Origin of the sequence: Paenibacillus sp. GYB003 (assembly GCF_036577625.1) — a bacterium.
GTDB lineage: Bacteria > Bacillota > Bacilli > Paenibacillales > NBRC-103111 > Paenibacillus_AB.
In genome coordinates this window covers 1-41,272 of sequence record NZ_JARBDC010000009.1, presented here as the reverse complement: position 1 = coordinate 41,272, position 41,272 = coordinate 1, and the positions used below count along the sequence as shown (strand labels likewise).

Sequence of the window (41,272 nt, the reverse complement as noted above, 5' to 3'; positions counted from 1 at the left end):
CGCGGGCGGGGGAGTGGTCCGGCGCTGCGGCGGGCGCGGTATCGGGCGCGGATGCGGCGGCCTCGGGCGTTGGCGCCGCGGCGGGCGGCGCGGACTCAGACGCAGACACGGGCGCCGCGACGTTGTCCCGCTCCGCCGCCAGTTCCGCCAGCGCCTCGCCGAGCCGCTCGATCAGCACCGCGTTTTCTTCCCGCAGCCGCACGGCGACGCGAACATAAGCCGGGCCGAGTCCGGCGAACAGCGACGCGTCCCGGATGAGCACGCCTTTCTCGCCCATGCGCCGCTGCAGCTCTTTGACGCCGAAGCCGAACCGGTCCGGCAGCGACGCGAGCAGGAAATTGACGTCGCTCGGATAAACGCGCAGTCCGAGCGCCTGCAGCCGGTCCGCCAGCCACGGACGCTCCTCCGCGAGCCAGCGGTGCGTCCGTTCGGCAAAATCGCCGTCCTCGAATACCGCCTCCCCGATCCATTGGGCGATCGCGTTGACGCTCCACGGCACCTGCAGCCCGGCGAGCATCCGTATCGCGTCCGGATGCGCCACCATAAACCCGAGTCGAATGCCGGGTATGGCGAAAAATTTCGTCATCGAGCGGATGACGAACAGCCGCTCCGACTCGGCCGCCAGCCGGATCAGGCTGGCCGACCGCTCGTCCGGCGCAAAATCGACGAACGCCTCGTCGACGACGAGCGGCACCCGGTCGCGCGCGAGCCGTTTCAGCATATCGGGGTCGGCAAGCCGCCCGGTCGGGTTGTTCGGATGGCCGAGCACGAGCAGGTCGCACGCGGCCGCCGCCTCCCGGACCGGCTGCTCGCGAAGGGCGAAGCCGTCCGCCTCCGTGAGCGGAATATCGACGACGGACGCCCCGATTTTGAGCGCCGCCTCTTCGTATTCCGAAAACGACGGACGCGCCAAGCCGACGCGGCGCGGCTTCAGCGCCCGTACCGTCAAATCGATCAGCTCGGCCGCTCCGTTGCCGACGAGCACGCTTTCCTCCGGTATCCGGTAACGCGCGGCGATCGTCCGCCGCAGCCCGCGCACGGCCGGGTCCGGGTACCGGGCCAGCTCCCGCCACTTTTCGGCCAGCAGCTTGCCGACGATGTCCGGCGGCCCCAGCGGATTCATATTCGAACTAAAATCGAGAAACCGGTCGGACGGTTTGCCGAATACCGCTTCCGCCGTCGTCAAATCTCCGCCGTGCCCGTAACGCTCCAACATTTCGCCGTTCCTCCTCCGTCTTTACCAATTGGCCGCCGCCGCAGCGGCTAGCAGCACCGCGCATTCGAGCAGCTCGATCAGCGCGCCGTACGTGTCGCCGGTAAGCCCGCCGAGCTTGCGCGCCATCGCGCGCGCCAGCGCATAGCCGAGTGCTCCGGCAAGGGCGATCGCGCCCGCCGTCCAGACGACGGCTTCCCACCATGCAAAACCGAACGCGAGCAGGACGAGCAGACCGGCCGCCGCCGCGCATGCGGTTGCCGCTCCCGCCTCGGACCGGGTCACCGCCGCGAACAAGCCGCCGAGCCCCCCTTGTCCTTCCCTCGCATACGGCCAGCCCGCGATCGCCCATACGACGAACCACCGGCCCCACATCGGGGCGAGAACCAGGAACGCGATACTATCGCCGGATCGCGGAAGCAGCTCCGCAAGCAAAGCGAACTTCAGCAGCAGAAGCAGCGCCCCGGCGACGACTCCCATCGCGCCGACCCGGCTGTCTTTCATAATTTCCAGCATCCGCTCCCGCGACCGGTGGCTGAGCAGGCCGTCGGCCGTGTCCATCAAGCCGTCCAGATGCAGCGCGCCGGTTACCGCCGCCCACAGGCCGAGCGTCAGCACCGAAGCGGGCGCCGCCGGAAGGACCAGGGCCAGCAGCCAGCCTGCCGCCGCCAGCATGCCGCCGATGGCGAGACCGACGATCGGATAATAGACCGTGCTTCGCCGGAACAAGTCGTCCGTGTAATCGAGCTGCGCTTTGACCGGAATCCGCGTCATAAACTGGAACGCCGCGGCGCACGCTTGCAGCTCGGTCACCACATATTTGCGATAATCGCGCATAACAGTCCTCCCGCCGCCAAATAGCTCACCCCGTAGCAAATCCGGATCGTCAGCAAAATGTCGCCGCGTTTTTTTTCGCGAAGCGGCCAGCCCATGCGCGCGCGGTCGCTGACGACGTCGCCGTACCGGTTCAGGCCGCCGAGCTCGATGCCGATCGCCCCTGCCGTCGCCGACTCGGGAATGCCGCTGTTCGGGCTCGGATGCAGCGAGGCGAAGCGCCATATCGATTTGGCCGCCCTGCCGGCGGACAGCCCGCGGCCGAGCAGGCTGACGATGACGATCAGCAAGCCGGTCAGCCGCGCCGGGACGTAATTGAGCGCATCGTCCAGCCGGGCGGAAGCCCAGCCGAAATGCATGTATTTCTCGTTTTTGTAGCCGACCATCGAATCGAGCGTATTGGCGGCGCGGTACAGCATCGCCAGCGGAGCGCCGCCGAGCAGCGCGAAGACGAGCGGCGAGACGAAGGCGTCGACCGTGTTCTCGGCGACCGTCTCGACGGTGGCTCGGACGATTTCCGGCTCGTCCAGCCGGGTCGTGTCGCGGCCGACGATGTAGCCGACGTATTTGCGCGCTTCCGGCAGATCGCCAGCGGCCAGAGGCCGGTAGACGAGCATCGCCGCGTCCTTGAGCCCCCTGACCGCAAGCGTCGTCGATATGAACCATACGTTGGCCGCATAACCGAGCCACGGGTGAATCCGGTCGCATACAAGCACGATGCCGAGCATAACGGAAAAAGCCGCCCCGACCGTCAGCACGGTCAAGGCGACGCCCGTCAGCCGCACGCGTCCGGGCGATCTCGCTCCGGCCGCTTCCCCGCGCCGCAGCAGACGCTCCAGCCGCGAGACGAGCCGTCCGATCCAGATGACCGGATGGGTCGGCCAACGGGGATCGCCGACGAGCCAATCGACCGCGATCGCGGCCAGCGCCATCCATGCGGTTTGTTCCCAACTGTACAGCAGCATCGCGATCCCCTCCTTGGCGGCAGTTCGATTTGGTTATCCTATGGTTTGGAGCGATGTTGTGATGGCCGAAGCATGCGCGCATAAGCGGCGGGGCTCGCGCTGCTCTGCGCCGGCCGTTACGCTAACGAACCGAGCCGTCGCTATTCGGCCCGTTTTCTCCCTCTCGACGCTGTAACGAACCGAGGAATCGCTATTTGGAGTGTCGAACCGTTTCAAGGAGTCGTTTGTCCCGAATAAGGCTTCCACGATTCGTTGCCATCGTTAAACGATACGTTTTAGCCTTCTTAGCGCTCGTACGGTTCGTTACAGCCGGTTCAACAAACTGGCGCCCCGAGCAACTCGTAGATTAGTCGTCGAACCGAAACGCCAACCGTTTCAGCTCGACCGGAATGCCGCTCGTGACGAGAAACGCTTCGTCGCACGCCCCCGCGATCCGCTGATTCATCCTGCCGGCCAAATCGCGGTACACCCGCCCGAGCTTGTATTCCGGCACGATGCCGCTGCCGACTTCGTTCGTCACGAGCAGCACATTCCCCTCGTATGCGCCGACCGCCTCGGCAAGCTGCTCAAGCTGCTCGCCGACCCGCCGCTCCATATCGGGCTCCTGCTCGGAGCGCAGCACCCAGTTGGACAGCCACAGCGTCAAGCAGTCGATCAATACGACTTCCCCGGGCTCCGGGGCGTGGTCGCGCAGCCATGCCGCGATATGGAGCGGCTCCTCCACGGTCGTCCACGGGTAACCCGACTCGTCGCGCCGCTGCTTGTGCAGCGCGAGCCGCGCCGCCATTTCGTCGTCGAACGGCTGCGCGGTCGCGATATAGACGCCTCTTTGGCCGAGACGGGTCGCATACCGTTCCGCGAATGAGCTTTTTCCGCTTCGGGCGCCGCCTGTTACAAATATGCGCATAGCGCCGCGCTCCTCTCTGACGGCCCCGTCGCCGAAGCCGGGCCGACCCGGCGAATCCGCCGGCGTATTAAAGGTCTTTAACGTCTTCTAGGATGAAAGGTTAGCGGCGCTAACCGACGTGAAGAGTCTTCGGAGACCCTTATTTCGGCAAATTCCGCGAAAAGCCGGTTTTTCGCCGGAATAGAAGTCCCTAAAGATTGCTAATGGCCTTCCTTGCCGAGATATACCGAATAAGAGTCCCAAACGTACGCTAAAAGTACCGGGCGACACCGGAGACAACGCTTAATATCCAAACTAACGCTATCGGCGCCCCGGTGCGGCAAACTCAATACCGCTGCCGTAACTTCGAGTTCGGCCAACTTTCAACACCGTATAAACACCGGTATGCGCATCTGTCCGTCCTGCTCCGATCGATCCCCGGTCACTTTTCCGAAACGCCCGCGCTCTCGAACGTGGCCATCTCGTTCATGAGCTTCATCGCCGCTTCCACGATCGGGAACGTCATGACCGCTCCCGTTCCTTCGCCGAGCCGCATGTCCATTTGCAAAATCGGACGCAGCCCGAGATGCTCCAGCAGCAGCCGGTGCCCTTGCTCATGGGACAAATGCGAAGGCAGCATGTACCCTTTCGCGAGCGGGGCGATGCGCGAAGCGACGAGCGCGGCCACCGACGAGATGAAGCCGTCGACGACGACCGGACAGCGGCTGGCCGCCGCGCCGAGGATGACGCCGACGAGGCCGGCGATCTCGTAGCCGCCGACTTTGGCCAGCGTGTCCAGCGGGTCGTCGGCATCCGGCCGATTGACGCTCAGCGCGCGGGCGATCACGTCCCGCTTGCGGCGAAGCGCCTCGTCGCCGATGCCGGTTCCGCGGCCGACGACCGCCTCGACTTCGGCGCCGGTTAGCGCCGCGAGCAGCGCGGAGCTCGGCGTCGTGTTGCCGATGCCCATCTCGCCGGTCGCGAGCAGCCGGTAGCCGCGCGCCGTCAAGCTTTCCGCGACGTCGATGCCGACGGCGATCGCCTGCTCCGCTTCCGCTCGGGACATCGCCGGACCTGCGGCGATATTGCCCGTACCTTTCCCGACCTTGCGCACGAGCAGGTCCGGATGGCTCATATCGGCGTTCACCCCGATATCGACGCATACGACGTCGGCGCCCGCGTGTCTCGACAGCACGTTGACCGCCGCCCCGCCGTTTAAAAAGTTCAGCACCATCTGCGGCGTCACCTCCGCCGGAAACGCGCTGACGCCTTCCGCGCAAACGCCGTGGTCCCCGGCCATGACGACGACCGCTTTGCGGGACAGGTCCGGATTCAATTCGCCGGTCATTCCGGCAATTTGCCGGGCGATCTCTTCGAGCCGGCCCAAGCTTCCCGGCGGCTTCGTCAACCTGTCGAGCTTGCGCTCGGCGTCCCGCATCGCGGCTTCGTCCAACGCGCCGATGCGCCGTACCGTACGTTCAACGACGGTTCGTTCCATCCTGCATTCCTCCTTATGCTATTTTACTATGAATACGGCCCATCCGTCTCCCGCGCAGATACGGCAGGGCGGCCGAGAGAGCGGAAGGTTCGGGATAGCTAAGTTCTCACCGCAAGAATAATGCGCTTAGGCGCTCTATTCCCGCGAGAGCCGCGCAATCCCGCCCGAATAGCGCTCTTTCGCCCACTATCCGGCCGCTTCCGCCCCTCCACGACGCCGCTGACGCACGATTAGTGCGCTTAGGCGCTCTATTCCCGCCAGCGGCCGCGCAATCCGCCCGGATAGCGCTCTTTCGCTCACTATCCCGCCGCTTCCGCCTTGCCGCGACGCCGCAAACGCACGATTAGTGCGCTTAGGCGCACTATTCCCGCGAGCGGCCGCGCAATCCGGCCGGATAGCGCTCTTTCGCTCACGATCCAGCCGTTCCCGCCTACCGCGTCGCCGACGCACGATTAGTGCGCTTAGGCGCTCTATTCCCGCGAGCAGCCGCCCATTCCCGCCCGGATAGCGCTCTTTCGCTCACTATCCCGCCGCTTCCGACTAGCCGCGACGCCGCTGACGCACGATTAGTGCGCTTAGGCGCTCTATTCCCGCCAGCGGCCGCGCAATCCGCCCGGATAGCGCTCTTTCGCCCACTATCCCGCCGCTTCCGCCTTGCCGCGGCGCCGCCAATGCACGAATAGTGCGCTTAGGCGCACTATTCCCGCGTGCAGCCGCCCATTCCCGACCGGATAGCGCTCTTTTGCTCACTATCCCGCCGCTTCCGCCCCTCCACGTCGCCGCCGACGCACGATTAGTGCGCTTAGGCGCACTATTCCAGCGAGCGGCCGCGCAATCCGCCCGGATAGCGCTCTTTCGCTCACGATCCGGCCGTTCCCGCCTACCGCGTCGCCGACGCCTCCGTCCGCTCCGCCCCGCTCCCCGGCAGCGGCATGCCCGCTCCCGGCTGCAGCAGCAGCTGCGGAGCTCCGGTTACCGGATGCTCGACGACGATCGGCTCCGTTTCGTAAACGTCCACGATCAGCGATCGCTCGAGCACCTCCCACGGGGTGCCGATTTTGGCAACCCGCCCGCGGTGAACGAGCAGCAGCCGGTCGCAATATTGCGCCGCCAAGTTCAAATCGTGCAAAACGGCGACGACGGTCAGCCGCTGCTCCGCCTGCCAGCGGCGGACGGTGTCCATCATCTGCATCTGGTAGCCGATATCGAGGTACGTCGTCGGCTCGTCGAGCAGCAGCAGCCGGGGCTGCTGCGCCATCACTTTGCCGAGCGCGACGCGCTGCCGCTCCCCGCCGCTCAAATGCTCGAGCGTCCTTTCCGCGAACGGCGTCAAACGCAGCTGCTCCAAAATGCCGTCGATCAAACCGGAGCTGTCCTCCGGTTCGTCGCCGAGCCAATTTTGGAACGGATACCGGCCCATCTCCAGCACCTCGCGCACCGTAAAGCCGACCGGAGGCAGCGCGTCCTGCTGCAGCACGGCCAGCCAGCGGGCCAGCTCTTTGCGCGAATAGGCGCGAACCGGCTTGCCGTTCAGCCGCACGTCGCCCCCGTCGGGATGGTCCACGCCGGAGACGAGCTTCAGCAGCGTCGACTTCCCGCTGCCGTTCGGCCCGATAATCCCCAGCGTTTCGCCTTCGTTCACGGAAAACGAAATGTCGTGAAGCACGCTTTTGCCGTCGAACGATTTCGACAATCCGCTTACTTCGATCATACGATCAACCTTTCAGCATTTTCTTTTGCCTGGACAGCAAATAGGCGAAAAACGGCGCGCCCAAAAACGCGGTGACGACGCCGAGCGGAATTTCCGTCGGGCTGAGCACCATGCGGGCGAGCGTATCGGCCCACAGCACGTAAATGCCCCCGAACAGCAGCGATAGCGGAATGATCAGCCGGTAATCCGGGCCGACCATGAGCCGGACCAAATGCGGCGTAATGAGCCCGACGAAACCGATGACGCCGCATACCGAAACGGCGGCCGCGGTCAACACCGTCGAGACGAGCAGGACGACCCATTTCGTCCGCTCGACCCGCACCCCCAAATGCGCCGCATGCCGTTCGCCGAGCGTGAACAAGTTCAACGGACGCCCGTACGCGATCAAAATGGCCGCGCCGACCGCGAGATACGGCAAAACGACCGTCGTATACGGCCAGCCCCGCAGCGACAAGCTGCCCATCAGCCAAAACAAAATTTCGTTGACGATCCGGTCCGAATTCAAAGCGACCATAAACGACACGATCGCGCTTAAAAAGGAAGAAACGACGACGCCGGACAAAATGACCGTTTCCGTGCGAAACTTGCCCTGGACGCCGGCCAGCCGGAATACGACCCACAGCGTGGCCATGCCGGTGCCGAACGCGACGATCGGAATCGACCACATGCCGAATATCGCGTAGTGAAGCCCGAACATGATCAGGAACGCCGCGCCGACCGACGCCCCCGAGGCGACGCCGAGCGTATACGGATCGGCCAGCGGATTGCGCAGCACGCCCTGGAAGCCGGCGCCGGATACGGATAGCGCCCCGCCGATCAGCACCCCGAGCACGATGCGCGGAAGCCGGACCTTCATAATGATTTGCTCCGACGAAGCGGGCCACGTCGCCTGCACCGTGTCTCCGACGAAAGGCAGCTGCTTGACCAGGATGCCCCATACTTGCGGAATCGGAATGTGCGCCGAGCCGAGCGACAAGCTGACGACGACGGAAACAAGAAGGAGCAGCAAGCCTGCTACTCCCCAGCCGAATAACGTTCGTTTCATTGCTTCACCAAATCCGGATAAAGCCCTTTGGCCATATCGGCCAACGCTTTCGTAATTCTCGGGCCGGGCCGCGACAGCAAATTGTCGTCGAGCGCGATCACCTTGTTCGCCTGAATCGCGGCGATTTTATCCCACCCGCTGCGGCCGCGAATCGTCTTCTCCAGATCCGGGACGGCTTTCGCGAAAAAGATGACGTCGGGATTTTGCTGAATCACTTTTTCTTCGCTGATTTGCTTCCAGCCCTGCAAATCCGACGCCACGTTCACCCCGCCGGCAAGCGTGATCATATCGTCCAAAAATTCGCCTTTGCCGACGGTCCAGCCGGGCGAAAATTCGATGTACACTTTTTTCTTCTGCTCGGGCTTCAGCCCTTTGAGCGCGTCGACGACCTGCTGCTTCTCCTTTTGCATTTGCGCGACGACTTTCTCGGCTTGCTCCTGCTTGTCCGTAATGCGGCCGAACAGCAAAATGCGCTCCATCGCCTCGTCGATCGTCTTCGGATTCGTTTGGAACAAATTCAGCTTCAGCTCGTTCAGCTTCGCCACCGAATTTTTGTTCAGCGACAGACCCGCGAACACGATGTCCGGATTCGCCGCGATGATCGCTTCCGGGTTGCCCTGCAGGTTGCCCATTTTCGGCTTGCTTTTCGCCTCTTCCGGGTAATCGTCCAGATTGGACACGCCGACGATTTTGTCGCCGAGTCCGAGCGCGAACAGCACCTCCGTCTCCGTCGGCGACAGAGAAACGATGCGCTCCGGCGCTTTGGCGAACGTAAATTCTTTGCCCGAGCTGTCTTTGACCGTAAGCGGATATACCGTTTTCTTCCCCGTTTCCGCGCCGCCGCCGGCTTTGGCCGTTCCGCCGGGCGACGCCTGCGCGGGCTCCTTGACTCCCTCGGTTTTGGTCGATCCGCACGCCGCTGCCGTCAGCGCGAGCGCGATGGCAAGCGACAGCACGCCAAGCTTCTTCATCTCGATCTCTCCTTTTTTTGCCCCGATCCTTGTACCCCGAATCTCCCCTGAACCTGAACCCGAACCGAACCCGTACCTGAACCCATTGAACGCCTGTTCCGGTTCCCGCGCCTTCGCAAGCAAAAAGCCCCCGTCCTCGGAAGGACAGGGGCGTTCACAGCGAATACGGGCAACCGCCGAACGGCGAGAAGCAGACAACGTTCCCGAATAAGCCGGCTCCTTTTCCTCGAAGGATTCCTTGGGGCTTACCAAGCAGGCAGGTCTCCTGACTCATAGGCGCGCCGGCCGCAATCAAGCGGGCGCCGCTTCCTCGCCTTCCCGTCCGCTCGGCGGACAGTGGCATCGTGAGAAAGCTCCTATTTCACAGTGGCGGGACCGTGTCGGATTCGCACCGACTTCCCTTTTAACCCGATCGACGGCGTCGTTCGGGCACCTGTTGGCCTATTATAAATGGCGTACAAACCATGCGGACGGGCATCTGGCTTACGGATCGATTATAGGCCAAATCCGGGCCGCTGGCAATAGGTATTGCAGCGGCGCGGTTCCCCTTTCGACGCGGCCGCCGCTGCTACCGGCCGAACAAGCTCAGGGCGACCATGACCGTCCCCGCGAAAATGCAAGCCAAGGCCGCCGCTCCGACGACGCCCCGCTTCCGTCCGCGACCCGCGGCGGCGCTTTCCGTCTCCCCGCCCGGGCCGTCGTTCCAATCGTCCCGACCGACGTTCGCCAGCCGCTCCCGCTCGAATTCGTAGATCATTTCCGGTTTGCGATGATGCATAGGACCCTCACTCCTCTTACGCTTCCTTTACCGCCATTGTACGGTCGTCAAAAGAGGCAAAAAAGGGTATAATCGATGTACTTCATTTCCCCTTTTTTTCATTCAAACAGCGAGGTGAGCGCCGTTGCTTTACGCTTCCCAACAATATTTGCTGCTGCGCCGCGCCTACCCCGAAGCGCCCGACAACGAGCCGATCGGGGTAACGCTCCGGGACGTCGCAGGCAAGCTGTACTGCAGCGAGCGAAACGCCAAGCTCGTCATTCGCAAAATGTGCGAGTGCGGCTGGATCTCGTGGACGCCCGGGCGGGGGCGCGGCAACCGGTCGGCGCTGACGTTCCGGGTCGACCGCGCGCGGATGCTGATCGACAACGCGAAGCATGTGGCGCAGCGCGGCGACGTTCCGGGCGCGCTGGAGCTCATTCGCCGGTACGGGGACGATACGTCCGCGAAGGAACGATTCGGCGATTGGCTGTCCGAATATTTCGGCTACAAAGCGGAAGGATCCGAACGGGAGGCGGTGGAAGTTTTGCGCTTCCCCGTCCATTGGGCGATCTACTCGCTCGATCCGATCGTGACGTTTTCGGCGCTCGATATGCATATTATCAATCAAGTGTTCGACACGCTCGTCCGGTACGACCGCGTGGCGGAAACGTTCGTCCCCGGCCTCGCCCATCATTGGGAAGCCGACGAGGCGAACATGACGTGGACGTTTTATTTGCGCAAAGGGGTGCAGTTTCATCACGGGCGGGAAATGACCGCGGACGACGCCGCGTTTACGTTCGGGCGTTTGCGCGGCCCCAGCCCTTTGTTCCGCGATATCGAACGGATCGTCGCCGTCAACCGGACGACGCTTCGCATTCGGCTTCGGGCGCCGAACTATTTGTTTCTCCGGTTCGTCAGCAACGCGACGGCGTCGATCGTGCCGCGGGACGTCTGCGAGGAGAAGGGGGACCGGTTCGGACGGGAGCCGGTCGGGACGGGGGCGTTCATGGTGACGATCAACCAGCCGAGCCGCCTGGTGCTGGAGGCGTTTCTGCCCTATTTTCAAGGAAGGGCGCATTTGGACCGGGTCGAAATGATCGTCGTTCCGCCGGATTGCGAAACGATCCGGGAGCCGCGGCTCGATCGAATCGTCTTCGGCCACGAATCGCCGGCCAAACATCCGAGCTGGGCGCAGCAGGAGACGATCGTATCGGGGTGCAGTCTGATGACGTTCAACATGAATCGCGACGGCCCCCAGCGCAGTTTCGCCTTCCGTCATGCGCTGCACCATTTGACCGACCGGCGGCGGATGATCGCGGAGCTCGGAGGCGACCGGACGATGCCGGCCAAAAGCTTTATCGCCGACCCGGATGAGGCGGGCGACGATTTCGTCTCGGACCCCGAGCTCGGCGCGGAGCTGCTCCGGCAAGCCGGCTACAACGGCGAGCCGTTCAGGCTGCTGACCGGCGAGAAGCATGTGAAGGACGCGCTATGGCTGCAGCGGCGGTACCGGGAGTTCGGCGTCAACGTCGTCGTCGAGACGCTGCCGTGGCTGAACCTGCTTTCTTTGCAAGATTGGCCGGAGGCGGACGGGATGCTGTTCCAAAACGTATTGGACGAGGACGAAGTGACGCAGATCGAAAGCTGGCGGTCGGACAAAAGCATTATCCGCATCCATTTGGCGGAGCATATGAAGGCGAAATGCGACCGCGCGATCGCCGCCGTGCTCGGCGAGCCGTCGAAAGCGAAGCGCAGGGCGATGCTGCGCGAGCTGGAACGGCTGCACGGCGAAGAGCGCTCGCTGCTGTTTCTGCTGCACAAAAAGATGAGCACGTCGGTTCACCCTTCGGTCAAGGGCGCCCAGTTCAACACGCTCGGCTGGATCGATTTCAAGCACCTCTGGTTTCAGCACGATACGGAGACGGTTGCGGGGCCGGACGCGACGACGGACGAGGACGAACGAACGAAGGCGGGCGGTTAAAACGGCGCCGAAGCCCGAAAAGCCGGATTCGCGAACGAATCCGGCTTTTGCGGTCGGCTGCGGTCATAGGTCGCTTCCGGCCGAAGAAGGAGAAAGCCGCGCCCGAAGCTAATGGATCCACTGCTCGGACCAGTACGCCTTCATGAAGCCGAGCAGCTTCTCGAGCACCTCCACGCCCGACGTTTCCGCCTCCTGGGCGATTCGCAGCAGCCGGACCGCGCGTTCCGCCTGCTCCGGCTCGTCCGGCCGTCCGCCTTGCGGGAACGGAAACATCCCGCGCAGCTCGGCGAACGCGACGGCCGTCCGCTCGTAATGCGCCGCCGCTTCGGACGCCATTTTTCGCACCGTGCGCTCGATGACGTTCGTTCCGTTCCAGCGGACGACCAGCTCGCGCAAAAATTGCGCCGCGAATTCGCGGGCGTCGCCGATGACGGCCGCGTTGTACGCGTTGCCGAACGGGTCGGCCTCCCGCCGTTCCATGCAGGCGATCCAGGCTTCGTAGCCGGCCAGGCCGATGACGTACTTGCCTTGAAAAATATGCTGCCATTCCCGTCCCCGGGCATGGTCGACGATCATGTCGAGCGCCATGCGGAGCGTTTCGTACTTCGAGTGGGGCAAGCTTTCGTGAATCGTCGTCACCCACAGCATGTTCCGGCTTTCGACGAAGTCGGTGTACGTAACGGTCCCTTCCTTGGACACGTCTTTGGCGTAAAACAGCTGCTTGTCGTCGTCGTAGCCGTAAATAAGCCCGAACTCCGGAATGAACAGATCGAACGAAATAGCCGGAACGCCCCGGTCCACCGATTGCTGGATAAGCGCCATCACCTTCTCGACCTTTTCGGGGGAAAACGGCTTCTCCGTATCGGACAAGCTGCTTATAAACCCGAGATTGCATAAATTTCGGCGGATCAAGTAGCCGCCGGGAAACATCGTCGGCCCGGCCACGTCGATGCGGATCGGGTCGATATTGATCCGGAACGCGTGCCCGGTAATGCCCATCACGTCCACGAGCGAGTAGTGGCTTTTGTCGGTATAAGCGAGCGCGCCGTGGATTGCGGCGGCGGCCGACGTCCACGTCTTGGTCCAGTCTTTCGTCGTCGTATCGCTCATGCGGTAAACCTCCTCCGAATATGAAATCGAGCAGAGGGGGGCCGCCCCTATAGCCGGGGAGGAGGCAAAATGTTGACCCGCTTCAGCCCGAGCTCGGCGCGGCGCTGCACGTACAGGCGAATCGAGACGCGGATGCGCTCCTTCTGCACTTTCGTTCGGGAGCGGGACAGCAGGTTATACACGTTTGCCGTCGTCGTATCGAACAGCCTCGCGATTTCGGCGGGCGACAGCTCGCCGAAGAAATGCGCTTCGAAGATGTCCCGTTCCCGCTTGCTCAGACAGTGCAGCAGCGCGCGGAGACTGTCGTACAGCTCGCGGCGCAGCATCCCTTTGGCCGGATCGCCGTGAATCCTCGCCTCCTCGGCGGCGGAACGGGACAGCCGGAACAAAATCCGGTCGACGTCCCCCCAATCGACCGAATCGGCGTCGCCTCCCGGATCGGAGCCGTCCGCCCCCTGCGGCGCGAATCCGGCGAACGGCCGCTCCTTGCCGAACGGGCCGCCGCGGCGCAGCTTCATATACGCCTGGTTGCGGATGATCCGCTGCAGCCAGGGCAGGAAGCGGCTCGCATCGACCAGCGTGCCGAGGCGCAGAAAAGCCCGGATGAGCGCATCCTGCACGATATCTTCGGCCAAGTAGGCGTCCTGCGCGATTTTGTGCGCCCAGCCGTACGCCTCGGCGCGATGCGCGCGCACCAGCTCTCCGAACGCTTCCTGGTCGCCGCTGCGGGCGCGTTCCACGAGCTCGCGGTCGGCCTCTCTCCGACCGCCGGCGAGACCGTCCCGCTTCCGCGCCGGACCGCCATTGCCGCCAAGCTCCCGCACCCATGCCGCCGCTTCGCCGCCTTCGGCTTCCCCGCCTTGCGTCCGCCGCGGCTTGTTTTCGCTTTCGAGCCGCATGCTCACGTTTTGCTTCCTCCTTCCCCTCTTACGCATCCGATGCCCGGCGAAGCGAAAATCTATCGTCGACGTCCCGTACCGCGTTTCGTCCTTATAATTGGAATTCAGATCCAGATCATTTCTATCATAATGGAAAACGCTTCCCTTTTAAACTATTATTCGGGCCGGGCGGGTCCCCGTCGTGGAGCGGCGGTCCCGGCAGGGAGGAGGCTTGAACGATCGGGGCCGACTCGGTTCGAACCGGTCCCGATTTCGCGGCAGACCAACCGAACGACGACAGTAACGTCCCCGCTCGCGAAGCTCCCCGGGTCTCCTCCGAAGCAGGACGACTGGCCGGCGGACGCTTACGTAAGAAAAACGTCTGTCGACGGCTAACGAACCCAGCAAACCTTATCGGAGCCGAAAGCGGAGGAGGCGAGTTTGTTTACGAACTCCGGTATCGCTATTGCCGGCAAATCGGACCGTTTTGTCCCATTTTCGGCTCGATAACGATGTCCGGATTTGTCCGGATTCGTTAGCCTGAAAAAACGATCGTTTTTCCGCCGATAAGCCTATACCGATTCGTTAGACATGGACCCGGATCCGCCCGGTTGTTATTCGTTCTATCCCATAAGAAAAGCTTCTGATCGAAGCCTTTTCGATGATGTACATCCGTGTTTTATCGGTAGCTTGTTCTTGGTAAAGAATAAAACAGTCGGCTTCCGAAACGTAACGGACGCCACGGCGCTTATTTCGCGAAAATCGGCCGTTCCCCAATCGTAACGGACACCACCTGCGCTTATTTGCTCCGAACCGCCGTCCAAAAGGGGTTTTTTCACCAAATAGCCGCGCCTGCGTCCGTTGGAAAAAAAATATGCCGAAATGAGATTCATTAGCGGCCGCCATGTCCGTTAGACTCTTGGACTTGGGGCCCGTCCCGCCACCGCCGCCGCATGCCGCTAACCGCTCCAACTCCCGACGACGCCGGCGCAGGTCAACCGAGCCGCTATCGCCGTTCCCGCCGCAGGCAGCAGAACCGCTCCGTTAAGCACAGGCCGGGACAGGACGATCTTTTCTGCGCAAACCGAACCTTTTTGGTTGTGGCCGAAACGGCAGCGGAGCGGGGAAAGCGAGATGGAAAAGTTCCCGCTATTTTCGGTCGTTTCCCGTTTCCGGGCAAAACAACGGGAAAACATCCCGATAAACTCGTCCATACCGTTCATTTCGCTGATACTACGCCGTTTTAACGGGAGCTTCTCCCGGTATTACGCCACGACAGCTATAGAAGAGCGGGTTAACCGGAGGTTTTCCCGTTCGTTCCATTCCAACGGCCCGGCAGGATACGGAGAAGCCGGACGCAGAAACGAAAGGCGCTGCTCGCCCCAAGCTTTAGCGTCCTCTCCGTTTCCAAAACTGTAAGGAGGCCTGCACTCCCGAACCTTCGTCCGCAGCATCGATAAAGTCAACATTTTCATCATCCGAATACCGCGATTCTTTACTATTAAAAAAAGACCGTCAGAGCGACGATCCTTTCTGCACAAACCGAACCTTTTTGCACGCCGAATCGGCAGCGGAGCGGGAGACTTGATGGAAATGTTCCCGTTATTTTCGGTCGTTTCCCGTTTCCGCGAAAAACAACGGGAAAACATCCCGCTACTTTCGTCCAAACCGCGCTTTTCGCCGATTCGACGCCATTTTAACGGGAGCTTTTCCCGGTCATTCGAAACGACACCTTTAGGGGATCGAACGAACGGGAGGTTTTCCCGTTCGTTCGATTCGGCGGCCCGACGGCATGAGGATACGCCGGTCGCGGGAACGAAAGGCGCCACTCGCTCCATGCTATAGCGTTCTTTCCGCTTATTGTGCGCCCCCGCACCGCTTGGCGCCATGCTTAACGCGAACTTGTTGGATCGCGCTCGGACTGCCGGTTCGCGTGCAGCAGGCTGTTGACCCGCGCTCGCGGGCAGTCGATCTTCGTTCGCGTCGTACATGTTGATGTTGGGTCAAACTCGGGCTATTGGATCGCCCCCGAACCCGTGCGGATTCGGAGGCTTCGCCTCACCGGCTTACGCTTCCTGCCACAACCGGCGCAAGTTGTCCATGCCGATTTTCGAAGCGGTTCTGCACTCTTCCATCCCTTCGAACTCGACCGTCACGTAGCCGTCGTAGCCCGATTGCTTGATCAGCTTGACGATTTTGCGGACCTGAATGTCGCCGTGCCCGAAGATCGCTCCGCGGAGGAAATTGCCGTGGGCGGTTTTGAACCAGGCTCCGTCCCCGGGGGGCTCGTCGTACGGCCTGAAATAAAAATCTTTGACGTGAACGAGCGACGCGTACGGTATGTTTTTCATGACGCCGATAATCGGATTTTCGTCGACGCACATAAAGTTGCCGATGTCGAGCGTCGTCTTGAAGTTGGGGCGGTCCACGGCCCGCAGGACGCGTTGGACGCGGTCGCTCGCCTGCACGCTGAACCCGTGGTTTTCGATCGTCGTCGTGATGCCGTACCGGGCGGCGTAATCGGCGATGATCCGGCTTCCTTTGACGATGAGCGGCAAGCTGTCCTCGAACCAGGCGATCGTCATCTTCTCCGGCGGCAGCGTAAACGCCGTCACGTCGTGGCGCATATGCTTCACGCCCATCCGGTGCACAATGTCGACGTGCTGCTTGACGCGCCGCACTTCTTCCTCGAACGCCTCGTCCGTCTCCTGGACGAAGTTCGCCGGCATCGAGTAGTTGGACAATTCGATCCCGACCGCCTTCGCCTTCTCCCGGATCGCATCCGCCAAGTCGGGATTGTCTGCGACCGTGTAACCGTACGGCACCATTTCCATATGTTCGCCGCCGTGGTCCGCGATCCATTCGACGACGTCCAGCACCGTCATGTCTCCGGATTTCAACGCATTCAACAAACTGTACGTGCTAAGGCCGATTTTCATCCGATCACCTCGCGACAAAATGTACGAAAAGCGCGGCCCCGGCATTCGGGCGAAGGAGTCTTGCCGACGGAGCCGGAAAATCGATCCGGCGGCAACAGGCGGCTCCCGGGGCTTACGTCCATCCTATCGAACGGAGGCGCCTCCTGTAAACCGCAGAAATGCGACACGGCCGAGCCGCGGCGCGGTTACGGAGCGGAGGACGGCCGATCGAGCGGGCGCACGTGCCTGCACAGCGGCTCGATTCCCGACTCGCGAATGCAAGAAGCGGCGAGCCGGGCGATTTCCGCGGCGCCGCGCTGCGAGAAATGGGTGTTGTCCTTCGTCCCTTCGGGCAAGCCGTCGTATTCCCCGGGCTCGGTCCACATAAAGATCGGTTTCGTTCCTTCCTCGCCCAGCTCTTCGAAATACCGTTTGCTTCGGTCGGCCAAATCGAGGCAAGGCACGCCTTCCTCCTCGGCCAGTTGCTTCATCGCGGCGATATAATCGCCGTGCGTATTTGTAAGGCGGCCCGCCTCGTCGAAAAATCGGCGGTGCACCGGAGTCGCCAGCATCGGAATCGCCGACCGCCGCCGCGCATCCTCGATATACCGCCGCAAATATTGCTTGTACGTCGTGAACGGCTCCGTACCCCCCGGACCGGTTTTCTCGTCGTTATGGGCGAACTGCACGAGCACGTAATCGGCGGGACGCAGCTTCCGGACGATTTCGTTCCACCGGCTTTCCTCGATAAAGCTTTTGGAGCTTCTGCCCGACCGCGCGCAATTCGCTACGGCCACGCCGGACGTCAGCATATGGGGAAGCATTTGCCCCCATCCGGCGAACGGATACTGGCCGGACGTCTGGTTGGCCGCCGTCGAATCGCCGACCAGAAACAAAGTCGGCAGCCGCGGCGCCCTTTCGATCCGTACGCCCACGACGCCCGCCGCGCCGGAAAACGCGAGCATCAGCCGGCCGTCGGCGACGTGGACGGCGAACGATTCCGTCCCGGCCCGACCGGGCAAGGCGGCGCAATCGCGAAGCATCAGCATGCCCGGACCGGCCTTCGCCGACAGCGCGACCGGCTCGTCCGCGCCGCCGAACGTCACGGCGACTTCGTAATTGCCGTAAGGCACGTCGGCGATAAACGATTTTCGCCGCGGCGCGAAATATTCCCCCGGCCAGCTGCAGCGCAAATCTTCGTTGCGCGACGGCTCCTCGACATCGGCGAAGCCGCAGCCGCGCAAGCTATCGTACGCCTCGTCATGGCCGACCCGGATCGCATCGCCGCCGAATCCCCGGTCCGGCCCGTCACCGGTCGGGCGCTGCGGGAGGCGCTGCGGGAGGCGCTCCCCGCCCGCCTCTCCGAAATCGAGCGCGAACGAAAGACTGACGTTCATCCGCCCTCCTCCCCTCGCTCCGGCCGTTTGGCGTAAACTTTCAAGTTGGCGTATTCCGCTATGAGCGGAGCCATTTGGCGGAAGCCGATTTTGCCTCCTTGCAGCACGGGGCCGTAAGCGGCGCCGTCGTCCTCCCAGGCGAATACCGGCACGTCCTGAATCGAAAAGCGGACGGCGCCGCCCGACTTTTCGACGCGCACGCGGTAAGGGCCGGTCGCGTCGGCCACGCCGGGAATCGGGTCCGCGCCTTGGGCGACGAGGTGAAACCCGTAGCTTTTGCGCAAATTGCACGTATGCAGACGCCGCTCCTCCGCCCATTTTCGCCGGAAATAGGAGACGTGAAGCGCGTTGATGTCGCCGTGATGGTACTGCTCGTACGGGCCGCTGCGGGGAGACAGGCGCGGATCGAACAAATCTTCCCCGCCCGCCCCCGTCGCGGCGAAAAACAAAATGGCGAGCCCCGGCTCGCGAACCGGCCAAAACTCCCACTCGACGGCGATGTCGGCCGGAAACGTCACCGGGCACCAGAAGACGAAGTTCGCCTTCTGCCCTTCCTCCTCGCTTCTGGTCGACTCGAGCCTCATCCGGCCGAGCGGAAACGTAACCGCCGCATCGCCCTCCAGGCGGAAGCGTTCCACGTCCTTCGCGGACGACAGCGGATTATCGTAGATGAGCGTCCATGCCCCGTTTTCCATTTTCGCCTATCGACTCCTTTCGCCCGTTTCCGGCAGCCGCTCGGGCAGCGCCTCGGGAATGAGCTCCAAGCTCAAAATCGTATTCAGCGACCATTGCGCCGCTTCGTTCGTATTGATCCAATCGATTTCGCGCGTCGTCCTTACGTGCGTCCGCGTTCTCGCCTCGCGCCGCAAATCGGTCCTGGCGTACGCGTTGCCGAGCAGGATCGACCATGTCGACCGGGCGGACGCCCCGTTCTTCGCATACGCCGCGCCGTATGCGCCGATGCCCGTTCCGAGCACGGGATGGCCGAAGCTTTTATGGCCGATCGCCCCGCCGGAGACCGCTTCCTTCTCCTCCTTCGGCAAATTGTAGAAGACGCCGAACTCGGCGAGCATGCTTTCCCACTGCGGGTCCTTCAGCATCGCCGCCAGCTCGAACCACACCTGCGGTCCGCCCATGCAAATGGCCAGATGCCGTCCCCAGTTGTCGTCGCCCATCGGCGTCAGCACGCCTGTCTTCGGTTCGTAGCCGTAGGTCGGCCCGGACAGCAGCCGGAAGTTCGCCTTCTTGATGCAGTCGATGCCGACGAGCAGCTTGTCGCGGTAAGCCTCGTCCTCGAAGCGCTCCCAGCGCGTCATCCAGTTCGAGCTGAACGCCGCCCAGTCCGGGCCGACCCGGATATGGGTCGGATGCTCGTCTTTCGGAAAATAAGCCCGCATCGGGTCGAGACGGACGGTCGCGTAATCGGCGTCCTTCACTTCGTCCATCACGTCGCCGATCCGCTCGTCCGCCGTCAAATAATAGTAGTACCGGTGCAGCCCGGCCATCGCGATGCGCGCTTCCTTGCAGCCGCATCCCCAATGCACGACATTGTGCCGCGAGCCGAGTCCCGCGTATTCGCCGAAATGGTATACGTCCACCTCGCTCGTATGCCGCGTCATCGCTTCGGCCAGACGGAATATGTCGGCGCGGCCCGAGCGGAGAAACATGTACCACAGCCACATGTTCGCCGCCAGCTCCGTATTTTGCCAGGCGCAGCCGCCGAGATCGTAGTTCCAGACGTGACGCACCGGATCGTAGCTGTGCATGAAATCGCCGTAATCCCAGAAGCCGTACCAGTCCCGGCCGTCCGCCTCTTCCTTGTAGAAATCGACAATGCCGTCGAGCCGGTCTTCCAGATAGGCCTTCATCGGGCTGCCGCGGTCCGGCAAGCTCCAAATGCCGAACGCCTTCGCCTCGTAATAGTGCCGCGGCTCGCAAACGAGCAAGGCGGGCGAACCGTTCTCGCGCAGCAGTCCGGACAGCCGCTCCGCCGATGGCGTGCGATCCTCGAACCAGAACGTCAGCTCGTTCGTATTGGCGATGCCGTACGGCGTCGCGCGCAGCTCCTCCGCGCCCTCGTACGCCGACTCCACATGCGTTTCCGTATCGTAATGGCGCATATCCATCGCCGGCCCGTCCGGCGACCAAAGCCAGATCCGGAATTCCGCGCTGTCCTTCGCCGTATGCAACGCCTCCATCGACGCCGGATGCTTCCGCCAAAAATGGCGCACGCCGGCCGCCATGCCGCCGCCTTCCCCGCCGACGTAGCCGAGCCCGCCCGCCCTGCGGCCGACCGCCGCCTTGAGCCAGCAGCATTCCGCCTTCGTCCGCTTCGAGACGCGGTAATGCGAGGAGCTGTCCTGGACGATTTTGAAGTCGTCCCAGACGGCCGATTCGTCGAGCAAGCCGGCGAAATACGCATCCTCCTGCGCGTCGAGCCGGACGGATTCGCCCCCGAGCTGAAGCTCGTGCAGCTCGCTGTACTTGCCGTGCGTGCGGCGCGTATGAAGCGATTTCGGCGATTCGGCGAAAAAGCCGTCGTCCCCGGCGAACCGGACGTGCCGGTTGTACAGCGGCCCGCGCATCGGCACGTCGAAGGCGAAGCCGATGCCGGTTATCGTGTCCTGATGCGGATTGCCGTCGTAAAAAAACGTATGGACGGCTTTCACGGAGGCGCTGCCCGCATAAAAATAAAGGCGCAGCGTAAACGGCAGCCATTCGGCCCCGGCCCCGGTCCCGGAGCCGGCCGCGCGGTGGCGGCCGTCGATTTTGACGACGGCGCGCACCGGGCCGCGCGACTCTACGGTCGTTTTGTAAATCCGGCTTTCGCAGCGGATCGTCTTCGCCGTCCGCACGCCGGACGTGACGAACGTTTCTTCTTTCGCGGCGATCAGCCTGCCGCCGGCGCACACCGGAACGCCGCCGCGGGCGACGCCCGCGATCAGGTCGCCGCCCCGCTTGTTCAGCGTGCAGACGATCGGTCCCGTATCGACGACGACGGTCTGCTCCGTTTCCGATACGACAACGATCTCCGCGCCGCCCGCGCCTTCGTCGGCCCGCTCCCCTTTCACGAGCGTGTAGCCGTCCGGTCCTCCGGCGGGAAGCGCCGCCGCATGCGCCGACCATTTGACGCTGCCGTCCGGCCAAAACGCGGCGGGCCAGCTTTGCACGGCTACCGGCTCTCCCGACTCGCCGAGCAGCGAAAACGTCCCGTCGCGCCGCAGCTCGCCTTCCTTCCAGGGGACGCCCCACGTTACGCCCGCGGCGACATGCGGCTCCCCGTCCAACCAACGCAATTTGACGCAGCGGTCTGCCGTCATCTTGATAGCGCCCTCCTTGTTCCGCTCGTTATGCCGTTATTTGGCGAGAGCTTCCTGAATTTTTTTGTTCACGTCCTCCTCCGCCTGCCGCAGCGCCGTATTCGTGTCGATCTCGCCTTTCGCCACCTTCATGAGCAGAGAGGTTATCGAATTGTAAGCCGGCACTTTGCTGTCCAGGTCGGACTTCTCGCCGATCGGCGCGAATTTGTTGTAGAAGTACGCCTTGTAATGTTTGTCCTTGAACGCGCTCTCCTGCCCCATCGCGTCCTGGATCGCCTTGTCCTGCAGCACGGTCATGTTGCCCGACTTGGACAGCGTCGTCTGGAAATCTTTCGACGTCAAAAATTTCAACACTTCCATCGCCATCGGTTTCTCCTTGCTCATGGCGGTTACGCTCATATAGTTCGGATAAGCCGAGTAGCCGACGCCTTTCGCCTCCGGGAAAGTCGGCATCGCCGCCATATCCCATTTGAAGGCGGACATTTCCTTGGGCTGCACGAGCGGGAGCAGCGGACCGGACGGATACATGGCGAGCACCAAGTCTTTGTTGAAATTGGCGAGATTGAGCGCTCCCCCTTTGCGAAGCTTGTCGGCGACGTCCAAGTACATCGTTTCTTTCGCAAACTGGACGAACTCGCCTTCGACGATCCGCTTCCATCTCGGGTCGCCGAACGTCGATTTTTTCGTTTTCGGATCGATCAGCGGAAGCCCGAACTGGTTCGTAATGAACGTTTGGTTCGTGCTCGTCGAAAAGCCCGTATAGCTGACGTTTCCTTCGCTGCGGTTCAGCTTTTTCGCGAGGTCGTGCAATTCGTCCCACGTCATGCCGTCCTTCGGGTAGGAGACGCCGAATTTATCGAACAAATCTTTGTTGTAGTACAGGACGTTCACGCTGTTCTCGAAAGGAAGCCCGTACAGCTTCCCGCCCCCGTACTGCTTGATCGCGTCGATCAAGTACGGCTCGAACGAGGACAGGTCGATGCCGTGCGTCTTGACCAAATCGGTCATATCCGTCTCCAGCTTGAAATCGAGAATCGCCGGCCACGATCCGAGCGAGCCCCAGATCAAATCGATCGGCTGCCCGGTCACGACGTACTGCTGCAGGTCGGTTTCCCCGGCGACCCGTTTCACGTACTTGATCGTCAAGTTCGGAAACTTTTTCTTGATCGCGTTGCCGTATCGTTCGTTGAACGTTTCCTCGCTGTCCCGGGCGATCGAGTAAAATACGAGCTCGACCGGCTTGTCGGTCGGAGCTTGCGGACGCGGCGCGCCCTCGCCCGTCTTCGCGTCGCCCGTTTCGTTCGCCGTCCCGCAGCCGGATGCCGCAACCGACAGCATCGCGAGCGCGGCCCATTTCAGCCATTTCGCCTTCATCGGCTTTCTCCCCTTTCGTTTCGCCCGAAACTATGGCAGCGCTTTCATTGAAAAATCCGTTCTCTTCCGCGCCTGTCCGGACTTCCGCTCTCGTTGTTGAAAGCGTGTAATTTGAATGTCCCGGTTGAACGCGTCTTGCCGCTGGTTTATCATATTCTACATACAAGGTAATCCTTTTCCCTGCCCGCCGCAATCCGAAATATTGAGTCTGAATATAAGAAATTGAAACAAAAGGGGAAGCGCCATGAAAAAGTTCGTCGTCCCGATGATCGCGAACAAAAGCTTGCTGCCGGTATACGTGTACAGCGTCGGAGGCATGGCCAATCAAAGCCGGATCAGCAGGGAAAACGGCTACGCGGAATTCATTTGGCTTCATACGGTGAAAGGGAAAGGAAGGCTCGTGCTGGAAGGCGCGGAATACGTCATGAAGCCGGGCATGGGGATGCTCGTATACCCCGGCTCCGCCCATCATTACGAGGCGGTCGAGGAGCCGTGGGAGACGCACTGGGTCGCCTTCAACGGTCCGGGCGTCCGTCCGCTGCTGCAGCTGTCGCACATGAACCGGTCGGAGCTGTTCACGCTGTGCAATACGCGGCTCTTGGAGCGGCATATCCACGACATCTACACGGCGGCGATTATGAAAACGCCCGATATGAGCCTGAAAACGTCCGGCAAGCTGTACGGCTTCCTCGTCGACTTGCCCGCTTGCGTCGCCGAGCGGATGCGGCCCAACTCGCCGGCCGGCGCCTTGCTGGAGCGCGCCCTCGATTACATGGAGCGCCATTATGCCGGCGGCTTTTCGCTGGAGGAGCTCGCGGCGTCGATCGGCGTTACGCATCAATACGTATGCCGCATTTTCAAGCAGACGATGCAGATGACGCCCGGGGCGTACTTGACGAAGCTGCGGCTGCAGAAGGCGAAGGAGCTGCTGATCGGCACCCGGCTGTCGGTCGCCGAAACGGGCAAATCGGTCGGCTTTCACGATTCCAGCTACTTTTGCCACCTGTTCCGCCACCACGAAGGCGTCACGCCGTCGGAGTACCGCCGCAACTACCGCTGAGACAGAAATCTCGAGACGGGGTACCGGGCCGGGCCGGATCGAGTTGAACCGGGTGCCTAGCAGCAAAACGCGAGCCTTACGGGATTTGGCCCCCCGGATACAGCGTGGAGCTGTACAGCCTTTTCGGCTGCGGCAGCGGGCTTCCGCTTTTGCGCGTCAAATCGAGCGGACGCCCGGAGCAGATCGACGCAGCTCCAAAGCGGCCGTCCGTCGTGATCCAGCATGTCGTAGCCGGCCATCACCTCGTCCATGCCGTCGCCGTCGATGTCGAACGGCCATGGAAAATGGCCCGGATTGCCCTCGTGCGTCCACAGGAGCCGGAACCGGTTGTCGAACGCCCACATGCGGCGGTAACGGTCCTTCAAAATAATATCCGTCGGCTGCGGGCCGCCCGTCAAATTGGCGATGATGATGCAGTCGTGCGCTTCGGGGTGAGGGAGCGCGTGCGACGCTTTCTTTTCTCCGGTGCGCCGTCGATGATATGGAACAGGCCGTCCATGACGCAGACGACCTCGAGCCGCCCGTCTCCGTCGATATCGACGAGTTGGGCCGGGTAATCCGAGCCCGGGCCGCCGGCTTCCGGATCGGGCGTGCCAATCTGCCACATCAGGCCGCCCTGCAAATCGAAGGCGGTCAAACATTGCGCTTGGTGGGGAACGTAGCGGACGTCCCGGCGGTTGTCGGGCTGCACGAGCACCATCTCCATCCGCCCGTCGCCGTCCAAATCGCCGAGCAGCATTTTGCAGCTTCGTCCGTTTGAAGAAGGAAAGCCGGACTTCGTTCAGCAGCAGCGCCAAAACGATCGGCGCCGGGAAAAAGAAGACGAGATTGTACAAAGACAGAAGCAGCGTGTTGCGCAGCAGCATGAAAAAGTCGGGATTTCCGAAAAACATCCGGAAATGGTCCAAGCCGACCCATTCGCTCCTCCAAAAGCCGGTGAACGGCTGGTAATTTTGGAAGGCGAGCAGCACGCCCCACATCGGGACGTACTTGAAGACGAGGAAATAAAGCAGTCCCGGCGTCAGCAGCGCATACAGCCATCTATCCCTTTTCAGCCGCTTCGCCACGGTCGTCCGGTACGGCTCGGACTGTCGTTCGGACTGCCGCCCGGCGCTTCGGGCTTCGGCCGCGGCCTGCCTCATCGGGCGTTCACCTCCGTTGCACCCTATTCCGCGAACCGCCGCAGCGGCCGGTAGCTCGATTATGCGGCAGCGCCGATTTTCCGGCAATCGGACTTTTTTGATCGGGGCGTCCGGGCGGGCGAACGCCGCGCTCTCAAAAATGTGCAAACCGGAGCAAAAATGGATGGGGGCGATCCGGCTCGCCCGGAAACGCGAAAAAACCGTTCCTTGAACGAACGGTTTTTCGTATTTGTACAGCGATGGTCGGGGCGCCCGGACTGCCTTTACCGTTCCGCCAGCTTTTTCAGCACCTGCTTCGCCGTGTCGCGCTTCGTTTCTTTCACCCGCTGCGTAATGAACGCGTACACTTCGCCGCCCTTGTAGCCGGCGTCCTTCAGCAGTTTCGAATCCTTCAGCGGTATGCCGACCAGATGGCCGTCGCTGACGCCGTCCGGGAAATCTTCCTTTTTCAGCACGTCGTCCAGCTCGACGAAGCCTCCCTGCTGCTTGAAGCCTTCGAACTGCTCCTTCGGCAGCACGTAGATCGACCATTCGCCGGCGGCCAGCTCCACGACCATTTTTTGCAGCTCGAATATCGGACTGATCGAGATATCCACGGTAGGCGTCTCGCCGACCTGCGCCTGAAGCGCTTTTTTCAGCTCGTCCTGCTTGTTGAACGGCGAATTTTGCGGGAACATCATAAAAATCGGGACATCCGCCTTCGGCCCCCCGCACGCCGTCGTCACCGCCAGCAGCATCGCGAGCGCCGCCGCAAGCAGACCGCCCTTTTTCCAGAACGCTTTCATGTCGATTTCCCTCCACATCCCGTTTACACCTCTCTATGATAGCACGGGGGACGGCCAAACGAAAGTTTGCGGGCGGTCCGGAACGCCTTGGCGGCACGGCCCGGCACGGCTCGAAACGGCACAAAAAAGGACCAGGGCGGGCCTAGTCCTTCCGAACGGCTTTCATATATTCGTTTATTTTGATGTCCAGCAGCCGGCTGATCGCCATAACCGATTCGGACGTAAAACAATCGCACTGCACAAAAGCTTCTTCCATTTGGCGGCGCAAGCTCGATATTTCGTCTTGCAGCGCGTGCGCGGCGTCGGCCGCTTCGGATCGTGGCTTTCGGATGACGCGATAAGGCCGGTGTAACGGGTCGTGCTCTTTGCCGGTGCCGATTGCTTGGGGATGCTCGTCGAATCCGACATCCGTCGCCATCAATGCCGATCCCTTCCTCTCCTCGAACTGTGGCTTATGACCTACGCCAATTATACCAGAGTATAAGGAAAAAGTGTAATAGTTTTACAATTGCCGCAGGCGCGCTATGCGCCGGATTTCAGCTTGTTCAGGAACGTATCGATCCGGTGAATCGCCTCCTGCAGCTGGGCGACGGACGAGGCGTACGAGCAGCGGATGAAGCCTTCGCCGCCCAGGCCGAACACGTGGCCGGCGACCGTGGCGACCTTGCCTTCCTTGAGCAGCCGTTCGCAAAATTCGTCGGACGACAGCCCGGTCGACGCGATCGAAGGGAAGACGTAAAAGGCGCCCTGCGGCTCGTGGCATTCGAGGCCGATTTCGCGGAAGCCTTTGACGACGAGACGGCGGCGCTGGTTGTACGACTCGATCATCCGGTCTTTCTCGTCCATTCCTTTCGTCAGCGCTTCGTAAGCGGCGACCTGTCCCATGACCGGCGCGCACATGACCGTATACTGGTGAATTTTCAGCATCGCGGCGATAATGTCCGGATGTCCGCACGCATAGCCCATCCGCCAGCCGGTCATCGCGAACGCCTTGGAGAAGCCGCTGACGAGGATCGTCCGGTCTTTCATCCCCGGCAGGGAGGCGATCGACACGTGTCGCGTGCCGTACGTCAGCTCCGCGTAGATTTCGTCGGAAATGACGATCAGATCGTGCTCCTCGGCGATTTTCGCGATCGGCAGCAAATCGTCGTAAGTCATAATGCCGCCCGTCGGATTGCTCGGGTAGCACAGGATGAGCACCTTCGAGCGCGGCGTCAGCGTGGCGCGCAGCGCCTCCGGCGTCAGCTTGAAGTTGTCCTTCGCGAACGTTTCGATGCCGACCGGGACGCCGCCCGTTATCGTGCTGATCGGCGCGTAAGGAATATAAGTAGGCTCGGGCACGAGAATTTCGTCGCCGGGGCAAATGAACGCGCGCAGCGCCAAATCGATCGCTTCGCTGCCGCCGATCGTCACCATGACCTCGTTTTTCGGCTCGTATTTCACTTCGAACTGGTTATATAAATATTCGGCGATCGCCTCCCGCAGCTCCGGCAGGCCGGCGTTCGGGGTATACGTCGTCCGTCCCCGCTCGAGCGAAGCGACCGCCGCTTCGCGGACGTGCCAAGGCGTGACGAAGTCCGGCTCGCCTACTCCGAGCGAAATGATCTCTTTGTTGCCGCTCGCCAAATCGAAATATTTGCGAATGCCCGAAGGCGGCATGTCGCGCACGAGCGGGTTTAAAAACCGTGTCATCGAATTCGTATCGCGGACCGTTTCCGTGTTCGCTTGCACCTGTTTCATCATCCGAATCTTCCTTTGTATATTTATGGAGAGATATGCATCCGGAAGTCTTCGACGTGATCTTCGAAGATGATCCCGTCCTGCTTGTATTTTTTGAGAATAAAGTGCGTTTTCGTGGAAAGGACGCTTTCGATCGGGGACAATTTGCTCGACACGAACGAGGCGACTTCTTTCAAATTTTTCCCTTCGATCTCGACCAGCAGGTCGTACGCGCCGGACATCAGGTAAACGGATTTCACTTCGGGGTGGAGATAGATGCGTTCGGCAATCGCGTCAAAGCCGCGGCCGCGTTCGGGCGTAATTTGCACCTCGATCAGCGCGGTCACCTTCTCGTCGTCGACCTTGCTCCAATTGACGACGGTGGCGTATTTGACGATAATATGGTCCGCCTCCATCTCCTTAATCGCTCGCCGAACCTCGTCGACATCGACGCCAAGCATCGTGGCTACGAGATCCGGGGTCCGTCGAGCGTCTTCTTTCAAGAGCTCAAGCACTTTCAGCTTCAATTGTTCCATGTCGAAGTTTACCTCCTGTAAGGTTCGCGGATATCCCCGTCTCGTTTTCAAGAAAACGATAAAACCACTATACACCAATTCGCCCGCGAAGCAAAGCAAAATAACCCCGTCCCGGAGCTCGCAAAGCGCACTGCGCCGCACATCCGCCTATACCGCCGGCCGCATCGGGATGTAAGGTAACATGACAAGATGCCGCAGCCTCAGCCGGAATCTCGGTCTTTGGGGACGGTGAATGCGGATAAGCCGACCCTGCCGAGTTCGGCTTTCATGCGCCGTTAGCCGCTCTTGTTGTCTTACAGGGTTCTCTCCAGCAAGGTCCCGACTTGTTTGGCCATAACCTGCGGCGGGTACGGCATGCCGTTCCTGATCCACCATTCGATGATCCCTACATAGGCCGTCCCGGCGTATTGCAGCATTACATCTTCGCTTAAATCTGCATTCCTGCCGCTTTCCCTGTCAATCTCGCCTTTGAATCCTTCCATAAAAGAAGCGAGAAGCCGAGTTCTGAAAGACGACGGGGCCCCTTTAGCGTCTTTGCTTGCCAGCATCGTCGAAAAAAACAAATAATTTTTCTCGAAATATTCAAAATAAGGTACAAGCGCATCGATCCAATCCATCTCGCACGCCCACTTCTCCATTTCCCCCAATTCATTAAAATATGTTTCTATGAGTTTATCCAATAAATCGTATTTGTCTTGATAGTGTAGATAAATGGTCCCGCGGTTTACGTTAGCGCGGTCCGCGATATCCTGTATGGTAATTTCATCGAAAGGTTTTTCGGCCATCAGCTCAATAACGGCTTTTTTCAAGGATTCCTGCGTTTTAAGTATTCTTCGATCCAGCTTGGTCATCGAAATGATTCACCCTGCCTCCGAGTTCATTGACATTTTTGATTCATTTGTTGATATATCAACGTTTCGCGGTTTTTTAACCATTGATTGTACGCTTCATAACCTTATAATAATAGACAAGAGTTGATTAAACAATTTATTTTGTTTATTCGCTTTATGTTGCAAACCAATCATCCCATGATCATAGGAGGATCTATATGATGAATGCTAGCGCACGTGCCGTATTCAATCCGGAAGGTCCGTTCCGACTGACCACGATCGAACGCAGGGACCTCCAGCCGCACGATGTCCTCATCGAGATTAAATACGCGGGCATTTGCCACTCCGACATCCATACCGCACGGGGCGAGTGGGGCCCGGTCCGATATCCTCTCGTGCCAGGGCACGAGATCGCCGGAATCGTCACACGGGTTGGTTCGGAAGTGACCAAGTATTCCGTTGGCGACCGCGTAGGAGTAGGCTGCATGGTCGACTCCTGCGGGGAGTGCGCGAACTGCCATAAGGGAGAAGAGCAGTATTGCCTCAACGGAATGACCGGCACCTATGGGGCCGTCGACAGGTACGGGCAGTATACGCAGGGCGGCTATTCCACCCACATCGTCGTAACCGAAGACTTCGTGGTTAAAATTCCCGACGGCTTGGAGTTGGACGCCGCCGCTCCGCTCTTGTGCGCCGGCATCACGACGTATTCGCCGCTGCGCCATTGGGGAGCCGCTCCCGGCAAGAAGGTCGCTGTCGTTGGTCTTGGCGGGCTTGGACATATGGCCGTGAAGCTCGCTCATGCCATGGGAGCGGAGGTTACGGTTTTGTCCCAGTCCTTGAAGAAGAAAGAAGACGGTTTGCGGCTTGGCGCGGACCATTATTATGCCACGAACGATCCGGAGACGTTCAAGCGGCTGGCCGGTACGTTCGACCTCATCATAAATACAGTGAGCGCGAAGGTGGATGTCAATGCCTACCTTTCGCTGCTGGCCTTGGACGGTACACTGGTCAACGTCGGCGCGCCGGCGGACCCGTTGTCCGTTCACGTCATGTCTCTTATCGGTCATCGCCGGTCGTTTGCCGGATCGATGATCGGCGGTATCCGCGAAACGCAGGAAATGTTGGACTTTTGCGCCGAACACGACATTGCTCCCGAGATCGAAGTGATTTCCGCCAACCGGATCGATGAAGCCTGGGAACGCGTGCTGGCATCGGATGTCCGGTATCGGTTTGTAATCGACATCAGTACGATGGAGAATGAATAACGATTCATCCCGGCGAAACAATAGGGGCACGATTACACCGGCGTGCCTCTTTCGCTGGTGAACAGGCGGGAATCCAAGTTCAGCAGTCGAGATATGAAGGATGGAACGTCGAAGAAAGTCGCACTCGGTTGCCGGCGGAATCGAGGAATCGGCTACGAGCCGGTCACCTTTGGCTTTTGGGCCGAAAGTCGAGATCCGGAAAAGGGGACGGGGAAGGTCGGATCCGGGCAGACCGTCTGCACCAAGAACGCCTAAGCAGGCCGACGAGTCCATCTTTGGGTAACGACGATTGGGCCGGAAGGTTACGGGGAATTTTTCGGAGAAGGTGAACGAATCGATCGGCAATCATGCGGGATAACAGATATAGACCTGCAAAACTCATATTGGAGGTATTGGACAATGGACATCAAACGTAACGGCTCGCAACCTTCCGGCAAAGGACCGTCCGACTATTTTACCGGAACGGTTCGCATTGATCCCCTGTTCGAGGCGCCCGATCCTGCACGCGCAGCGGGAGCGATCGTTACGTTCGAGCCTGGCGCAAGGACGGCATGGCATACCCATCCGCTAGGTCAAACGTTGATTGTAACCGCGGGCAGCGGACGGGTTCAACGTTGGGGAGGTCCGATCGAGGAAATTCGTCCCGGCGACGTGGTCTGGTTCCCGCCGGGCGAGAAGCATTGGCACGGCGCTTCTCCGACCACGGCGATGACCCACATTGCGATTCAAGAACGTCTTGACGGCAAGGCGGTTGATTGGATGGAAAAAGTCGGTGACGATCAATACCAAGCCTGATCGGACTAGGAGTATCTTATAACAGGACCGGTAACGACAATCCGCCTGCGGTTGGACCGGCTATGCCGGCGGTATATTTTCGGCACTTGGTCGTTTGCCGTCGTTCCCGGAGATGGCGAAGCCATTCGATTCGATGGCTTCCCCGGTCCGGTTCCCTCGATGATCCGCAAGATGGCGCGCCAAACGCAGGGCGATGCAGTTGAGGCAAAATCGGATTGAAAGTCCTGGATCAAACCCGAAGTATACCTGTTCAGCAATGCAACGGTCATGAGACAACAATCGTGAAGCCGAGAAAAGTCCGCGTAAGCGGACTTTTCTCCTTGCACCGGGACGAATAACATTCGGACGTCGGTGTCAAAATTGTTATTGCGATACCCATGCGCTTTACTGGTAACTTCCGGTTCGCGATTCGCACAAATCGAGCTTCTGGACCGGGTTTAGCGAGGAGCAGGTTCCCCTTAGCGTACCCAAATTTCTTAATTACTGAACCTGATTTCCCTATTGTCGGCGTTTTTCGGCTGATGTGGCGAATAATGAACATCATTTTGTTATTACGATACTAAAGTTCGCTATTAGTGACTTCCGATTTGTTATTCGCACAAATCGCACATTTGGATCGGGATTCGCGTAAGTGCGGTTCACTAACTGATTACTTTCGTTCGTTAATTGATTGGCACGGTTTCGGGAACGCGTGCCGGGAGCGGACGCGGCGTTTTGAGCAGCTTGAAAATCGTGCCGACGATGTCGCGGCTCCGGTAATCGGGCAGCACGACGATATCGAGCCGGCCTTGCGTGCCTTCCTCGTTCGGGCCCGCCTCCAGCATACGGCCTACGCCCACTAGCCGGCCGGCGTCGTATGCGGAAATGACGCGGCTTCCGCCCGGCTGTCCGTCGAAAAAGCGGCCGGCGTCCCATTTGCCTTCGAGTCCGCTTTCCCGAATTAACGCCGCCACCTGCGCCTGCTCGGGCAGCGCATTGTCAAACGCGATTTTCATAAACGTTCACCTCGACTGTAATTATACAATATGATGTATAATTATTCAATGCGAACGCATTGCAGAACGTTCCTTATTTCTTAGTTCGCTTCCGGCTCCGACCCGTTCCCGGGCACAAGCCCGGGTTCGAGCTCAAGCCGGCCGATATACGTCAGCCGCCCGACGTCCGTTTCGCCGGCCGCTCCGTCCATGATGCGGCGCACGCCGTCCAACGTGTCGGCCAGCGCGATCCATTCGCCGGGGCGCTTCGTGATTGGCTCGGCAACGTGGAACGGCTGGATCAGAAACGCCTCCAGCCGGCTGCCGCGCCTGTACGTCGCCAGCTCCGCCTCGGCAGCTTCGCTTCGCCGCTCGCCCGGACGAGAGAACGAAGCTCGCGGTAGCGCCGCATCGGCTTGCGCGCCCGTTGCTGGATGGCCAAATGCGCCGCCTCCAGCTGCACCTTCCAGCACCGTCGACGTGGACGCGACCGGATCGACGGCCGGGTACATCGTGCGGGCGGCCATATCGGCGTCGAACCTCCACATCGTGTCGAGCGGGCCGTACGGGACGTCCTCGTCGACGGACTCGCCTCGCGTATCGACGAGCACGATCGTAACCGGCCGCGCCCCCGCCTCCTGCAGACGCTCTCGCAGCGCGTGCAGTTCCCCGGAAAGCACGACCGACCGGTCGGCTCCGAGCAGCACGTCGCGCTCGTCGCGAAAAGCGGATACGGCGGCGTATACGTCGTCGGCGACGCCTTCGCCGCCTCCGCCTCGGCGAGGACGTCCTCGAGGCCGGGCGCGTCGTCCTGCGGCCGCCATAATACGGTGGCGTAGCCGCGATCCCGCCCCAGCCGCCGGAACAGCTCGGACAGCATGACGAGCTGTCCCATCCCCGGCCGGGCGACGATGGCTGCCGTTCCTCCGCGTACGAGCGGAGCGAACAAATCGCGAGGCGTGACGTACCGGCCTCGATAGATGCCCCCGGTTGCGACTCCTACGCATCGACTTCAATCGTCCTCTTGCCGCAGCAAAAGCACACCAGTCAATTCCCCCTCTTGGCGCAGCAAGAAAACAAGCATCAACCTCGGTAATCGTTCCTCTCGGTGCGGGACGAAACAATGAACAGCATTTTTTTATTACCGAACCTGACTGCGCTATTATTCGTCAGATTCCGCAATTTCGGCCATTAGAGAACACGATCTTACTACAAGTAAATATAGGTTCGCTAATAGTAACATCAGGTTCGTTATTCCATGAAATCGAACGACCCAAGCGAAAATAGCGTATCGTGGTTCAAAATTAGCCAACTTGGGTTCGCTTTCTTCCTGCAGCCGATTTCGCCAATCCCGCCAAAAGCTCCCGGTATGTGTCCTCCAGCCGTACCTCGTGGCTCGACGCTTCGCTCTTGATACATTGGGACTTACTCAAGACAATGAACTAAATTTTCTTATTACCGAACTTGACTGCGCTATTATCGGTCCGATTGCGCTATTCCGGCATATTAGCGAACATGATCTTACTAAAAGTGAACTTGGATTCGCTAATAGTAACGCCAAGTTCGTTATTCGATGAAATCGGACGACGAAACCGAAATTAGCGCAGCAAGATTCAGTATTAGCCAACTTTGGTTCGCTATTGTCCGGCAGCCGATGTTACCTGACCTGCCAAAAGCTGCCGCCGCCCCCGGCTCTCCGGCTTCGCTCCCGACTTGCTCTCCGGCTTCGCTCCGCCTCTCGCTCTCCGGCTTCACTCCGCCTCTCGCTCTCCGGCTTCGCTCCGCCTCTCGCTCTCCGGCTTCGCTCCGCCTCTCGCTCTCCGGCTTCGCCTCCCGCCTCTCGCTCTCCGGCTTCGCTTCCGCGCTCCCGCCCCGCGACTCGCGCCGTTAACGAAGTCCGACGGCCTGCGGAACAAAAAAAGACTCCCGTCTCCATAAAGAGACGAGAGCCGATTCGGTCCCGCGGTACCACTCTAAGTGCCGCACCCTTAAGCGGGTGCGGCCGCTTCATTGTCGTAACGGTCCGCAACGAGGACCGGGTCTGCCTACTGACTGCACCGCAAAGTTCGGCAGACCGTTTCCCGGGCCCGCTTCGCCCGCGGCATCCGTACCGGCTTGCACCAAACCCGGCTCGCTTCGACTGGATGCCGCGAAGTACTGTCCCGTTCATCAACGTTTGTCGTATAAGTTACAATCATTTATAGCGTAAACGGTTCGCGATGTCAACGATTCCCAGACGCTTTGCCAGACGCTTTGCCAGACGCTTTGCCAGACGCTTTCCCAGGCGCTCGGTTGCCAAACGCTTCTCCGGCCCCGTCTTCGCCCCGGCACCATCCGCCGACCGTTTCATCGAAACCGGTACAAAATCGAGTCCTGAACCGGATTATAGCCGATTTTCGCATAAATGTCGTTCGAGGTCGGATTGGCCAAATCGGTGTACAAGCTGCAAAACGCGTAGCCGTCGTCCAGCAGCCGCTGGCTGAGCGAGGCGACGCACGACGTCGCGTACCCTTTGTTGCGCAAGCTTGGCGGCGTATAGACGAGCGTGACGACGATGCCGTGCCGGGTCGGCCTCGATTTTTTCGCCATGCTGACCGGCCGGCCGTCTTCCCACACGTACAGCGAACCGCTCGCGATGTTATCCCGCGACTTGGCGGCGGCTTCCTCGCGGCTCATCGTTTCCCCGATCGACTCGGCGAACTCGTGAAGCCACGAGGCGATCAGCTCCGCGTCGCCGTCTTCGGCCAAACGAAGCGCGCCGGGACTGATCCGCACCGGGTTGACGCGGTCGAGCCGGTAAATGCGCTGGTTCATTTTGACGAACGGCGTTTTGCCCGCGGCCGCCCCCCATTCGAAGGCGAGCGCCTTCGCCGCTTCGACGGACCCGACGACTCCGGGCACCTCGCGCCGCGTCGAAACGAGATGCCGGGCGACAAGGCGAACCGCCTCCTCAAGCTCCGGCCCGTCCCCCTGCACGACCAGGTTCAACGCGTTCAGTTGGTACGCAAGGACGATCCGGCCGTCGCCGTCCCGCACCGTTCCGAGCTCCGGCAGCGCAAGCCGCTGACCGGCCGATTCCTGCTTCGCTAGCGCGTAAGCGAGTCCGAGCAGCAGGTTGCTCGCGGCCTCGTTCCGTTCCAGATGCGCTTCGGCGTCGCCGAGAAAACGCGTCGCGCTATCGTACAGCTTCAGCTCCAACGGCTTCATCGCAATCCCCCATCCCGCTTGTTGACGTTTTTGCGTTCCAGTCGCATGTATCCTGATCTTAGCCTCGACGTCTGCGCCGGTCAAGAGCCTATGGTCGGCCGCAGGCAAAAAAGAGCCGCGCGGACGCGGCCCTCTTTCCCGCCTTTCGTCTATTCGTCGCCCGCGCCGTCCAGCCGGACTCCTTCCGCGAGCGAATAAACCGTACCTCCCAGCAAAACGGAATCGTATTCGGGCGGCGCCTCGTTGCCGGAAACGTCCGCGTTCCGCACCGCCTTCATTTGAATCGCGTGCTTCATGTAGCCGTGCATCGGATAGTCGCGGGTGCGGACGATCCGATTGCCCCGAAAGGCGAAGCCGTCGACGGAATGCCCGTATACGAGGCCGATGTCGAACGTTTCGAACCGGTTGTTTTCGATCCGAATGTTGCGGTGGTAGCATTCGCCGTACGCCTCCGGATCGGCGATCTCGGGATCGATGTCGATGACCGCCTTTCCCCAGTCCGGGCAGCAGTAGTTGCTGGACAGAAACAGGTTGTCCCGAATCGTCACGTCCCGCACCGCCCCCGATTCGAACCAAGAGCTCGCGTCGCCGGAAATTTTGACGGCGGAGCCGGGCGCGCTGATCGTGTTGTGCTCCAGCAGCACTTTGCCCGGCGTCGTAATGAGGAAGCCGCGCGCGCGGTTCGCCCGTACGGTGCAGTGGCGGACGGTCAGGTCGGGGTTCCACGTCGCGTTTTCCACAACGTCGCCGATCCGCAGCTGTTCCGGCAGCCGTTCGCGAAAGCGGATCAGCTGGTAATCGGCGTTGATCCGTTCCGCGCCGGCCACCGTCGCCGATCCGTAAGCGAGCAGCGAATCGCTCGCCACGACGTTCAATCGGTCGCCGGGTTCGGCGATAGCGACGCCTTTGGTCATCGGCTCCATCAGCTTGACGAGCAGCGCGTCATCCGCCGGCCGCCGTTCGATCCGGGAGTAAATGCCGTGCACGTTGCACGGATCGTCGAGCTGATTTTCGAACAAGCAGCGTTCCATCGTGATCGAGCCGCGGCAATTCGTAAAATGGGTCGCATCCGCCGTAGCGGTAAACACCCGGTCCGATCCCGGCTTCAGCCTCACGTCGAACTCCCGCAGGCGAATATCCGCGCAGCGCTGCGCGACCAGAGCCATCCCCGGCGCATGATGCACGGCTACTTGTTCGATGCGGATATCGGAGCTGTTTTGCAAAAAAAAGCCCGGATGCTCCCGCCGGCCGAACCGCATGCCGATCCGGTTGCCGACGGCCGGGACGTGCCGCGGATGCCCGGATACGCGAACGAGTCCGCGGCCGATTTCGTCGATCCGCAGCTTTTTGAACGAGCTCCAGCTGATCCGGTCCCCGCTTTGGTAAGCGTGAGCCATCGTCGCCGGATCGATGTCGTGCAGCCCCCATACCGGCAGCCAACCGCCGTCGTAGGCGAAATAAAGCTTCCCGTCTTTGACCTCGTAAGCCGTCCCTTCGCGAAGGCGAACGTCGAACGAGTCCTCGCCCTTTTCCACGACCGTGCCTTGGTCGAACATCGGCCGTTCCCAATCGATCGAAAACCGTTTCAGCTCGATCCCTTCGCATCGATCGATCGCAAACGGAATGATCGAGCCGTGGAAGACGAATTCGGACCCTTGGCCGTCGATCGTCAGGCCGGAATGCCCGGTCAAAGGAAAGGCGATTTTTCGCGTTCCGCCTTGATCGTGATTGGTAATGTACAAATGCCGCTCGACCGCCAGCTCCGGGCGGAAATGATACCGCCCCTGCGGAAACACGAGCTTCGCCCCGGGCCGGTCTCTGCAATCGCGCAGCGCCTCGAACACCGCCAGCGTCGCATCCTGCTCCCGGTCGCCTTTCAATCCGCGGCTCTCCATGTCGATTATCATCGCAAGCGTTCCTCTCCGTCTCTCTATGTTCTCTCTATCTGTTCATGCTCAATACGAAAAGGCGCCCGAAACGAGCGCCCTGCCGGTCATTCGGCCGCCCTACAACGTCACGACCAGACCGTCGTACGCGCAATGCACGCCGGCCTCCTCCAGCAGCATGCGGGACAGCGATTCGTGCGGCTCCACCTGCTGATGGGAAAAATGGGTCGCGTAAACCGGCGTCGAATCGTCGATGCAGCCCAGCTCCCGCATCCTTGCCAGCATCGTTTTCATATCGCCGACGCTCATATGGGTCGGCCCGCGCGTCCGGTTGCCGAGCGTGCATTCCATAATGACGGCGTCGAAACGGTGATCCTTCACCGTCTCCCATACATGCTCCCGGTACAGGCCCGTATCGCTGGCATACAGAAGCTTATGCCGGCCGTCGTCGATCACGTAGTTCATCGCCTCCGCGATGTGAGTCGCCTCGATCGCGTGCACCCGGTAAGGCGGCAGCGACAAGCGGTCGTTCGGCAGGCACGATACCCGCGCCAGGGCGGCGGAATCGTCCGACACGCCGGCGCCGCCCCACTTCGCGAACACCAAAGGCGAGGCCACGACCGTGAGCGGCCGCAGATCGGTTTGCAGCCGAAACCCTTTTTGCCGAAATGCGAAATTGACCGTCTGAAAATGGTCCGGGTGGCTGTGCGTGATCAAAGCGTAGCGCAGCTCCGTCAACGACAGCCCCAGATCGGCGCACGAAGCGTACAAATCCGGCCCCGCATCGACGAGCAAATCGCCGCCGATCAAAATCGACTGTCTTCTTCGCACGTTGCGTCCCCGATGCTCGCGCGCATGCCTGCACGTCGGGCAGTCGCAAAAAGGGAACGGAATGCCTTCGGCCGCCGCCGTTCCCAAAAACGTAATATCCAACTTCGTTCACGCTCCTTATGGCGCCGCTTGCCGGGCGTGCGGCGGGCCGGGCATACGGCGGGCCGGTCTTGCTGCTGCCAATGCCGTTGCCGGGGCCGTTGCCGTTGCCGGCGTCTCGCCGCTTACCCGGCCGCCGCCCGAAACCTTACTTGCTTTTTGCCGCCTTGAGCTTCTCGACTTCTTTGTCGATCGCTTCCTCGGTTTCGCGGATGACCGTATTGATATCTTTGCCGGCATACAAGTCCAGCGAACGGGTATAGGCGATGCCGAGCGCCGTTCCGTCGTATTCCGTCGGGTGCTTCGGATAATTTTGCTTGTTGTAGAACGCGGCCTTCACGTTTTTGCCTTTCGTATACGGCAAATCCGCGCAAAACGCGTCCATCGTCTCCTTCGTCAGCATAAACGGCTGCTCGCCGTTTTTCGAAATGACGATTTGCGACTCCTGCGATATCGCCGTTTCGACGACCTTGAACGCGGCGTCCAGCACCTTGCTGCCGGGATTGATGAACATGCCGCGGCCGCCGGCCGCCTGGGCCGTTTTCGGGTATTGCTCGAACACCGGATAGCTCGTCATGTCCCAGTTCATGTCCGGGACGGTTTGCAGTCCGGCGGAAATCAAGTTCGGCACGCCGATCATCGCCACGATTTGCGTTTTGTAAAAATCCTCGTTGTGCCATCTCGTGATTTGCTTCTGATCCTGGGGAAAGCGGTTTCCGGGAATCGCGATCAGCTCGCTGAGCAGCTCGTACGCCATCCGCCACTCCTTCGTCGACAAATTCGCTTTGCCGGTTTGCGGATCGAAGTAATCCCGGGTAATGCCCCCGGCCAAAAAGTGGATGCTGTTGTGGTCGAAGCCGATATATTGCGTCTCCTGCTCTTTCCGGGTGAGCCGTTTGGCCAAACTGACGATTTCCTTGAACGTCACCCCGTCCTTCGGATACGGAACCCCGAACTTGTCGAAAATGTCCTTATTGTAAAACAGTCCGATAAAATTGGTCGAATACGGCAGCGTGATGAGGCCGCCGCTTTTGCTGAACGTTTTTACGTAATTCAGCGTTTCCTGGTCGTATTTGCTCAGATCGATGCCGTACTTTTTGATCATCGGCGACATGTCGTAGTTGAAGCCGAGGTCGGCGATCGCCGGAGCCGTTCCGATATCGCTGATGACGATGTCGGGCACTTCGCCCGCGGTAATCATCTCGACCAGCTTGGCCGTCCCGTTTTTGCCGGGCTTGACGATTTCGAGCTGGATGTTCGGGTACTTTTTCTTGAGCGGCGCCAGCAGTACGGTGTTCCAATAGTCGTCGGAAAACTCCTGCCAATACGAGTACGCCACGACTTTGGCCGGCGCTTGCGTCTCCGGCGGCGTGTCGGACGATTGTCCCGTCTTGCCGTCCCCGCTCCCGCAGCCCGCGAGCAGAAACGACGCGGCCATGACCGGCGTCAGGGCCGTTAAGAATGTTTTTTTCAATTGCATTTGCGCACCCCCATGCGATGGTGAATTCGTTTTCAAACGGTGGACATTTCCCAGCGCGCCTTCTATAGTAAGTATACGGCCGCCGTTTAAGCCGAACAATGAACGATGTTGGCCTGAAATGGTAAAATGTTGTTCAGTTTCGGACGATGCCGGACGGTGGGGAGAGGGGATCGTCATGGAGCTTGTTCAGAAAAAAAACAGCTATATGTTCCGTTTTCGGGACGGGACTCCTTCTCCGCCCATCGGAATTACCGCCGTCGGCTGGGAAGACAACTTCGCCGGCTACAGCTTCGACGGCCTCACCCGTACGGACGGCGGCGGACCGTATTTGTTCCAGTATACGTTATCCGGCCGCGGGGAGATCCGCATCGGCGACCGAACGTTCCCGCTCGGACCCGGCAAAGCGTTCATGATTCCGTTTTACGGCGATTACCGGTACTTTTTGCCGGGCGACAGCGACCATTACGAATGCATCTTCATTTCGCTCGAAGGCGACGAAGTTGCAAAATGTTGGTCTGCTCTGGAGGGCGCCCTCGGGCCGGTTTTTTATTTGCCCGACTATTCGGTTCCGATCCGCACGCTCAAGTACATCCATCATGAAGCGTCGATGAAACAAATAACGGACGCCTACAAAGCGTCGGCGATGGGCTACCAGTTCGTCATGGAGCTGTATCGGTTCCGGAAAGGTTACGATTTGCAGAAAAAGTGGCCGGACGTCGTCGCCGAAGCGGCCAAGCTGCTGCAGGAGCAGTACGGCGAAATCGACGGGCTGGACGGGGTGGCCGCCCGGCTCGGCGTGACGAAAAGCCATTTGATCAAGCTGTTTCATCGCACCGTCGGCAAGACGCCGATCGAATTTCTTACCAAAGTGCGCATGGAAAAAGCCGTGGAGCTGCTGCGCCGCCCCGACTTGTCGGTGGAGGCGATCGCGCTGGCGGTCGGCTACGCCGACGTCAGTTATTTTGTGAAGGTGTTTCGCAAATGCTTCGGGCTTCCGCCGGGGCGGTTCCGCAAAAACCATTCGACCGACCACGTCGTCTTGTTCGATTAGGCCAGGCGGGCGCTGCGGCCGGGCGGCGGAAGCGGCCGGATAGTGCGCGAAAGCGCACTATTCGCCCGCCGACGCGGCGGTTTTGCGGGGATAGTGCGCTTAGGTGCGCTATCCCCACGGCGCAGGCGCCTCGCCCGCTCGGAAGCGGCCGGATAAGGCGCGAAAGCGCGCTATTCGCCCGCCGATGCGGCGGTTTTGCGGCGATAGTGCGCTTAGGTGCGCTATCCCCACGGCGCAGACGCCCCGCCCGCTCGGAAGCGGCCGGATAAGGCGCGAAAGCGCACTATTCGCCCCCGATGCGGCGGTTTTGCGGCGATAGTGCGCTTAGGTGCGCTATTTTTTCCACGGCGCAGGCGCCGCCGGTCACTCCAGGGCAATCGAATTCCCATGACGTCGGGCCGGTTTCGTCTGCAATCACGCGTTCGGTCAGGTAACTGTCTTTACTGCCTCTGTATGTATCGTTTTCGTTTCCCCGCCGCGACCGAGGATCGTGGTTTTACCGTAAAACCTCCTGTTATTTTGCCGATCCCCCCGCTGCTAGCCTCACTAGAGGGAAAACCTCCTGTTATTTTCGCCCAAATCGCGATTTTTACCGATGCGGCATAGATTTAACGGGAGCTTTTCCACTAGCGTTGCATCAAAGCTCACATATAAAAAAACGATCTATAATTTACTATTTGTTCCAAATATTATACCATTTTCGTGGACAAAACCGAAAAAAATCTCCATTGTAGAGGGTGCAGGATGA

The 41,272-nt window shown here is 60.6% G+C and carries 32 protein-coding genes, 2 pseudogenes, 1 riboswitch and 1 other annotated feature; of the genes and pseudogenes, 5 read left to right on the top strand and 29 right to left on the bottom strand.

What is annotated here, in order from left to right; all coding sequences use genetic code 11:
• The 9 genes from cobD to PV407_RS06285 form a co-directional block, all read right to left on the bottom strand.
• A partial coding sequence (gene cobD / locus PV407_RS06325) for a threonine-phosphate decarboxylase CobD (RefSeq protein WP_332089048.1) occupies positions 1–1,216 on the bottom strand: 1,216 nt, incomplete at its 3' end.
• A gap of 21 nt (positions 1,217–1,237) precedes the next feature.
• Positions 1,238–2,050, bottom strand: a complete 813-nt coding sequence (cobS, locus tag PV407_RS06320; RefSeq protein ID WP_332089047.1) for an adenosylcobinamide-GDP ribazoletransferase — start codon at positions 2,048–2,050, stop codon at positions 1,238–1,240.
• On the bottom strand, positions 2,023–3,012 hold the full coding sequence (gene cbiB, locus PV407_RS06315; protein ID WP_332089046.1) for an adenosylcobinamide-phosphate synthase CbiB: 990 nt from the start codon (positions 3,010–3,012) through the stop codon (positions 2,023–2,025). The genes cobS and cbiB overlap by 28 nt, the downstream gene beginning before the upstream one ends.
• A gap of 346 nt (positions 3,013–3,358) precedes the next feature.
• The gene (gene cobU, locus PV407_RS06310) at positions 3,359–3,919 is read right to left on the bottom strand and encodes a bifunctional adenosylcobinamide kinase/adenosylcobinamide-phosphate guanylyltransferase (protein WP_332089045.1); all 561 of its coding nucleotides are present in this window, start codon (positions 3,917–3,919) and stop codon (positions 3,359–3,361) included.
• Positions 3,920–4,340: 421 nt separating this feature from the next.
• Entirely contained in the window at positions 4,341–5,396 is a 1,056-nt protein-coding gene (cobT, locus tag PV407_RS06305) for a nicotinate-nucleotide--dimethylbenzimidazole phosphoribosyltransferase (protein ID WP_332089044.1), read from the bottom strand.
• Between the two features lie 880 nt (positions 5,397–6,276).
• On the bottom strand, positions 6,277–7,107 hold the full coding sequence (locus PV407_RS06300; protein WP_332089043.1) for a heme ABC transporter ATP-binding protein: 831 nt from the start codon (positions 7,105–7,107) through the stop codon (positions 6,277–6,279).
• A 4-nt stretch (positions 7,108–7,111) separates the two neighbouring features.
• Positions 7,112–8,152, bottom strand: a complete 1,041-nt coding sequence (locus tag PV407_RS06295; protein ID WP_332089042.1) for a FecCD family ABC transporter permease — start codon at positions 8,150–8,152, stop codon at positions 7,112–7,114.
• Complete coding sequence (locus PV407_RS06290; protein WP_332089041.1) at positions 8,149–9,123, bottom strand: ABC transporter substrate-binding protein; 975 nt, start codon at positions 9,121–9,123, stop codon at positions 8,149–8,151. The genes PV407_RS06295 and PV407_RS06290 overlap by 4 nt, the downstream gene beginning before the upstream one ends.
• A 238-nt stretch (positions 9,124–9,361) precedes the next feature.
• Positions 9,362–9,575: riboswitch (cobalamin riboswitch) on the bottom strand.
• A gap of 116 nt (positions 9,576–9,691) precedes the next feature.
• Positions 9,692–9,901: a hypothetical protein gene (locus tag PV407_RS06285; protein ID WP_332089040.1), complete on the bottom strand. Its 210-nt coding sequence runs from the start codon at positions 9,899–9,901 to the stop codon at positions 9,692–9,694.
• A 124-nt stretch (positions 9,902–10,025) separates the two neighbouring features.
• Between PV407_RS06285 and PV407_RS06280 the strand changes: the two genes are divergently transcribed.
• The gene (locus PV407_RS06280; protein WP_332089039.1) at positions 10,026–11,864 is read left to right on the top strand and encodes an ABC transporter substrate-binding protein; all 1,839 of its coding nucleotides are present in this window, start codon (positions 10,026–10,028) and stop codon (positions 11,862–11,864) included.
• Between the two features lie 108 nt (positions 11,865–11,972).
• Here PV407_RS06280 and PV407_RS06275 read toward each other — a convergent pair whose 3' ends face one another.
• The 7 genes from PV407_RS06275 to PV407_RS06245 form a co-directional block, all read right to left on the bottom strand.
• On the bottom strand, positions 11,973–12,974 hold the full coding sequence (locus PV407_RS06275) for a hypothetical protein (RefSeq protein WP_332089038.1): 1,002 nt from the start codon (positions 12,972–12,974) through the stop codon (positions 11,973–11,975).
• Positions 12,975–13,021: 47 nt separating this feature from the next.
• Positions 13,022–13,873: an RNA polymerase sigma factor gene (locus PV407_RS06270; protein WP_332089050.1), complete on the bottom strand. Its 852-nt coding sequence runs from the start codon at positions 13,871–13,873 to the stop codon at positions 13,022–13,024.
• Between the two features lie 2,045 nt (positions 13,874–15,918).
• Positions 15,919–16,791, bottom strand: a complete 873-nt coding sequence (locus PV407_RS06265; RefSeq protein ID WP_332089037.1) for a sugar phosphate isomerase/epimerase family protein — start codon at positions 16,789–16,791, stop codon at positions 15,919–15,921.
• A 185-nt stretch (positions 16,792–16,976) separates the two neighbouring features.
• On the bottom strand, positions 16,977–18,167 hold the full coding sequence (locus tag PV407_RS06260; protein ID WP_332089036.1) for a rhamnogalacturonan acetylesterase: 1,191 nt from the start codon (positions 18,165–18,167) through the stop codon (positions 16,977–16,979).
• Positions 18,164–18,862, bottom strand: coding sequence for a DUF1961 family protein (locus PV407_RS06255; protein WP_332089035.1), 699 nt, complete (start codon positions 18,860–18,862; stop codon positions 18,164–18,166). The genes PV407_RS06260 and PV407_RS06255 overlap by 4 nt, the downstream gene beginning before the upstream one ends.
• 6 nt (positions 18,863–18,868) lie before the next feature.
• The gene (locus PV407_RS06250; RefSeq protein WP_332089034.1) at positions 18,869–21,487 is read right to left on the bottom strand and encodes an exo-rhamnogalacturonan lyase family protein; all 2,619 of its coding nucleotides are present in this window, start codon (positions 21,485–21,487) and stop codon (positions 18,869–18,871) included.
• A 36-nt stretch (positions 21,488–21,523) separates the two neighbouring features.
• Positions 21,524–22,861: an ABC transporter substrate-binding protein gene (locus tag PV407_RS06245; RefSeq protein WP_332089033.1), complete on the bottom strand. Its 1,338-nt coding sequence runs from the start codon at positions 22,859–22,861 to the stop codon at positions 21,524–21,526.
• A gap of 244 nt (positions 22,862–23,105) precedes the next feature.
• On the opposite strand from PV407_RS06245, the gene PV407_RS06240 reads away from it, so the two are divergent.
• Positions 23,106–23,921, top strand: coding sequence for an AraC family transcriptional regulator (locus PV407_RS06240; protein ID WP_332089032.1), 816 nt, complete (start codon positions 23,106–23,108; stop codon positions 23,919–23,921).
• 179 nt (positions 23,922–24,100) lie between these two features.
• On the opposite strand, the pseudogene PV407_RS06235 reads toward PV407_RS06240, so the two are convergent.
• The 7 genes and pseudogenes from PV407_RS06235 to PV407_RS06205 form a co-directional block, all read right to left on the bottom strand.
• Positions 24,101–24,660: pseudogene (locus tag PV407_RS06235) on the bottom strand (rhamnogalacturonan lyase family protein); the annotation flags it as partial.
• Positions 24,661–24,670: 10 nt separating this feature from the next.
• Positions 24,671–25,063 (bottom strand): annotated as a pseudogene (locus tag PV407_RS06230) (sugar ABC transporter permease); the annotation flags it as partial.
• A gap of 263 nt (positions 25,064–25,326) precedes the next feature.
• Complete coding sequence (locus PV407_RS06225) at positions 25,327–25,848, bottom strand: hypothetical protein (RefSeq protein ID WP_332089031.1); 522 nt, start codon at positions 25,846–25,848, stop codon at positions 25,327–25,329.
• 142 nt (positions 25,849–25,990) lie between these two features.
• Positions 25,991–26,266, bottom strand: a complete 276-nt coding sequence (locus tag PV407_RS06220; RefSeq protein ID WP_332089049.1) for an aspartyl-phosphate phosphatase Spo0E family protein — start codon at positions 26,264–26,266, stop codon at positions 25,991–25,993.
• A gap of 104 nt (positions 26,267–26,370) precedes the next feature.
• On the bottom strand, positions 26,371–27,588 hold the full coding sequence (locus PV407_RS06215) for an aminotransferase class I/II-fold pyridoxal phosphate-dependent enzyme (protein WP_442951631.1): 1,218 nt from the start codon (positions 27,586–27,588) through the stop codon (positions 26,371–26,373).
• A 23-nt stretch (positions 27,589–27,611) separates the two neighbouring features.
• Positions 27,612–28,103, bottom strand: coding sequence for an Lrp/AsnC family transcriptional regulator (locus PV407_RS06210; protein ID WP_332089029.1), 492 nt, complete (start codon positions 28,101–28,103; stop codon positions 27,612–27,614).
• 293 nt (positions 28,104–28,396) lie between these two features.
• A complete protein-coding gene (locus PV407_RS06205) occupies positions 28,397–28,954 on the bottom strand; it encodes a TetR/AcrR family transcriptional regulator (RefSeq protein ID WP_332089028.1) in 558 nt (185 codons plus the stop codon).
• A 197-nt stretch (positions 28,955–29,151) separates the two neighbouring features.
• Here PV407_RS06205 and PV407_RS06200 point away from each other — a divergent pair, with 197 nt between their 5' ends.
• Positions 29,152–30,201 carry an NAD(P)-dependent alcohol dehydrogenase gene (locus tag PV407_RS06200; RefSeq protein ID WP_332089027.1) on the top strand — a complete coding sequence of 350 codons (1,050 nt, stop codon included), beginning with the start codon at positions 29,152–29,154 and terminating at the stop codon, positions 30,199–30,201.
• A 399-nt stretch (positions 30,202–30,600) separates the two neighbouring features.
• Positions 30,601–30,996 (top strand): (R)-mandelonitrile lyase, encoded by a 396-nt coding sequence (locus PV407_RS06195; protein WP_332089026.1) that lies wholly within the window; start codon positions 30,601–30,603, stop codon positions 30,994–30,996.
• A gap of 662 nt (positions 30,997–31,658) precedes the next feature.
• Here the strand turns inward: PV407_RS06195 and PV407_RS06190 are convergent.
• The 6 genes from PV407_RS06190 to PV407_RS06165 form a co-directional block, all read right to left on the bottom strand.
• Positions 31,659–31,991, bottom strand: coding sequence for a GNAT family N-acetyltransferase (locus tag PV407_RS06190; protein WP_332089025.1), 333 nt, complete (start codon positions 31,989–31,991; stop codon positions 31,659–31,661).
• An 80-nt stretch (positions 31,992–32,071) separates the two neighbouring features.
• Positions 32,072–32,794 carry a hypothetical protein gene (locus PV407_RS06185; RefSeq protein WP_332089024.1) on the bottom strand — a complete coding sequence of 241 codons (723 nt, stop codon included), beginning with the start codon at positions 32,792–32,794 and terminating at the stop codon, positions 32,072–32,074.
• Positions 32,795–33,905: 1,111 nt separating this feature from the next.
• Positions 33,906–34,149, bottom strand: a binding site (T-box leader).
• 167 nt (positions 34,150–34,316) lie between these two features.
• On the bottom strand, positions 34,317–35,177 hold the full coding sequence (locus PV407_RS06180) for a GNAT family N-acetyltransferase (protein ID WP_332089023.1): 861 nt from the start codon (positions 35,175–35,177) through the stop codon (positions 34,317–34,319).
• 149 nt (positions 35,178–35,326) lie between these two features.
• Positions 35,327–37,084, bottom strand: coding sequence for an alpha-1,3-galactosidase-related protein (locus PV407_RS06175; RefSeq protein ID WP_332089022.1), 1,758 nt, complete (start codon positions 37,082–37,084; stop codon positions 35,327–35,329).
• 99 nt (positions 37,085–37,183) lie between these two features.
• Positions 37,184–37,996 (bottom strand): MBL fold metallo-hydrolase, encoded by an 813-nt coding sequence (locus PV407_RS06170; RefSeq protein ID WP_332089021.1) that lies wholly within the window; start codon positions 37,994–37,996, stop codon positions 37,184–37,186.
• A gap of 145 nt (positions 37,997–38,141) precedes the next feature.
• Positions 38,142–39,473 (bottom strand): ABC transporter substrate-binding protein, encoded by a 1,332-nt coding sequence (locus PV407_RS06165; protein ID WP_332089020.1) that lies wholly within the window; start codon positions 39,471–39,473, stop codon positions 38,142–38,144.
• A gap of 175 nt (positions 39,474–39,648) precedes the next feature.
• Between PV407_RS06165 and PV407_RS06160 the strand changes: the two genes are divergently transcribed.
• Positions 39,649–40,524 (top strand): helix-turn-helix domain-containing protein, encoded by an 876-nt coding sequence (locus tag PV407_RS06160; RefSeq protein WP_332089019.1) that lies wholly within the window; start codon positions 39,649–39,651, stop codon positions 40,522–40,524.
• The last annotated feature ends 748 nt before the right edge of the window (positions 40,525–41,272 follow it).

Excerpts from the sequence above, each read along its gene's own strand:
- cobS (WP_332089047.1), bottom strand. The coding sequence starts at position 2,050 with ATGCGCGATTATCGCAAATATGTGGTGACCGAGCTGCAAGCGTGCGCC.
- cbiB (WP_332089046.1), bottom strand. The coding sequence starts at position 3,012 with ATGCTGCTGTACAGTTGGGAACAAACCGCATGGATGGCGCTGGCCGCG.
- cobU (WP_332089045.1), bottom strand. The coding sequence starts at position 3,919 with ATGCGCATATTTGTAACAGGCGGCGCCCGAAGCGGAAAAAGCTCATTC.
- cobT (WP_332089044.1), bottom strand. The coding sequence starts at position 5,396 with ATGGAACGAACCGTCGTTGAACGTACGGTACGGCGCATCGGCGCGTTG.
- PV407_RS06300 (WP_332089043.1), bottom strand. The coding sequence starts at position 7,107 with ATGATCGAAGTAAGCGGATTGTCGAAATCGTTCGACGGCAAAAGCGTG.
- PV407_RS06295 (WP_332089042.1), bottom strand. The coding sequence starts at position 8,152 with ATGAAACGAACGTTATTCGGCTGGGGAGTAGCAGGCTTGCTGCTCCTT.
- PV407_RS06290 (WP_332089041.1), bottom strand. The coding sequence starts at position 9,123 with ATGAAGAAGCTTGGCGTGCTGTCGCTTGCCATCGCGCTCGCGCTGACG.
- PV407_RS06285 (WP_332089040.1), bottom strand. The coding sequence starts at position 9,901 with ATGCATCATCGCAAACCGGAAATGATCTACGAATTCGAGCGGGAGCGG.
- PV407_RS06275 (WP_332089038.1), bottom strand. The coding sequence starts at position 12,974 with ATGAGCGATACGACGACGAAAGACTGGACCAAGACGTGGACGTCGGCC.
- PV407_RS06270 (WP_332089050.1), bottom strand. The coding sequence starts at position 13,873 with ATGCGGCTCGAAAGCGAAAACAAGCCGCGGCGGACGCAAGGCGGGGAA.
- PV407_RS06265 (WP_332089037.1), bottom strand. The coding sequence starts at position 16,791 with ATGAAAATCGGCCTTAGCACGTACAGTTTGTTGAATGCGTTGAAATCC.
- PV407_RS06260 (WP_332089036.1), bottom strand. The coding sequence starts at position 18,167 with ATGAACGTCAGTCTTTCGTTCGCGCTCGATTTCGGAGAGGCGGGCGGG.
- PV407_RS06255 (WP_332089035.1), bottom strand. The coding sequence starts at position 18,862 with ATGGAAAACGGGGCATGGACGCTCATCTACGATAATCCGCTGTCGTCC.
- PV407_RS06250 (WP_332089034.1), bottom strand. The coding sequence starts at position 21,487 with ATGACGGCAGACCGCTGCGTCAAATTGCGTTGGTTGGACGGGGAGCCG.
- PV407_RS06245 (WP_332089033.1), bottom strand. The coding sequence starts at position 22,861 with ATGAAGGCGAAATGGCTGAAATGGGCCGCGCTCGCGATGCTGTCGGTT.
- PV407_RS06240 (WP_332089032.1), top strand. The coding sequence starts at position 23,106 with ATGAAAAAGTTCGTCGTCCCGATGATCGCGAACAAAAGCTTGCTGCCG.
- PV407_RS06225 (WP_332089031.1), bottom strand. The coding sequence starts at position 25,848 with ATGAAAGCGTTCTGGAAAAAGGGCGGTCTGCTTGCGGCGGCGCTCGCG.
- PV407_RS06220 (WP_332089049.1), bottom strand. The coding sequence starts at position 26,266 with ATGGCGACGGATGTCGGATTCGACGAGCATCCCCAAGCAATCGGCACC.
- PV407_RS06215 (WP_442951631.1), bottom strand. The coding sequence starts at position 27,588 with ATGAAACAGGTGCAAGCGAACACGGAAACGGTCCGCGATACGAATTCG.
- PV407_RS06210 (WP_332089029.1), bottom strand. The coding sequence starts at position 28,103 with ATGGAACAATTGAAGCTGAAAGTGCTTGAGCTCTTGAAAGAAGACGCT.
- PV407_RS06205 (WP_332089028.1), bottom strand. The coding sequence starts at position 28,954 with ATGACCAAGCTGGATCGAAGAATACTTAAAACGCAGGAATCCTTGAAA.
- PV407_RS06200 (WP_332089027.1), top strand. The coding sequence starts at position 29,152 with ATGATGAATGCTAGCGCACGTGCCGTATTCAATCCGGAAGGTCCGTTC.
- PV407_RS06195 (WP_332089026.1), top strand. The coding sequence starts at position 30,601 with ATGGACATCAAACGTAACGGCTCGCAACCTTCCGGCAAAGGACCGTCC.
- PV407_RS06190 (WP_332089025.1), bottom strand. The coding sequence starts at position 31,991 with ATGAAAATCGCGTTTGACAATGCGCTGCCCGAGCAGGCGCAGGTGGCG.
- PV407_RS06185 (WP_332089024.1), bottom strand. The coding sequence starts at position 32,794 with ATGGCGGCCGCAGGACGACGCGCCCGGCCTCGAGGACGTCCTCGCCGA.
- PV407_RS06180 (WP_332089023.1), bottom strand. The coding sequence starts at position 35,177 with ATGAAGCCGTTGGAGCTGAAGCTGTACGATAGCGCGACGCGTTTTCTC.
- PV407_RS06175 (WP_332089022.1), bottom strand. The coding sequence starts at position 37,084 with ATGATAATCGACATGGAGAGCCGCGGATTGAAAGGCGACCGGGAGCAG.
- PV407_RS06165 (WP_332089020.1), bottom strand. The coding sequence starts at position 39,473 with ATGCAATTGAAAAAAACATTCTTAACGGCCCTGACGCCGGTCATGGCC.
- PV407_RS06160 (WP_332089019.1), top strand. The coding sequence starts at position 39,649 with ATGGAGCTTGTTCAGAAAAAAAACAGCTATATGTTCCGTTTTCGGGAC.